Origin of the sequence: Falsigemmobacter faecalis (genome assembly GCF_003863335.1) — a bacterium.
Taxonomy (GTDB): domain Bacteria; phylum Pseudomonadota; class Alphaproteobacteria; order Rhodobacterales; family Rhodobacteraceae; genus Wagnerdoeblera; species Wagnerdoeblera faecalis.
Genome location: NZ_RRAZ01000014.1, coordinates 1 through 55216 on the forward strand (window position 1 = coordinate 1; position 55216 = coordinate 55216).

Consider the following 55216-nt stretch of genomic DNA (forward strand, 5'->3'; position numbering starts at 1 on the left):
GCCGATGGTGCCGATGTTGACGTGCGGTTTGTTCCGTTCAAACTTAGACTTAGCCATGGAGGCCTCTCCTTAATTCGGTGGCGGTGCGTGGGATCACGCCCTGCCCGGGGGGGGTAGGGGTGCGTGCCGAAGCACGCACCGCCCTTATGCGTATTTCTTCTGAATCTCTTGCGAGAGGTTCTCAGGCACAGCGTCGTAGTGGTCGAACTGCATCGAGAACACTGCACGACCCGAAGACATCGAGCGCAGGTTGTTGATGTAGCCGAACATGTTCGCCAGCGGGACCATAGCGTCGATGACGTTTGCGTTGCCGCGGCTGTCCTGACCCTGAACCATGCCCCGACGCGAGGTCAGGTCGCCGATGATGCCGCCGGTGTATTCTTCCGGGGTGACAACTTCGACTTTCATGATCGGCTCAAGCAGTTTCGCGCCTGCTTTACGCAGACCCTCACGCATTGCCGCACGCGACGCGATTTCGAAGGCCAGAACCGACGAGTCAACATCGTGGAAAGCACCGTCGATCAGAGCGACTTTGAAGTCGATAACCGGGAAGCCTGCCAGCGGGCCCGAGTCCATAACGGACTTGATGCCTTTTTCGACGCCGGGGATGTATTCCTTCGGAACCGTACCACCAACGACTTTCGACTCGAAGGAATAGCCTTCGCCCGGCTCGGTCGGGGTGATGACCAGCTTCACGCGTGCAAACTGGCCGGTACCACCGGTCTGTTTTTTATGCGTGTAGTCGATCTCAGCCGCGGTCGAGATGGTTTCGCGATAAGCCACCTGCGGAGCGCCGATGTTCGCCTCAACTTTGAACTCGCGACGCATACGGTCGACGAGGATGTCGAGGTGAAGCTCGCCCATGCCCTTCATGATGGTCTGACCGGACTCGAAGTTGGTCTCGACGCGGAAGGACGGGTCCTCAGCAGCCAGACGAGCGAGCGCGAGGCCCATCTTTTCCTGGTCAGCTTTGGTTTTCGGCTCAACAGCGATCTCGATCACCGGCTCCGGGAAGGTCATGGTTTCGAGAACCACAGGCTTCGCCGGATCGCAGAGGGTGTCACCGGTGGTGGTGTCTTTCAGACCCGCCAGCGCGATGATGTCGCCTGCGAAGGCTTCTTCGATCTCTTCACGGTTGATGGCATGCATCATCATCATACGACCAACGCGCTCTTTTTTGCCTTTGGTGGCATTGAGCAGCGTGTCGCCTTTCTTCAGCACGCCCGAGTAGATGCGCGTGAAGGTCAGCGAGCCCACGAAGGGGTCGTTCATGATTTTGAATGCCAGACCCGAGAAGGGCTGATCATCCGAAGCCGAACGCTCGATGTTACGGGTCTCGGTCTCATCGCCCGGTGCGAAGCCCATATAGGGTTTCACGTCGAGCGGCGACGGCAGGAAGTCAACAACGGCGTTGAGCAGAGCCTGCACGCCTTTGTTTTTGAACGCCGAACCACCAAGAACCGGCACGAATGCCATGGCGAGCGTACCCTTACGGATGAGCGCGCGGAGGGTATCCACGTCGGGCTCAGTACCTTCCAGGTAAGCTTCCATAGCCGCATCATCCTGCTCGACTGCGAGGTCGATCAGAGTGGCACGACGGGTTTCAGCCTCTTCTTTCAGCTCGTCACGGATCGGACGGTGTTCCCAGGATGCGCCGACGTCGTCGCCGATCCAGACCCACTCTTCCATGGTGACCAGGTCGACGATGCCTTCCAGCTTGTCCTCAGCACCGATCGGGAACGCAACGGGAGCCGGGGTGGCGCCGGTGCGGTCTTTGATCATGTCGAGGCATTTTTGGAAGTCTGCGCCGATCTTGTCCATCTTGTTGACGAACACGATGCGCGGAACGCCATAGCGGTCAGCCTGACGCCATACGGTCTCGGTCTGCGGTTCCACACCAGCGTTGCCGTCGAGCAGGCAGACAGCACCGTCGAGCACAGCCAGCGAACGCTCAACTTCAATGGTGAAGTCAACGTGGCCGGGGGTGTCGATGATGTTGAAGCGGTGCTTCGGCGAGGTCGGTGCGGCACCGTCGTAGGTTTTTTCCCAGAAGGTGGTGGTCGCAGCCGAGGTGATGGTGATCCCGCGTTCCTGCTCCTGCTCCATCCAGTCCATGGTCGAGGCGCCATCATGCGTCTCGCCCATTTTGTGGTTTTTGCCGGTGTAGAACAGGATGCGCTCAGTCGTCGTGGTTTTACCCGCGTCGATGTGCGCCATGATCCCGAAGTTGCGGTAAAGATTAAGCGGATAATCGCGTGCCATCCGACCCTCTTACCAGCGGTAGTGGCTGAACGCTTTGTTAGCGTCGGCCATCTTGTGGGTGTCTTCACGCTTCTTCACAGCGGTGCCGCGGTTGTTGACCGCGTCCGACAGTTCAGCAGCAAGACGCTCTTCCATGGTGTTCTCGTTACGCTTGCGCGCAGCGATGATCAGCCAGCGGATTGCCAGAGCTTCGCGACGGGTCGGACGAACTTCGACCGGAACCTGGTAGGTTGCACCACCAACGCGACGCGAGCGCACTTCAACAGAAGGCTTCACGTTGTCGAGTGCTTCGTGGAAGCATTCGATCGGAGCCCGCTTGAGGCGCTTCTCGACGCGGTCGAGAGCGTTGTAGACGATGGTTTCTGCGATCGACTTTTTGCCGTCGATCATCAGATTGTTCATGAATTTGGTCAGAACGGTATCGCCAAATTTGGCGTCCGGCAGGACCTGGCGCTTCTCAGCAGCGTGACGACGTGACATATCTCAGTTCCTCACTTCGGACGCTTCGCGCCGTATTTCGACCGGCGCTGACGACGATCTTTGACGCCCTGCGTGTCGAGCACGCCGCGCAGGATGTGGTAACGAACGCCCGGAAGGTCTTTTACCCGGCCGCCACGGATCAGAACCACGGAGTGTTCCTGAAGGTTGTGCTTTTCGCCGGGAATATAGCTGATGACCTCGAAGCCATTCGTCAGACGCACTTTGGCGACTTTACGCATAGCCGAGTTCGGCTTCTTCGGGGTGGTGGTGTAAACGCGGGTGCAAACGCCGCGCTTCTGCGGGCACTGCTGGAGGTGCTGCGACTTCGAGCGCGTCACCTTGGGCTGCCGCGGTTTGCGGATCAGCTGTTGGATCGTCGGCATAATATGCTCGCCTTCTCTTGCAACCCGTTCGGCCTCCACGCGTCCGCGAGGGTGTCCGGGGGCAGTCCGTAAACATGTGTCTTGCGCGTCCACAAAACACCAAAACCGCATGCGAATCCCCAAGAAGGATTCGACGCGGTGGAATCTCAGAGGATCGGAACCAGAAGTTCGGATCTTGACCACTTCGATTTCATATCCCCACCACAGGCCGATGGCTTCTGATGCAGATGGGCGTGATATACGGAGAGTCGCTGGCAATGTCAACAGCGGCACGGGCATTTCAGCCCTCTGAAATGAGGCTGAAATCGCTTATTTTTCCCAATATTTCCTGGGGTCGGCGGGAAGCCGCACTCCCCTGCAACTCTGGGTTCATCCCGGCCCTGAAACCGGCCGGACGGGCGCGAATCTCCGCCCCTGAGGCAGGGTCCGCAATCCAGCACAGCACTGACAGAGCGTCAAGAGAGGCCCCGGACCGATGGCCCCGCACGCCAGACCACCCGCCGCTGCTCAGGGCTTCGGGCCGCAGGGGGCTGCGGAAGGGCGCTGCCTGCAAAGGCAAGATCTATGGGTTATACCACCAAGCCCCCCAGGATATTGATTTCGCAGGCGCGCCTTACCACTCTGCCCCGCTCCGAACTGTCAGGGTCCCGGCAATTGACCGATGGGTTTCGTCATTTTGTCAGGCCGGCTCTGGCAGGGGGCAGCGGCAGGCGGCTGCCCTAAGATATTGAATCACTGTCCAATATTTACAGGGCTTTTGCCGAAGTCGCATCGCACCCTTCCCGCGCAGCGACGGGGCAGATCCCTGATTTGATCCCCATTTTATCCACATATCTATTCACAATATGGATTATTGCGGCGATTGCGGGGGTAGAATCTTATCACCACTCCGGCGTTTTGCGCCATATTCCTGCCATACTATAGCGCAAACCGGGCGTTTACCCCGCAGGCGGAGGCAGTTCCCGGGCGCGGGTCAGTCGCGTAGTCAGCACAAAAGGCGCCGCCGCAAGTAAAACGGCCAGGGCCGCCGCCGGACAGGCCGCCTCATAATCGCCGGTCAGGGCGTAAAGCTGGCCCGACCCCCAGGCGCCAAGCGCCGCGCCCAGCGACATCATCAGAAAGATCAGCCCATAGATTGAGCTCACCCGACCCCGCGCGAAGATCCGCGCATTGACGGCCGAGATGACCGGACCACGCGCGCCCTGACTGGCACCGAAGGTCAGCACAAAAACCCAGACCAGCGCCGGATGCTGCCACCGCGCGTAAAGCCAGAGCGCCAGGATCCCGCTCAGCGTGCCGAGAAATGACACCAGCGTCGCCGCTTTCACACCAAAGCGCTGGCTGCCCCAGCCCGATGCGATCACCCCGAGAATCGACAGCATTCCCGCCACGCCAAAGGCCAGCGCCGCCTCCATCGCGGGCATGCCGCGCGACAGCAGGAAGGCGATGATCTGCACGCTCATCAGATAGGCCGCAACGGCCGTGAAGAAGAACGCCTGGATCAGCAGCCAAAGCTCGGGCGTGCGCAGGGCGCTGCGCACCGTCCACTCCGGCCCCCGCAAAGCTGCCCTGCCTGCACTGCGCTGTGCGGCCTCGGCGCGGGGATTGCCCGCGGCCCCTCCGGCAATCTGCCTCCAGGGCAGCAGCGCCAGCACCGGCAAAAGCGCGAGGGCCGCCCAGAACATCACGCCGTAAGTCCCGCGCCAGCCAAGCGTGTCGACCCCCACCTGCGCCAGCGGCACCAGGGCCAGCATACCCGAGCCAAAGCCCGCATAGGCAATCGCCACCATCAGGCTCAGCTGCCGGTCAAACCACCGCCCCAGAAGCGCCGAGGCCGGCACCATCCCCATCAGCGAAGAGGCCATGCCACAAAGCACCCCCGGCCCCAGATAGAGCTGCCACAAAGCCTCTGTCCGCCCCGCCGTCAGCAGGGCCAGCGCCAGACAGCCTGCCCCGGCAAGATAGGAAATCCGCGGCCCCCAGCTGTCGAGGATCTGCCCGGTCAGCGGCGACATCAACCCCAGCGTGATCAGATAGGCCGAATAGACCCCGGTCAGCGCGGTATGATCCCAGTGAAACGCCGCCTCCAGCGGGGCCATGAAGACCATAAAGGTATCGACCACGCCCCGGACGATGAAATTGCACAGGAAGGCAATCACCACCACCAGAAGCGCGATCCCCCCCGGCCGCAGCATGGCTGAGGGGCGGGGGGCGGCGGTCATCAGATGCTCCGCCCTGCGGCGGCAAGGATCTTTTCCGCCGCGCGGGCGTGGGGCTTGTCGATCATCCTGCCCCCGATCTGCACCACGCCGGATTCCGGGTTCTCGGCAAAGTGGCGCAGCACCTCTTTCGCCCAGGAAACCTCGACCTCCGAAGGGGTGAAGGCCGCATTGACCGGATCGATATGGCTCGGGTGGATCACCATCTTCGCGCCGAAACCATCCCGGCGGGCGGCGCGCGCCTCATCGGCCACATAATCCAGATCACCGATCGCGGTGCAGACGGTATCAATCGCCGTCACCCCCGCCGCCGCCGCCGCCATCAGGCACATATTGCGCGCCAGCACGAAGGGACCGGAATACTCCGCCCCGTCCCGGTTCGACAGCGCCCCGAGCGAGGCCGCCAGATCCTCCGCCCCCCAGAGCATACCCCTGAGCCGCGGATGCGCGGGCGCATAGGTGGACAGCCCCTGCATGGCCTCGGCGGTCTCAGTGGCGACCACATAGATCTCTGTGCTGCCAGGGGTCAGCCCGAAAGCCGCCTCAAAGGCGGAAAGGTAATGCGCAAGCTCTGCCACATCCGCGCCGCCCCGGCATTTCGGCAGCAAAATGCCATCGGGGCGATGCGGCATCACGGCGGCCAGATCCGCCAGCGTGGTGCCGGTGTCAAAGGCATTGACCCGCACCATCAGATATTTTCCGCGCGGGCTTTGCTGCAAAAACCCCGCCGTCTCGTCGCGCGCGATGCGCTTATTGGCGAGAGACACCGAGTCTTCCAGATCCAGCACCAGCGCATCTGCGGCTGTGCCACAGGCCTTCTCAAACTTCCGCGCCGAGTCGCCCGGCACAAAGAGGATCGAACGCATCAGGCCAGATCCTTCTTCCGCATCAGCCCCATGCGCCGGCAGGAGGCCACAACCTCGCCCGTCTGGTTCAGACAGATATGCTCAAATTCAACAATCCCCGCATTGGGGCGCGAAGCGCTTTCGCGCTTGCCGATGATCGTGGTGCGCGCGCGCAGGGTGTCTCCGGCGAAGACGGGTTTCGGGAACTTCACCTCCGTCATGCCCAGATTGCCGATGGTGGTGCCCATCGTGGTATCGGCCACGGTCATGCCGATCATAATCGCCAGGGTATAAAGGCTGTTGAACAGCGGCTTGCCCCATTCGGTCCCGGCCGAGAAGTGATTGTCGATATGCAAAGGCTGCGGGTTCAGCGTCATCAGCGAGAATGAGATATTGTCATGCTCGGTGACCGTGCGGCTGAGCGGATGCTCAAAAACCCGGCCCACCTCAAATTCCTCGTAATAAAGTCCGGCCATCTCTCAACTCTCCTCAAAGCATGATCTGTCGGGCGCGCAGGGCGCGGATGCGGTCGGGGTCAATGCCCCAGGATCCCAGCGCCGCGGCCCCCGAGCCGCGCGGCGGCGGCGGCGCGGGGGCCGCGGCGGGGGTTTTGGAAAATCGCGGGGCGGGGGCGGGCTGCAAATGGCCCGCAACCTCCACCCAAAGGTCGCGCGCGCGGTTCGCCGGATGGCTTTGCGCCTCAGCAAGGCTCAGGACCGGGGTGGCGCAGGCGTCAGAGCCCTCAAAGACCCGCTCCCAATGCGCGCGGCTTTCGCTGGCGATGCGGCCCGCCAGCGCCGCCCGGGCCTGCGGCCAGCTCTCTTTGCGGCTGAGATCGGGAAAGCTTGCGGGATCAAAGCCAAGGCCTGCCAGAAGGTCCCGCCGAAAGCGGGCCTCCAGCGGCGCGATGGCGAGATAGCCGCCGCAGGCACAGATATAGCTGTCATAGTGCGGCGCACCGCTGTCGAGCAGATTGCCGCCCCGCGCCTGCGGATCATGCAGCCCGGCAGCGATCATACCGCAGAGCGGCACCATCATCAGGCTGACCCCGTCAAGCATGGCCGCATCCACCACCTGTCCCTCTCCGCCCGCACGGACCTGCAGCACCGATGCCAGCAGACCCGCCACCATCAGCATACCGCCGCCCGCGTAATCCCCAAGCAGATTAAGCGGTGCCAGCGGGGCCGCGCCGCTGCGTCCCAGCATCGAAAGCACCCCGCTCTGCGCCAGATAGGTCAGATCATGACCCGCCGTCTGCGCCAAAGGCCCCGCCTGCCCCCAGCCGGTCAGCCGCCCGTAACTCAGGCGCGGATTGCGGCTGAGGCAGGGTTCCGGCCCCAGGCCCAGCCGCTCCATGACGCCGGGGCGAAATCCTTCGATCAGCGCATCGGCCCCGGCGATCAGATCAAGGACCAGGGCCACCGCCTCGGGATCCTTCAGATCAAGCGCCACAGAGGCCCGCCCCCGCAAAGTGAAATCAAGGCCCTCAGGCCGCGCGATCCCGGCATCTCCCGGGGTCAGCCGGTCGATCCGGATCACATCGGCCCCCAGATCGGCCAGCATCATGGCGGCAAAGGGTCCCGGCCCGATCCCGGCCATCTCAATGGCCTTGAAGCCCTTCAGCGGACCCGCTGTCATGACCCCTATCCCCCCCGCGCGCTCAGTAAGATTTCGCCAGACCCAGCACGCGCTCTGCAATGAAAGAAAGAGCAAGCTGCGGGCTGACCGGGGCGATGCGCGGCACCATGACTTCGCGCAGATAACGCTCAACATGGTATTCTTTGGCATAGCCAAAGCCGCCATGGGTCATCACCGCCTGCTGGCAGGCGTTAAACCCGGCCTCTCCGGCCAGATATTTGGCGGCATTGGCCTCAGCGCCGCAGGGCCTGCCCTGGTCATAGGCCCAGGCGGCCTTCATCACCATCATCCAGGCGGCCTCCAGCTCACACCAGTTCTGCGCGAGCGGGTGCTGAATGCCCTGGTTCTGGCCAATGGGGCGGTTAAAGACCACGCGCTCTTTGGCGTATTGCGTGGCCTTGCGCAAAGCCGCCATGCCCAGACCCACGGCCTCGGCGGCGATCAGAATGCGCTCGGGGTTCATGCCCTGCAGGATATATTCAAAGCCGCGCCCCTCTTCGCCGATCAGATCTTCGGCCGGGATCTGCAGATCCTCAAAGAAAAGCTCGTTTGAATCCACGCATTTGCGGCCCATCTTCTCAATCTCACGCGCCTTGATGTGCGCGCGGTCAAAGCGGGTGTAGAACAGGCTCAGCCCATGGGTCGGCTTTTTCACCTGATCGAGCGGCGTGGTGCGGGCGAGCAGAAGAATGCGGTCCGCAACCTGAGCGGTCGAAATCCAGACCTTCTGCCCGGTGACGCGGTAGATATCCCCCTCGCGCTTTGCAAAAAGCTTCAGCTGCGTGGTGTTCAGCCCGGTGTTTGGCTCCGTCACCGCGAAACAGGCCTTCTCACGGCCTGCCGCCATGGGGCGGATCATGCGCTCTTTCTGCGCCTCGGTGCCGTAAACATCGACGGGTTTCAGCCCGAAGATATTGATATGCACGGCCGAGGCCCCCGACATCCCCGCACCGCTTTCCGCAATGGTGCGCATCATGATCGCGGCTTCGGTGATGCCCAGGCCCGCGCCGCCCTGCGCCTCTGAGGTGCAGATCCCAAGCCAGCCGTCCCTGGCCAGCGCGTCGTAGAAATCCTGCGGAAAGCCACCCTCGCGGTCGCGCTTCAGCCAATAGGCATCGTCAAAGCCCTCGCAGATCTTCGCGATGGCCTCGCGGATCGCTTCCTGCTCGCTGCTCAGCGCAAAATCCATCTCATCCTCCCCGGTCGCAGCCTAAAGCCCGCGCACCACCTGTTTTGCAAAAAGATCCTCGATCCGCGCCTCAGAGAGCCCCGCCTCGCGCAGCACCTCGCGGCTGTGCTCGCCCTGACGGGGCGCGGGGCGCGGCAGATCAGGGGGCGTGTCAGAGAGCGAGACCGGATTGCGCATCACCCGGATCACCCCCTCGGTCGGATGCTCAACCCGGGCGAAGAAATCCACCGCCGTCAGATGCGGGTCGCTGAGAATGCTTTCAAAATCATGCATCTGCATGACCGGCACATCGATCTTCTCAAAAAGCGCCTGCCAGTCGGCGGAACTGCGGGTCAAAAAGACCTCCATCATCCAGCCATAGACATGATCGATATTGACCGAGCGGCCCGCATAGCCCGCAAAGCGCGGGTCAGAAAGTTTCCCCTCCTCGCCGAGCGCGGTGAGAAAGCGCCGCCAGTGCTCATCGGTATAGACCAGCGCGCAGATATAGCCGTCGGCGGTCTTCAGCGGGCGGCGGTTTGCGGCAAGCTGGCGGGCATAGCCGCCACCATCGAGCGGCGGATCATAGGTCAAACCGCCCAGATGATCCGAGAGCACGAATTGCACCATGGTCTCAAACATCGGGATATCAACGCGCTGCCCACGCCCGGTGCGGCCCCGCGCGACCAGAGCCGCCAGGATCCCGGCCAGACCCGCCAGCCCCACCACCCGGTCGCCCACCGCAGAGGGGACATAGCGCGGCTCTCCCCCTCCGGAGAGGCGGAAGAGATGGGGGATCGTCGCCCCGCCCTGGATCAGATCATCATAGGCGGGCCGCGCGGCATAGGGGCCGCTCTGGCCATAGCCGTAAAGCCCGGCATAGATCAGCCGCGGGTTCACCCCGGCCAGCACCTCAAAGGAAAGCCCCAGCCGCGCCATGGCGGCAGGACGCACGTTATAGGCCAGAACATCGGCATCCCGACACAGATCAAGGATCAGCTCGCGCCCCTCAGGCGTCTTCAGATCCAGCGTGATCGAGCGTTTGCCGCGGTTTGAGTTCAGATACATCGGCCCCATGCCGGGATGACGGGCCGGGCCAATGGCGCGGACCAGATCGCCCGCAGGCGCTTCGACTTTGATGACATCAGCGCCGAATTCGGCCAGGAACTGCGTGGCATAGGGGCCCATGACCACCGATGTCAGGTCAATGACTTTGATCCCCTCAAGCGGACCCATGGCGGCTCCTTACACCATCTCGGTGACAGACCCGGCCTCAGGCCCGGCCATCAGGCGCAGGGGGGTATAGATCATCACCACCTCACCACGCTGATTAACAACGGAATTTTTCGTGCGAACGAGGCCGCGCCCCGCTTTGGAGGCGGGCCTGCATTCGGTGACCACCGCCTCAACATGGATGGTGTCGCCCTGCACCACAGGGGCTTTGACCTCCATCTCCATGCCAAGGAAGGCGAGACCCGTCCCCTGCCCCGTGGCATTGAGCACCAGCCCCTCAGAGAGCGCATAGACCAGCGCCGCAGGGGCCGGGCGGCCCTGAATGGCCGAATGCGCCGCGCGGTATTCCGCATCGAGAAACAGCGATTCCAGCATCCCCGCAACTGAGACGAAATTCACGATATCGGTCTCGGTGATCGTGCGCCCGAAGGTGCGAAAGGCAGTTCCGACGGGCAGTTCGGTCCAGAAGCGGCCCTGTCCCACAAGTTGCATGGCTCTCTCCGCAGGGTCGGGAAGACCGGCGACCGAAGCCGCCGGTCGGGCGTGTCACTCAATCGCGTCGCGGAAGGCCTGCAGGATGGCTTTGGCCGGACGACCACGGGTTTCCAGATCGCCCGCCCATTGATCGCCCACAGTGGCCATCAGATCGCCGATCTTTTTCGCATCGGCCTCGGGCAGCTCGACATATTGCACGCCCGCTGCGGCGATCTTTTCGCGGTCCGAGACATCCAGTTTGTCCGCCACTTCGCAGGCCGAGAAGGTGGTCTCTTCGCCGGTCTCAGCCAGCACCTTCTGCACCTCCGGCGAGAGGCTGTCCCACTTCTGCTGGCTGATCGTATAGGTCACCACAAAGGAGCCGAAGTTCAGCCCCGTGGTGGCATATTTCAGGAAGGGCTGCATCTCATAGGGCAGGATCGAGCCATTGGGGAACAAAAGCGCATCGAGCGTGCCACGCGACAGCGCCTCACGCGATTCCGGGGCCGGGATCTGCACCGGGATGGCTTCGAGAAGCTTGGTTGCGATCTCTTTGGCACCGCCGGTGGTGCGGACCTTCAGCCCCTTAAAGCTGTCTGCGCCGGTGATCTCGCGATCTTTGGTGAAGATCTGATAGGCCGGCAGCACCATAACCATCAGCACCCGCACGCCATTGGGCGCAAATTCCACCTGATCGAGCGCGCCGCCGGGCTGCGCGATCTTCCAGAAGGCTTTTGTGCCCTGGCAGGAGGTGGTGAAAGCCTCAGGCAGCTCGCCCACCGACGACAGCGGCAGTTTATCCGAGACATAAGAGGCCCCGACATAGCCCACATCCAGCGCCGAGCTTTGCGTCAGCGCCAGCAGATCCTTGGCCTTGCCCATCTGCTCGGCGGGGAAATATTCAAACTTCACCTCGCCGCCGGATTTCTCGGTCACCCGGTCCATCCAGACTTTGGCAAGGTTTTCAGCGATGTAATGCCCCACCGGGAAGCTGTCGCCCACGCGCAGCGTCTCGGCGGCACTGGCGGGTATGGCGGTGGCAAGCAAAGCGGCCATCAGGCCCGCAGTCGAGATCATGCGCATTCCGGTCTCCTCCCTGAAGACAGTGATTAATGGGCAGACATGGTCGAAGGCAGCCACAGCACCAGCTGCGGAAACAGGGTCATCAGCGCGATCACCACGAGATGCGCCCAGACATGCGGCAGCACGCCCCGGAACAGCTCTCCCATCGGTCGGCGGGTATAGCGGGCCACGACAAAGACATTCATGCCCAGAGGCGGCGTCACCATTCCCAGTTCCGCCGTGACCACCACGATCACCCCGAACCAGATCGGGTCATAGCCCAGCTGCATCACCACCGGCAGCGTGACCGGCACGGTCAGGATCAGGATGGCGATCTGATCCATGAAGAAGCCAAGGATGATATAGCCGATCAGGATCAGCGTCATGATCGCCAGCGGCGGATAGGGCAGCGCGCCGACCCAGGTGGCCAGATCATTGGTCACCCGCGTCAGGGTGAAGAAATAGCCAAAGATATGCGCACCAAGGATGATGAAAAGGATCATACAGGTGGTCTGAGCCGAGCTGCGCAGCGCATGCCAGAGGCTCGCCCAGGTGAGTTTACGCTCCCGGAGAGCCAGCAGCATGGCGACAAAGGCCGCCAGTCCTGCCGCTTCCGTGGGCGTGGCAATCCCGGAATAAATCGTCCCGGTGACCGCCAGAAACAGCACCATCATCGGCCAGATACGCTTCATCGAGCGCAGCTTTTCGCGCAGCGTATAGGCCTGGCCCAGCGGCGCGGAATGCGGCCAGAGCCAGACCAGAATGGCCACCGTCAGGATGATCGCAATGGTCACGATGATGCCCGGGATCACCCCGGCAATCATCAGCCGCGAGATCGAAACATCGGCCAGAATGCCGTAAAGGATCAGCGCCACAGAAGGCGGGATCAGCATGGCCAGCGTGCCGGAGATCGCCACCACACCGCCCGCAAGCTTGGGCTCATAGCCCTGGCGCATCATCTCGGGCAGTGAGGTTGAGGCCAGGGTGGCCGCCGAAGCCGTGCTTGAACCGCAGATCGCGCCAAACCCCGCCCCCGCCAGCGCCGTGGCCATAGCCACCCCGCCGCGCAGCCGCCCCACCCAGACCGTGGCCGAGCGGAAAAGATCGGTCGCAATGCCCGAGATGATGACGAATTCCGCCATCAGAATGAACATCGGAATGGTGATCAGCTCATAGGAATTGGCGCTGGAAAGCGAGGTGGTCGACAGGATGCCCATCAGCACCCCCATGCCACCGTAAAGATAAAGCCCGATCGCGCCCGAGACCGCCATGGCCAGCGCCACCGGCAGGCCCACAATCAGCAAAACGGCCAGCAGCCCGAGAACCAGTGAGACCAGCATCAGATGACATCCTCCTGCACAGAGCCGGTCACCGGCGGCGGCGGCAGATGCGCCAGATCCCGCCCGGTCACGAGAGAGGCCAGATGGCCGATGACCCGGACCACACAGCGCAGCACCAGCGCGGCCGTGCCGATCACCAGAAGCGCATAGGGAACCCAGGTTGAAATCGGAACAAGCGCCTGAATATGCTCATCATTGACCCAGGCTTTCACAAAGCGCGCCCAGCCGCCTTTGCAGATCAGCGCCACCACCCAGATCGAGGCGCCATAGCCCAGCGCCAGCCCCAGATGCATCACCGGCTTTGGCAGCATGTGCTGAAACACATCCACCGCGATATGGCCGTGGTGGTTCAGCGTATCGGGCAGCGCCAGAAAGAAGACCGCCGTCATCAGCCAGAGCCCGATGACATTATATGACCAGCTGAAGGGCGCATCAAAGAAGTAGCGCCCCGCCACATCGGCCACCACAATCAACATAATGGCGGCCAGCGCGGCGGCCGAAACGGCCACAAGCGCGGTTTCAAATCGCGTCATAAGGCGCAGCACCGGGCTGTTGTCCGGCGGTCGAACGTCATGCTGCATTCCATCCCCCTCCCCGGGGCGAACGGCACCTCCAACCCCGGAACCGGAGCCTCCCTGAAAGCACTTAGTTCAGATATGCGGACATTTTATTCCTGACAGTGAATAAATGGCAGCGGGACCTCTGCTGTCAATCCTTCAATTCAGCCTGGGATAAAAAAGCAGTTTCCGGCCTTTCAGGCCTCCACTCCCCGCAGGGCGCAGTGATTTATTCATATATATGGACAAATCATTCGCAAGCAGGCACAAGGGTCTGAGCGTTTCGCGGAGGGGCAGTTTATGGCGGTCAAACAAGTCCTCAACATGCTGGACCTGCTGGAATTCTTCGCCGAACGCGGCAAACCCGCCTCGCTGGCTGAGGTCAGTGCCGCTTTTGACTGGCCCCGGTCCTCTGCCTTTAATCTGCTGACCACCCTCAGTTCGCGCGGCTATCTTTATGAGCCGGAGGCGAAGGGCCGCTTCTATCCCACGCCGCGCTGGCTGACCATGGCCCAGGCCATCACCGCCGCCGAACCCCTGCCCGAGCAGCTTCTGCGCCTTGCCCGCGATCTGGCCTCGCGCACCGGAGAGACCATCTGCCTTGGCTCGGCCTCAGGGCAGAAAGTGGTGTTTCTGGAGGTGATCCCCTCCGCACAGCGGGTGCGCTATGCGGCAGAAGTGGGCCAGCGGGTGCCGCTTCATGCCACCGCCTCAGGTCATGCGATCCTGAGCCAGTGGAGCGCGAGCCAGCGGGATGCCTTTCTGCGCCGCGTCAGCTTTGAACGCTACGGCGCGGGCACCCCGATGAGCCTTGAGGCGGTGGAAAGTCAGATGAACGCGGGCCTGATGCGCGGCTGGTTTCGCAGCGCGTCAAACTACAGCGTCGATCTGGGCGGCGTGGCGCTTCCGGTGCTCATCGCGGGACGAATTTATTCCGTCACGGTCGCAGGCCCCCTGAACCGCATCACCGGAGAAATGAGCGCGATCGCCCGCGAGATGCACGACGCCGTGGCCCTGCATTTCGGCCGCGATTACCTGACCACCGAGATCCGGGGCCTGACAACACCCCCGCAGCGCAGCTGAGACCCCTGCCCGGAGACCCACCACAGATCGGCAGCATCGGCTGACAATTGTGCCCCTTGCTCTTCAGGCAGGCGATATCTTCCGCGCGTCAGGCGCAGCCCGATTGATTGCGCAATGACGTCATGCGTCAGACTTCGGCGCCGGCTTACAGCCTGACCCTCAATGCTGCAGCTCAGCACCCCAATAGAGGAAATCCATCCAGGTCTGGTGCAGCTCCCCCTTCGCCCGGGGCAGAGCCCGCGCGGCGGCATCGAGCTGAAAGACCGTTGGTTCAAAGGGCTGGCGCAGCAGCCGCATCCCCGCCTGCGAGAGCGTCCGCGCGCCTTTGCGAAGATTGTCCCGCCCGCAGCAGGCCACGATATTGGTCCAGCTGGTCTGCCCGCCCCGGCTGCGGGGGATCACGTGATCGAAGGTCAGATCTTTGGCAGCGAAAGGGTTGCCGCAGTACTGACAGGTAAATCCATCGCGCAAAAACAGATGATAGCGCGTGAAGGCCACATGACGCCGCCTGCGGTAGCTTTTGAGCGCCACCACGGCGGGAACCTCATACTCCCGGCTGGCCGAATGGATCCGCACGCCCTCATAGCTGCGGACCTGGATCACCCGCTCCTGATGGACCGCAACAAAGGCATCTTCCCAGGACCAGACCGACAGCGGCGCCCAGGACAGGGGCTGCATATCCATGTTCAGAACCAGTGTCCGAAGTCCGGAAAGCCCCTGCATCGCCTGTCACCTCTGCCCGAAGGGATGGTGACGGCAGACAACACCAAAGGCGCAGCCCGGCGGCCCTTTCCGGCCCGGTTGCGGGGAAGTGCTCAGCATGACCCGTGCCTCCTTCACCTCTGGCAGGGCAAATGCCCCTGCCGCCACTATATCTCGCGTTTGATTCGAAACAAGCCCGCACCTGTGGTGCGGGCCTGCTCTCGATGACAGATTTTCGTGACAGGCCCGTGACAGCCGGATCAGTCGAGACGGTCTTTCAAAAAGTTCAGCGCCACGCCCAGACCATCGGGCGCAATGCCGTGGCCGGTGCCTTTCATGACATGGCCATAGGTCTCAAACCCGGCCTCCATCAGCGCCTCGGCGGCTTTGCGCATATCGTCAAAGGGCACGACCTGATCGGCATCGCCATGCACCAGCAGCACCGGCGGACGGACCTGAGATTCCGCGCCCAGCTTTTCAGCGCGCAGCAAACGACCCGAGAAGGCCACCACGCCGGCCATTTCTTTTTCGCGGCGCGGCGCGACATGCAGGCTCATCATGCTGCCCTGCGAAAAGCCAAAGAGCGCCAGGCGGTCAATCCCGATCTCTTCGCGCGCCAGCACGATATCGATAAAGGCATTCAGATCGGCAACGGCCGCTTCCATCCCCTTAGCGGCCTCCTCTTCCGACGAGCCGTCAAGCCAGGGGATCGGGAACCACTGATAGCCAAAGGGCGCGCCCGGCACCCGCGTCGGCGCATCGGGCGAATAGAAGGCGGTATCCGGCAGATGCTGGGCCAGAGGCTCCGAAAGGCCGATCAGATCCGCGCCATCCGCGCCGTAGCCGTGCACGAAAATCACCACGGATTTCGTTTTGCCAGACTGCGCAGGCTTTGATTTAAAGTTCAGCGGACGCGTCATCGGATTCCTTCCCGTTTCTTCTCAACATGGTAATAGGCCCAGAGCAGCCGTGCCGCAACGGCGCGCCAGGGCGACCAGGCCTGCGCCATCACCCGCAGCGCCTTTTCCGTGGGACGCGCCTCAAGGCCGAACAAGAGCCGTGCAGCCTCCTGCAGCGCCAGATCGGCCGGGGCAAAAACATCGGCGCGGCCGAGCGAAAACATCGCGTAAATCTCCGCCGTCCAGCGCCCGATGCCGGGCACCGCGACCAGCTGCGCCACGATCTCTTCATCACTCAGATACGGCAGGGCGTCAAAATCGATGCCCGCCCCCGCGAGGGCGAGGGCATAGCGCGCCTTCTGCCGCGACAACCCCAGCGCGCGGAGATCCTCTTCAGCCATGGCTGCGACCGCTTCGGGTGAGATCATCCCCGCAGCCTCCAGCCGCCCCCAGATCGCCCGGGCCGAAGCCACGCTGACCTGCTGTGAGGTGATCGCGCCCAGCAGGGCCGCAAAGCCCCCTTCACGACGGCGCAGCGGCAAAGGACCCGTTAATTCAAGAGCATAGGCGAAACGCGGCTCCCGCGCGGCCAGCCAGGCAGCGCCTTCGGCCACACAGTCCGGCGTGTCAATGATGCGACCCGCGTTCATCTCAGGCCCGGATCACGGGATTTCAGAAGTGGCGCGGTCAGATCTGAGAGACGGTGCTTTTGCCGGCCTTCGTCGTCAAAGGTCTCCGGGCGGCACCAAAGCTCATAAGCTTCTTTCAGCGCAGGCCAATCCTCATCGGTGATCGCATACCAGACCGTGTCGCGGTTGCGGCCTTTCACCACCATATGGTGCCGAAAGATGCCCTCATAGCTGAAGCCCAGCCGTTCAGCGGCGCGGCGCGACGGCAGATTATCGCTGTGGCACTTCCACTCATAGCGCCGATATCCCAGCCGAAAGGCCTGCTCCATCATGGCAAACATCGCGCCGGTGGCCGCAGAAGTCCCCTGCAGCGCGGGCGAGAAGGTCAGTGATCCGACCTCGATCACGCCGTTCGCGACATCAATGCGCATAAAGCTGGCCAGCCCTGACCAGTCCCCCTCCGGGGCGCGGATCGCATAAAACAGCGGATCGGCCAGCCCGCAACGGCTTTCGGCCCAGGTCCTGAACGCCGCCTCGTCGGGAAACGGGCCGGTGAACATATAGTCCCAAAGTGCGTCATGGCCGCGAAAGGCCTGCCAGAGGGCAGGGAGATGCGCGCAGGTCAGCGGCTTTAGCACGCAAAGCGCGTTGCCCAAAGCGACCGGCGGCGGTGGCACCGCGCGGACAATGACTTCGGCGGATGACGGATCTTCGGACACGAGCACCTCCCCTGTTGCGGCGCAGGCTGCGGCAGATCAGCGGGCAGCGCAACCCCGCTCTCTCCCCCGCTCACATCCGCGCGAAGTCCCGGGCCGGGCACTTTCGCGCCCCATGCAGAGCGGCTAGTTTGCGCAGGCTTTGTTAACCTGCAGGTCCTGTCGTGCGTCGTCTCTCTCCGGCCCTGCTGGCCGCTTTTGTAATGCTTTCTGCCTGCGCCATGCCGATGCCTCCGACGGGAGGGGCTGGGGTGATGCAGCCCGATCCGCTGCTGGGCACCACCGCTGATCTGACTTCGCCGGCACAGAGCTTTGTCTATGTCCTGGCCACGGTCGAACCCGTGGCCGAGGCGACCTGCCGCGAGAAACGGCCCGATCTGAACTGCGATTTTCGCATTTTCGTCGATCCCGATCTCTCTAAACCACCCAATGCGTTCCACCGCCTTGACCCCGAAACCGGGCGTCCGGTGATTGGCTTTACCGCGGCGCTGATTGCAGAGGCGCGTTCGCCGGATGAACTGGCCTTTGTGCTTGGCCATGAGGCGGGCCACCACCTGGCAGGCCATATTCCGCGTCAGCAACGCTCAGCCGCAGCGGGGGCCATGCTGGCGGGCACGCTGGCTGTTATGAGCGGCGCCGGTGTCGGTGCACTTGAGCAGGCGGCGCAGCTTGGGGCGGCCGTCGGCGCGCGCAGCTATTCAAAAGACTTTGAGCTGGAAGCCGATGCCATCGGCACGCTGATTGCCTGGCGCGCGGGCTTTGACCCTGAGCGGGGAGCCGGGTTCTTCACCCGCCTGCCCGATCCTGGCAACCGCTTCCTCGGCTCCCACCCGCCCAATGCGGCACGGATGCAGACGGTGGCGGCCACCATGTCCGCGATCCGGCAGGGGCGCCTCAGATAGCACTGCGCAGAAAGGGCTGCGGCAGATCGGCGATCCGCTGGCTGATCAGCCGCGACAGATCGAAGGTCTGCCCCGGATCGCTGGCCACCAGCGCCCCTGCGGCTTCCGCGAGCACAGGATCTGCGGTGGCCCGGGCGAGACCTTCCAGAAAGCCCGAGAGATAGGTCCGGTCAGCCTGGCTCTGACTGGCTGAAAGCCGGCTGCGGGCAAAGATCAGATCTTCGCGCAAAGCCAGATCGTCCGCCGCGGGCAGACCCGGGACAGGCAGCGGATGACCGGCGGCGCGCGGCTGCGGCAGATGACTTCGGATCAGCGCAAAGAACTCGGCGCAGCCCGCGAGCGGCTTGGCAACAAAGCCCGCCGCACCAGCGGCCCGACAGGCAGGCTCCCGCTCGGGATCGCCGCTGATCGCCAGCACGACCGGAGGCCGCGGGGCAGAGGCCAGTTCGGAAATCAGCTCTTCCCCCGGGCCATCGGGCAGTCCGGGATCGACCAGAACCACATCCGGCAGATAAAGGCTCAGATGCCGCCGCGCCTGGGCAAGCGTCTCTGTCCGGCGCAGTCGCGCCCCGCCGCGCAGGGCCATCAGCCGCAGGCCATCCGCTGCAAAACGACTGTCTTCGACCAGCAGAATCGTTACCCCCCAGAGCGGTTGCCCCGCGGCAGGGCGCGGCAGCTGGTCGGGCTTTGTCAGAGAATCAGTGGCGGGCATTACCGGGGCTCCCTCTCCTGTGCCACTCTATCAGGCGACAAACAGGTTGCCGGAGGATTAACCCCGCAGCCGCCGCGATCGCTGCTTGCCAGGCCTGCCCCATCCCCCCATAAAGCCCCGGACTAGGCAGAACATAGCTATCGGAGGAGTTCCTATGATCGGTCGCCTGAACCACGTAGCCATTGCGGTGCCGGATCTTGAGGCTGCCTCGGCGCAGTATCGTGATACCCTGGGCGCGGTGGTCCGCCCCCCCCAGGATGAGCCGGACCATGGCGTTACGGTGGTCTTTATTGAACTGCCCAACACCAAGATTGAGCTGCTGTATCCGCTGGGTGAAAACTCCCCCATCGCGGGATTTCTTGAGAAAAACCCCGCCGGTGGCATCCATCACATCTGCTATGAAGTTGAAGATATTCTGGCAGCCCGCGACCGGCTGAAAGCCTCGGGCGCGCGGGTGCTGGGATCGGGGGAGCCGAAGATCGGCGCACATGGCAAGCCGGTGCTGTTCCTGCATCCGAAAGACTTTAACGGCTGCCTCGTGGAACTGGAGCAGATCTGATGTCGATTTCCGCCATCATCGTTGTCTTCGCCGTCTGCTGGTTTCTGGTCCTGCTGATCGTGCTGCCGCTGCGGCTGCAGACCCAGGCAGAGGCCGGATCGATCGTGCCGGGCACGCCTGCGGGCGCTCCGGCAGGGCCGGTCGGGCGTAAAAAGCTGATCGTGACGACGGTTGCGGCCACCATCGCCTGGGCGGCGATTTGCCTGACGGTTCTGTCAGGTGCGATCAGCATCCGGGATTTCGACGTCATGGGCCGCATGCCCCCGGTCAGCGCCGAGGATTAAAAAAGGGCCCCACAGGGGCCCCTTTTTCGCCTTAACGCTGCGGCCCGGTGTCCCTCACGCGGTGATAAAGATGCGTGAAGGTGGCCGCGCCCAGCACCGGAATGACCAGGCTGACAAAGGGCACCGAGAGCGGTATCGCCATCAGCACCCCGGCCGCAAAAATCTGCCCGCCGTGCTTTTTGCGCAAAGCCCGCGCGGCCGGCAGCCCGATGCGCCGCCCCGCAGCCATGGTGAAATATTCGCGCCCCAGCAGCCAGCCGTTCACGATCCAGAAAATGAACGGCAGCGAGGGCGGAAAGAACAGCCCGATGACCAGCGCCAGCCCGTTCACCACCATCAGAATGCAGAGAAAATTCACCGCATCTTTGATCGATTCGTAAAACCCAAGGCCCGGGGCCGGGGGCAGATGCGAATAATGTCTGGCCTCAACAGCACTGGCCACCTGTTCGAGGAAAAAGCCGGTAAAAACCGAGGCCACCGGCACCATCAGGAAGATGGAGAGGACAAACATCCCCCCCACCGCCCCCCAAGAGGCCAGCGCGGTGATCCCCTCCACCGTGCCGATCAGCGGCAGATCCAGCTCATCCGGCACCAGCACCTGCACCCCGGCCAGAAACAACACCGAAATCGCCGCCAGAAGCGCCAGAGTGAGCCCGATCCCCAAAAGCAGCACCCGGCGAAACCGCCGCTCGGGCAGTTGTGCAAGCGCGCGCAGGAAATCCGTAAAGATCATGCATGGATCCAGGTGGTAAGGCTGGCCACATCCGGGCGCGGACGGTCCGGAACCTGCCCCGCGTAGCTGCCGATATGGATGAGACCGGCGACAAACTCGCCCTCCGCCAGCCCGAAAGCCGAAGCGGCAAAACCCCGGTCCAGGGCCACCCATCCGGTCAGCCAGCCTGCGCCCCAGCCCGAAGCCAGAGCCGCATTCACCAGCGAAAGGCAAACGCCCCCGGCAGAGAGAACCTGTTCGATTTCCGGGATTTTGTCGTGGGAAACGGGACTTGCAACCACCGCCACACACAGCGGGCTGCGGGCAAACTGCCCGATCCCCTTCTCAGCTTTTTCCGCCGCCAGACCGGTTTTTTCCGCATAGGCCCCGGCCTCATCCGCCAGCCGTGCCAGCGCCGCCCGCTCCAGCACGATGAAGCGCCAGGGCGTCAGCTTGCCATGATCGGGCACCCGCGCCGCCGCCGTCAGCAGCACCTCCAGCGCGGCACGGTCCGGGACCGGCCCTGCAAGAAGCTTTGCCGGACGCGAGCGGCGGGTGAGCAGAAAATCAAGAACGGCGTTTGAGGTCATAATGGTCTCCTTCAGACCCGGATGTCGGGTCTGAAGGCGCTTTGGTCAAGGACAGCCTCAGGCCCCGGCAATCATTTCCGACTGACGCACGATGACTTCGGCCTGTTTGATCGAGGCAATATCCACCAGACGCCCCTTATAAACGGTCGCGCCCTGCCCCGCGGCCTTGGCGGCCTCCATGGCAGCCAGGATCTCACGGGCCTCGGCGACAGCCGCCTCGGAGGGGGTGAAAACCTCATTGGACAGTGCCACCTGTTTGGGGTGGATCGCCCATTTGCCCACCATCCCCAGCGTAGCCGAGCGGCGGGCCTGGGCGCGGAAGCCTTCATCATCGGAGAAATCGCCAAACGGCCCGTCGACCGGCAGCACACCATGGGTCCGGCAGGCCGCAACGATCGCCGCCTGGGCCCAGTGCCAGGGATCCGACCAATGCTTCGCCCCTTCGCGCAGCATGTAATAATTCTCCTGGGTGCCACCGATCCCCGTGGTCTGCATCCCCATCGAAGCCGCGAAATCCGCCGCCCCAAGGCTCATCGCCTCCAGCCGCGGCGAGGAGGCCGCGATCTCTTCCACATGGGCAATCCCGGCTGCCGATTCGATAATCACCTCAAAAGCAATGCGTTTTTTGCGCCCCTTCGCCGCCTCAATGGCCGTGACCAGAGCATCCACAGCATAGACATCCGCCGCGCAGCCCACCTTCGGGATCATGATCATATCCAGCCGGTCCGAGGCCTGTTCCAGCAGATCGACGACATCGCGATACCAGAAAGGCGTATCCAGCCCGTTAATCCGCACCGAAAGCGTTCTATTGCCCCAGTCGATCTCATGGGTCGCCCGGATGATATTGGCGCGCGCGGCATCTTTGTCAGAGGGCGCGACAGAGTCCTCCAGATCGAGATTGATCACATCCGCAGCCGAGGCTGCCATCTTCTCAAAAAGCGCCGGACGCGAGCCGGGGCCAAAAAGCTGGCAGCGGTTGGGACGGGCGACGGGGGCAGGCTGAAGACGGAATGACATGGGGCCTCGCAATGATATTCCGAAATTACTGCCAGAATGGTTAGTAAGTTGCGCAGGATCTGGCAAGGATGACTTTGCAGATGCAGCATCACCGCCCGCCCCTTCCGCCGGGTAACGCCACGTGACAGGATGCGGGCACTTTTCTCTGCCCCCGGAACCCCCGCTATGACCCTCACGCTTCACCAGGACAGCTTCCGACTGGCCCAGGCTTTTACGATCTCGCGCGGCTCGCGCACCCATGCCCATGTGCTGAGCGTCGAAATCAGCCGCGATGGTGCCACCGGATGGGGCGAATGCGTGCCCTACGCCCGCTACGGCGAAAGCCTCGCCTCGGTCGCCGACCAGATCCGCGCCCTGCCCGCAGAGATCACCCGCGAAGCGCTGCAGGATCTGCTGAAACCTGGTGCGGCCCGCAATGCCGTCGACTGCGCCCTTTGGGACTGGGAGGCCAAAAAGACCGGCATTCCGGCCTGGAAACTGGCCGGCGTCTCCGAGCCGCAGCCCACGGAAATCACCTATACCCTCTCGCTCGACACCCCTGAGCGCATGGAAGAAGAGGCCCGCAAACACGCCTGGCGGCCGCTTCTGAAGATCAAACTCGGCACCCCTGATGATATGCCCCGGCTTGAGGCCGTGCGCCGCGGCGCCCCCGCCACCCGCATCATCGTCGACGCCAATGAGGGCTGGACCGCCGAGGTCTATACCGATCTCGCCCCGCATCTGCTGCGCCTCGGTGTGGCCCTGGTCGAACAGCCGCTCCCGGCCTCGGAAGACGGCATGCTGGGTGAAATCGCCCGCCCGCTGCCGGTCTGCGCCGATGAATCCGTCCACGACCGCCACAGCCTTGCCCATCTGAAGGGCAAATATGACCTCGTGAACATCAAGCTCGATAAAACCGGCGGGCTGACCGAGGCCCTCGCGCTGCGCCGCGAAGCCGAAGCCGCAGGTTTCGGCATCATGGTCGGCTGCATGGTCGGCTCCTCGCTCGCCATGGCCCCCGCCATGCTGATCGCACAACACGCACCCTACGTTGATCTTGACGCGCCGCTTCTCTTGGCAGAAGACCGCGCTGCGCCCATGAAAACCGAAGGCGCGATCCTTTATCCTGCAGCCCCCGCGCTCTGGGGCTGAGACTTTGCCGGAGGAAATCCGAATGTCCCGTATCGTCTATGTCAACGGTGAATGGCTGCCGGAAGCGGAGGCGAAGGTTTCGGTCTTTGACCGCGGCTTTCTCATGGGTGACGCGGTCTATGAAGTGACCACGGTCATGCAGGGCAAGCTCATTGACTTTGAGGGCCACTGCCGCCGCCTCGCCCGCTCCACCGCCGAACTCGGCATGGCGAACCCGCACAGCGACGCGGAATGGCTGCAGCTGCACCGCGACATCGCCGCGAAAAACGACCTGACCGATGGCGGCATCTATCTGCAGGTCACCCGCGGCAACCCCGGCGATCGTGACTTCGCCTTCGCCCGCGAAGGCCTTGCCCCCACCGTGGTGATGTTCACCCAAAGCAAACCCGGCCAGGCCGAAAACCCGGCCGCCTGGGCGGGCTGGAAAGTCATCTCGGTCCCGGAAATGCGCTGGCACCGCCGCGACATCAAAACCGTGCAGCTCCTCTGGCCGTCGCTGTCGAAAATGGCCGCCAAAGACGCAGGCGTCGATGATGCCTGGTTCGTCGAGGACGGCTTTGTCACCGAGGGCACCTCGAACAACGTCTATATCGTCAAAAACGGTAAAATCATCACCCGCAACCTCAGCACCGATCTGCTGCACGGCATCACCCGCGCCTCGGTGCTGCGCCTGGCCGCCGATCTGCAGATGGACATCGAAGAGCGCCCCTTCACCATCGAAGAAGCCCAGGCCGCCGATGAGGCCTTCTCGACCTCCGCAGGCGCCTTCGTCACCCCGGTGATCGAAGTCGACGGCAAGCCGGTCGGCAGCGGCAAAGCCGGCCCGATCGCCACCCGCCTGCGCGAAGTCTATCTCGAAGAATCGCTCAAAGCCGGCGTCTGAGCCAATCCCCCCGCAGTCTTTGGCTTTTTCCAAATACTCTGCAGGGGGTCCGGGGGCCGCACAGGCCCCTGGCGCTCTCAACACAGGACCCGCCCCGCCATTCCGGCACGGGCGGGTCTTTTCATGTCGGCCTCAACCCTCAGGCCTTGCCGACATTCTGCGCAAAAGACACCTCAAAGGCCGCCTTCTGCTCTGCACTGGCCTCCGCCTGATGCTCTGCGCGCCAGTCCTCAAAGGGCATGCCATAGACGATCTCCCGTGCGCCGTCTTTGCTCAGCTCCAGCCCGCGCTCTGCGGCCTCTTCCTGATACCAGCGCGACAGACAGTTCCGGCAAAACCCCGCCAGATTCATCATATCGATGTTCTGCACATCCGGACGCGCTTCCATCAGATGATGCAGCAGACGGCGGAAGGTTGCGGCCTCCAGCTCGGTTTTCAGGCTCTCATGATCGGCCATCGGGCTCTCCTCTCACTCAGTCATCTCACACTGCGCCAGCGCCGCCTGCAGCAGGGGCGCCAGCCGCTGCCCCCAGGTCCGCTGCGCTGCCGCGTCAGCGATCAGATCATTGCGCAGCTCAATCAGCGTGTTGTGCCGCCCCTGGCGCAGGGCGTGCCGGTCGATGGCATCGCCGGGCAGATGACCATCATAGGGCTCATTATCCCCGGTCACCAGATCCGCCTCCCGGCGCAGCAGATCCAGCAGCGCCAGCGACAGACGGCTGTCGAGATGGCTGTGCAAAATCCCGATATGCCAGGGCCTTTTGGGCCGCCCGCGCAGCTGCGGCGTAAAGCTGTGGACCGCGCAGATCACCCGGTCGCGCCGCGCCGCCGCCAGCCGCGCATAAGCCGCGTGATAGGGCTGATAAAGCGCCGCCATCCGCCGCCCCACCTCGGCCGCATCGGCATGGCGGTTGGCGGGAATAATGGTGCCGTCATAAAACCGCATCACCAGGGTCGGATCATCCGCGCCCCGGTTCGGATCAATCACCAGCCGCGAGAAATTGCTTAAGATACAAGGGCTGTTCAGCGCCTCTGCCAGGGCCACCGAAACCCCCGCCGCGCCCGGATCCCAGGCGATATGGCGGCTCATATCCGCCGCCGCGATCCCCAGATCGCCGCCATTGATGAACTCCGGCACCCGGTTGGAGGCGTGATCACAGGTGATCAGCCAGCGTCCGGGCCGGTCTGCGCCAAGGATCTGAAACGGAATGTCGTCGCTCATGCCCTGAAACCCATTGGTAATCCCGATGATCTATAGCGAAAGATCAGCGCCCTGCCACTGTCATATCCCTGTTGCACAGCTGTCATAGTGAAAGGGCGCAGAGTTGTGAGCCTGCACAAAGCAGGGCATAACTGTTGCACAGGTACTGGCAAGGAAAGACCGATGAGACGGCACCGCAAAATCAAAATCGTCGCCACCCTGGGCCCGGCGTCCTCGGACAAAGAGACGATCCGCGCGCTGTGGGAGGCCGGGGCCGATGTCTTCCGCCTGAATATGAGCCATGGCACCCATGAGACAATCGCCGCACTCCACGGTCATATCCGCGATGTTGAGGCTGAAATCGGCCGCCCCATCGCGATCCTTGCGGATCTTCAGGGCCCGAAACTCCGGGTTGGCGTTTTCGCCAATACCGCCGTGGATCTCGAAGAGGGCCAGAGCTTCCGCCTCGATCTCTCGGCAGAGCCGGGCGACAACACCCGGGTGCAGCTGCCCCACCCCGAGATTTTCGCAGCCCTTGAGGCCGGGACCGCGCTTCTGGTCAACGACGGCAAGATCCGCCTGCGGGTGGAGGCCTGTGGCGCAGATTTCGCCGATTGCACGGTGACCGTGGGCGGCACCATTTCCAACCGCAAGGGCGTGAACGTCCCCGATGTGGTGCTGCCGCTGGCCGCTTTGTCGGAAAAAGACCGCCGCGATCTGGAGTTTGCCTGCCGGCTTGGCGTCGACTGGCTGGCACTCTCCTTCGTGCAGCGCCCCGAGGATGTCCTTGAAGCCCGCGAGCTGACCCAGGGCCGCGCGGCGATCCTGTCGAAGATCGAAAAGCCCGCAGCCGTCAAAGCCTATGACAGCATTCTGGCCGTCTCGGACGGGATCATGGTGGCACGCGGGGATCTCGGCGTCGAATGCCCGGTCCAGGCCGTGCCGCCGATCCAGAAGCGCCTGGTGCGCGGGGCCCGCGCGGCGGCAAAGCCGGTGATCGTGGCGACCCAGATGCTCGAATCGATGATCGAAAGCCCGATGCCGACCCGGGCCGAAGTCTCGGACGTGGCGACCGCGATCTATGAGGGCGCGGATGCGGTGATGCTCTCGGCGGAATCCGCCGCCGGGCAATATCCGGTCGAGGCGGTGCGCACGATGAACAATGTGGCGATTGAGGTAGAGGGCGACCCCACCTACCGCGAGATCATTGAAGCCAGCCGCAAGGTGCAGCGTCGCACCGTGGCCGATGGCATCGTCTCGGCAGCCCGTGAAATCGCAGAAACCACCGAGATCCGCGCGATCTGCTGCTTTACCCAAAGTGGTACCACCGCGGCCCTGGTGGCGCGCGAACGCCCGCGGGTGCCGATCCTGGCGCTGACGCCGCTCACGCGTACCGCACGCCAGCTTTGCCTGACCTGGGGCGCGCATTGCGTGATCGTCGATCCGCAGGAGCGCTTTAAAGGCGCGGTGCTGGCTGCCGCCAAAGCGGCGCGCGAAGACGGCTTTGCCGCCGTCTCCGATCAGATCGTCGTCACCGCAGGGGTGCCCTTCAACGTGCAGGGCACCACCAATATTCTGCGCGTGGCGCCCTGCGATGAGCGGCTGATCACCCGCTCGGAAGCCTGACCCGGGGCCCCGGGATTTGACCCTGGCGCGAAAAGCAGCGCCAGGGTGCTTATCTGCTTGTCAAAGATCAGGATCCGGTCTATCGGGTCCACTCTCGTTGCGCGGCCGGCCGGTGTGGCATGCCGAGTCGCGCGTTCACCACTCGAAAGAGGAGATGGAAATGCCCAAGATGAAAACGAAATCCGCAGCCAAAAAGCGGTTTACGTTCACCGCGACCGGCAAAGTCAAAGCAGGTCCGGCTGGCAAGCGCCACGGCATGATCAAACGCTCGACGAAGTTCATTCGCGATGTGACCGGGACCATGATCCTGTGCGCAGCGGACGAGAAAATCGTCAAGAAATACATGCCGTATAACCGCTAAGGAGAGCCAGAGATGACCCGCGTTAAATCCGGCAAGGTAACTCACGCCTCGCACAAAAAAGTGCTGAAGGCCGCGAAAGGCTACTACTCGGCCCGCTCGCGTAACTTCCGCACCGCGACCCAGGCTGTCGATAAAGCCAACCAATACGCAACCCGCGACCGCAAAGCACGTAAGCGCAGCTTCCGCGCTCTGTGGATCCAGCGTATCAACGCCGCTGTGCGTCTGGTTGATGCTGAACTGACGTATTCGAAATTCATCAACCTGCTGGCGAAAGCCGGTATCACGGTTGACCGTAAAGTTCTGGCTGACCTCGCAGTCGCAGAACCGGAAGCTTTCGCTGCCATCGTTGGCCAGGCAAAAGCTGCTGCCTGATTTCAGGTGAATTAAGATGAGAAGCGCCCGCAGAGCAATCTGCGGGCGTTTTCTTTTGGGATTTTGGGTGGTTGTGGGACCTGATGGCCCGGGCTCCGGAGAGGGGGGCAGGCCCCGGGGCGCTGCCCCGGACCCCGGAGTATTTTGAAAAAGCCAAAGCCCGGGGCCGCCTCTCAGGCGAGGGGGGCGGGGCAATCGCGGAAAGTAGCCGCGAGGATCGCGGTTAATTCGCGGACATCCTCATCGGTGAAGGCCGCTTCGGTATTGCTGTCGAGATCCAGAACGCCGAGAAGCGCGCCCGTGCCGTTCCGGACCGGCAGCACCAGCTCTGAGCGGGTGGAGGAGGCGCAGGCGATATGGCCCGGGAAGAGCTCCACATCCGGGACCAGCTGCACGTCCCCCGTGCGGGCGGCGGCGCCGCAGACACCGCGGGAAAACGGGATCACGAGGCAGCCATGACCGCCCTGATAGGGGCCGATCTTCAGCAGCTCTGGTGCGGTGACGCGGTAGAACCCCGTCCAGTCCGAGAGCTGATGGCTGTGGTGCAGCTCACAGGCCACCGTCGCCATGAGGGAGACCGTATCGGTTTCGCCATGGGTCAGGGCGGCGATGGCTTTGCTGAGTTCGGCGTAGTCGCAGGCAGGCTCACTCAGCGGCATTTTGCTTTGCTTCCAGCGCATCGAGGCGGGCTTTGAGCGCGATGTTTTCTTCGCGGGCTTTGGCGGCCATGGCGCGGACAGCGTCAAACTCCTCGCGGGTGACGAGGTCACGGTCGGCGAGCCAGCGGTCCATCAGGGATTTGACGGCGTTTTCCGCCTCGGTGCGCGCGCCATGAGCGACGCCCATGGCATTGGTGGCAAGCCGCGACAGGTCGTCGAAGAATTTATTCTGGGTCTGCATGGAAGCGCCTCCGTTGCGATCTTGTGAAGGATATGGCGCGGCAGGGGGCCGGGTGCAAGGTTGACAAGCCCGGAGGCTGACCCGACAACGCCTGTGACACAGCGAGGTGCCATGGATTACATCCCCTTTCCGCAGATTTCGCCCGAAATTTTTACACTGACGCTGGGCGGCTTCAGCTTTTCGCTGCGCTGGTATGCGCTGGCCTATATCGCCGGGCTGCTGATCGGATGGCGCATGATCATTGGCTTGATGAAGCGGCCCCCGCTTTGGGGTGGGGTGGCGCCGGCGGAGCCGGGGAAGATTGAGGATCTGCTCAGCTGGATCATCGTCGGGGTGATCCTTGGCGGGCGGCTGGGCTTTGTGCTGTTTTACCAGCCGGGGTATTATTTCGCGCACCCCGGTGAGATCCTGAAAATCTGGCAGGGCGGTATGTCCTTTCATGGTGGGTTCCTGGGCGTGGTGGTGGCGGCCTGGGCCTGGGCGGCGCGGCAGGGCGTGCGGCCTTTGCAGATCGCTGATGCGCTGGCTTTGGCCGCGCCGGTGGGGCTTTTCTTCGGGCGGATTGCCAATTTCATCAATGCCGAGCTTTGGGGGCGGCCGACGACCATGCCCTGGGGTGTGGCCTTTCCGGGGGCGGGTCAGGACTGCTTTGGGGTGAGCGGGATCTGTGCGCGCCATCCTTCGCAGCTTTATGAGGCGGCGCTTGAGGGGCTTTTGCTGGGAGCCGTGCTTTTGTGGGGGATTTACCGCCGCGGCTGGCTGCAGCATTCGGGGCGTGCGCTTGGGGTGTTTCTGGCCGGATATGGGGCGTCGCGCTTTTTTGTGGAGTTCTTCCGGGAGGCCGATGCGCAGTTCATCAGTGAAGAGAACCTGCGCGGTGCGGTTTTTGCGGGCATGTCCATGGGGCAGCTTTTGTCGCTGCCGATGATAGTCGCGGGGCTTTATTTCATCCTGAGCGCGCGGAAACGGGCGGCATGAGCACGCCGCTTGCTGCGCTGCTGAAGACCCGCATTGCGGCGGGCGGGCCGATGCGGCTGTCGGATTATATGGCCGAATGCCTGCTGCACCCCGGGCATGGCTATTACACCGGAGCCGAGCCTTTCGGGCGGGGGGGCGATTTCATTACCGCCCCTGAGATCAGTCAGATGTTTGGCGAGCTGCTGGGCCTTTGGCTGGCGCAGTGCTGGATGGACCAGGGTGCGCCGTCGCGGATCACTCTGGCAGAGGCGGGCCCCGGGCGCGGCACGCTGATGGCGGATATTCTGCGCGCCACCCGTGGGGTTCCGGGGTTTCATCAGGCGATCGCGGTGCATCTGATCGAGGCCTCTCCGCGGCTGCGACAGGTGCAAAGAGAAGCGCTTCGCGGCTGGGAGGTGACCTGGGCTGAAAGCCTGCAGGAGGTGCCGGAGGCGCCTTTATACTTTGTCGCCAATGAGTTCTTTGATGCTCTGCCGGTGCGGCAGTTCACCCGTGCAGCTGAGGGCTGGTCTGAGACCATGGTGCTGCTGCAGGATGGGGCGCTGGCGCCGGGGCGCGGGGCACCGCGCGGGGTTCCTGCGCTGGCCCATCGGCTGGCGGATACAAACCCCGGCGATGTGGTGGAGATCTGCCCGGCGGCCGCCCCTTTGACGGGGGAAATTGCGGGGCGCATCGCGCGTCACGGCGGCGCGGCGCTGATCATCGATTATGGCAACTGGCGCTCGCGCGGGGATACCGTTCAGGCGATGAAGGCCCATGGCTATGCCGGGCTTTTTGAGACGCCGGGTCAGGCGGATCTGACCGCCCATGTCGATTTTGAGCCCCTGGCCCTTGCCGCTCGTGACGCCGGGCTGCGCCCCTGGGGACCCCTGCCCCAGGGCGATCTGCTGCGCGCGCTTGGGATTGAGGCCCGCGCGGCGCGGCTGGCCCAGGCTCTCAGCGGGGAGAAGCTCGCAAGCCACCTGGCGGCCACGCGCCGCTTGACCGATGCGGCGGAAATGGGGACGCTCTTTCAGGCGCTCGCCCTTTTGCCGCAAACCGCTCCCTGCCCTGCCGGATTTATACCGTGACCCCTACAGCGACCCTCGAAATCCTGACCTCGCCCGACCTGCGCCCCGTGCAGCACGGCTTTTTCACCCGCAAAGGCGGCGCCTCTTCGGGGATCTTTGCCGGGCTGAACTGCGGCCCTGGCTCCAGCGATATGGCGGAGATGGTGGAGATCAACCGCGCCCGTGTCGCTGAGGCCATGGGGGTCGGCCCGGACCATCTGGTCACGCTGCATCAGGTGCATTCGCCCGATGTCGCCGTCATCACCGCGCCGCTGGCGGAAAAGCCCCGCGCCGATGCCATGGTCACCGCGACCCCTGGCCTGGCGCTTGGCATTCTGACGGCCGATTGCCAGCCGGTTCTCTTTGCCGATCGCAAAGCGGGGGTGATCGGGGCGGCCCATGCGGGCTGGAAGGGCGCGATTGACGGCGTGCTGGAGAACACGGTGACCGCCATGGAGGGCCTTGGCGCAAAGCGCGAAGAGATCACCGCGGTGATCGGCCCCTGCATCAGCCAGCGCGCCTATGAAGTGGGACCGGAGTTCTTCACCCGCTTTTATGACGAAAACCCCGCCTGGGCGCGGTTTTTCACCCAAGGCAATGGCGATCGCTATCTCTTTGATCTGCCGGGATTCGGGCTGATGAAGCTGCGCGAGGCGGGCGTCGGAGAGGCGCTCTGGGGCGGCTGGTGCACCTGGTCGGATGAGGAGCGTTTCTACTCTTACCGCCGCACCACACAGCGCAAAGAGGCGGATTACGGACGGCTGATCTCGGTCATCCGGCTTTGACATAAGAAAAGCCCAGGGGTGGGCACCCCCGGGCTTTTTCACATTTGCGTGCAGCCCCTCAGGCCTGACGCGCGATCCGCTCTTCCAGCACCTCAAAGGGCACGCCGGGCTCATCTTTCGAGCCACGGATAACCAGGCTCGTTTTGACATTGGCCACATTCGCCGCCTTCAGCAGCTCACCGGTCAGGAAGCTCTGGAAGGACGACAGATCCGGCGCCACGCATTTCAGGATGAAATCGATCTCGCCGTTAAGCATATGGCACTCACGTACCAGCGGCCACGAGCGGCAGCGCTCTTCAAAGGCCGTCAGATCGCTTTCCGCCTGGCTGTTGAGCCGCACCATAGCAAAGACCTGCACCTCGAAGCCCAGTTCACGGCTGTCAATCTCGGCGTGATAGCCGCGGATATAGCCCTGCTCTTCCAGTGTGCGCACACGCCGCAGGCAGGGCGGGGCCGAAATACCCACACGCTTTGCCAGCTCTACGTTCGTCATCCGCCCGTCCGCCTGCAGCTCGGCCAGAATATGCCGGTCAATCGGGTCGAGTTTCGCGCCTGCCATTCATCAGCCTCCTGGGAACTGGACGGGAACTTATTCATTCGCCCGGCTCCGCGCAATATTGTTTCGTAAAACCGCCCGGATTTGACACGGGCAACTCACAATGGGATCACCGCCCCCCCCTCTGGCGGCGAAGAAGCGACCCGCCTATATCAAAGCCAAAGCACAGTCAAAGAGGCACTCTGTCCATGAGCGAGACCCGGCATACCAAAGTTCTGATCATCGGCTCCGGCCCGGCAGGCTATACGGCTGCAGTCTATGCCAGCCGCGCCATGCTCTCGCCGATCCTGGTGCAGGGCATCCAGCCCGGCGGCCAGCTGACCATCACCACCGAAGTTGAGAACTGGCCGGGCGATAAAACCGTTCAGGGCCCGGATCTGATGGTCCGCATGGAAGAGCACGCCCAGGAAATGGGTGCCGAGATCCTCTTTGACACCATCACCGAACTGAAACTCGGCAGCCGTCCCTTTACCGCCCTGGGCGACAGCGGCACCACCTATACCGCCGATGCGGTGATCCTTGCGACCGGCGCTCAGGCGCGCTGGCTGGGCCTGCCCACGGAAGAGAAGTTCAAGGGCTTTGGCGTATCCGCCTGTGCCACCTGTGACGGTTTCTTCTATCGCGACAAGCCGGTGGCCGTGATCGGCGGCGGCAATACCGCCGTTGAAGAGGCGCTGTTCCTGACGAATTTCGCGTCCAAAGTGACGCTGATTCACCGCCGCGACAGCCTGCGGGCGGAAAAGATCCTCCAGGAGCGGCTTTTCAACCACCCCAAAGTCGAAGTGCTCTGGAACCATGAGGTGGATGAGGTTCTGGGCACCGAGGCGCCGCTGGGCGTCACCGGGCTGCGGGTGAAGCACGCACAGACCGGCGAGACCTCGGAGATTGCCTGCGACGGCTTCTTCGTGGCCATCGGTCACAGCCCGGCCTCTGAGCTGGTGAAGGACCAGCTGGAGCTGCACAACGGCGGCTATGTAAAGGTTGAGCCGGGCACCACCCGCACCTCGATCCCGGGCGTCTTTGCGGCGGGCGATCTGACCGATCACGTCTATCGTCAGGCGATCACTTCGGCGGGCATGGGCTGCATGGCCGCTCTTGATGCCGAGCGTTTCCTTGCCGGCCACTGAGCCCTTTATACCTTTCAGCGCGCGTCTGTGGCGCGCGCTGCCCAAAGGGGCTGATCCCCTCAGCCCCGCGCCTTCACCGGAGGGGCGGTTTCACCACTCCGGCCAGCAGGCGATCTATCTCTCACCCTCGCCTCAGGCCGCAGGGCGCGCGACGGCCCGCAAAGCGGGGGGCGCGGATCTGCATCTGCAAAGCTATCTCGTGCGTCTGCACCGCCTGGCCGATCTGCGCCATGCAGATGTCTGTCAGGCCCTGGGTCTCACCGGCAGTGAGGCCAGCCGCCCCTGGCGGAGTGAGCGCATCGCAGGTCGCCCGGCAAGCTCCTGGCGGGCCTCAGACGCGGCGCGCGCGGCGGGCTGTGACGGGCTGATCTGGACCGTGCGCAATGCGCCGCATCTCTGGCATCTGGTGGTTTTTACTTCAGAAGATGAGCGCCTTACGCTGATTTCAACTGAGCCGCCCTGACCTGCCCGCCCCCCAATAAAAAGGGGCGCGCCCCGTCAGGACACGCCCCCCGATGTCAGATCCGCCACGCTCAGGCGGCGTCGAGCAGGCCGACGATATCCATCATGATGCGGTTCAGCTCAAAATCCTTCGGCGTATAGACCCGGGCGACGCCCATGGCGCGCAGGGCCTCGGCGTCGTCTTCGGGGATGATCCCGCCGACCACCAGGGGCAGATCCAACAGACCCGCCGCCTTCATCCGCTCCATCACCTCCGCGATCAGCGGCAGATGGCTGCCCGAGAGGATCGACAGGCCCACGACATGCGCGCCCTCAGCCTCGGCGGCGGCCACGATCTCGGCGGGGGTCAGGCGGATCCCCTCATAGGTGATGTCCATGCCGCAGTCGCGGGCGCGGGCTGCGATCTGTTCCGCGCCGTTGGAATGGCCATCAAGGCCGGGCTTGCCGACCAGGAACTTCAGCCGCCGCCCCAGACGGGCAGAGACGGCATCCACCGCCTCGCGGATCGGCTCCAGCCCCTCGGTGCGGTTGGAGATCGCCTTGGAGACCCCGGTCGGGCCGCGATAAAGACCAAAGACGGCGCGGACGGCTTCACCCCATTCGCCGGTGGTCGCCCCGGCTTTGGCGGCGGCGATCGAGGCGGGCATGATATTGACGCCCGAAGCCGCATCGGCGCGCAGACGATCAAGCGCTGTGCGAACCGCCCCCTCATCGCGGGCCGCACGCCAGGATTTCAGGCGCGCAAGCTGATCGGCCTCTGCCTCAGGATCGGCCACCATGATGGCGCCTTCGCCGGTGGTCAGGGGCGAGGGCTCGGTGGTGGTGAAGCGGTTCACGCCCACCACCACGGTCTCACCCTGCTCAATCCGGGCGATGCGCTCGGCATTGGCCTCGACCAGGCGGCCCTTCATGTAAGGGATCGCCTCAATCGCGCCGCCCATGGCGTCGATCTGCGCCAGCTCTGCCCGCGCGCCCTCCATCAGAGCGGCGACCTTGCGCTCCACGGCGGGGTTGCCCTCAAAGAGGTCGTCATATTCCAGAAGATCGGTCTCATAGGCCAGGATCTGCTGCATCCGGAGCGACCATTGCTGGTCCCAGGGCCGCGGCAGGCCAAGCGCCTCATTCCAGGCCGGAAGCTGCACCGCGCGGGCGCGGGCGTCTTTCGACAGCGTAACGGCCAGCATTTCCAGCAGGATACGGTAGACGTTGTTTTCCGGCTGCGGCTCGGTCAGCCCCAGCGAGTTCACCTGCACGCCATAGCGGAAGCGGCGGAATTTCGGATCCGTCACGCCATAGCGCGTCTCGCAGATCTCATCCCACAGCGCCACAAAGGCGCGCATCTTGCACATCTCGGTCACAAAGCGGATGCCCGCGTTCACGAAGAAGGAGATCCGCCCCACCATCTCGGGGAAGTTCTCCGCCGGGACCTTGGCCTTCAGATCATCGAGCACCGCAATCGCGGTCGCCAGCGCGAAGGCCAGCTCCTGCTCGGGCGTCGCACCTGCTTCCTGCAGATGGTAGGAGCAGACGTTCATCGGGTTCCACTTCGGCAGATGCTCCCGCGTCCAGGCAGCGACATCGGTAATCATCCGAAGGCTGGGCTTGGGCGGGCAGATATAGGTGCCGCGCGACAGATATTCCTTCACCAGATCGTTCTGCACCGTGCCCTGCAGCCGCGAGACATCCGCCCCCTGCTCTTCCGCCACCGCCACATAAAGCGCCAGCAACCAGGGCGCGGTGGCATTGATGGTCATCGAGGTGTTCATCTGCTCCAGCGGGATCTGGTCAAACAGCATCCGCATGTCGCCAAGATGGCAAACCGGAACGCCCACTTTCCCGACTTCGCCGCGCGAGAGCACATGATCGCTGTCATAGCCCGTCTGCGTCGGCAGATCGAAAGCCACCGAAAGCCCCGTCTGCCCTTTGGACAGATTGGTGCGATACAGCGCATTTGAGGCCATGGCCGTGGAATGCCCGGCATAGGTGCGGAAAAGCCAGGGTTTCTCTGTCCGGGTCATCATCCCCTCCGAAATCCGACACGCAAGAATCTTTCGCATTGATTGCAGGTCAGGAAACATTCAGCAAGTGTGATTTTTCTGCGCTGCGGCAATTTCCCGTTACGTCACAAAACCCCGCCGGACCCGCCTTTGTCGCAGCAAAATAAGGGCCTTTGCCGTGGTCAAAGAAAGCGTTCACCCTTATCTGACAGCTTTTTACTGCGATGGCCTGAGCGGAGGCACCATGGGAACCGTTGAACTGCCGGTCTGGGCTCTGGTGCTGATCTTAGGCTTTGCCTCGGTCACCTTTGCCTCGCATTTCCTGTTTCCCTCGGTGCGCTGGTTCGTGCGCCGCCGCATGGAGCGGCTGGTCTCGCGGCTGAACCTGCGGCTCAAACGCCCGATTGAGCCCTTTAAGCTGCTGGAGCGGCACGATCTTATTCAGCAGCTGTCCTATGACCCCCAGGTTCTGAGCGCGGTTCTGCAGCACGCCCGCGACACCGGCCTGCCGCGCAACGTCGCCTTTGAACGCGCGCGCCGCTATGCCCGCGAAATCGTGCCCGCCTTTTCCGCGCGGACCTATTTCAACGTGGCGGGGCGGATCGCGAAATGGCTGTCGCTGCTGATGTACCGCGTCGATGTCTCCGCACGCGACGAATCGGCTTTGCAGCATATCCCGCAGGATTCGACGGTGATCTTCGTGATGAACCACCGCTCGAATATGGATTACGTGCTGCTGACCTGGGTCGCCTCCAGCCAGATGACGCTGTCTTATGCGGTGGGCGAATGGGCGCGGGTCTGGCCGCTGTCGGGGCTGATCCGGGCCATGGGGGCCTATTTCATCCGGCGCAAAAGCCTGAACCCGCTCTATCGCAAGGTGCTGGAGCGCTATGTCCAGACCGCCACCCAGGAGGGCGTGGCCCAGGCGATTTTCCCCGAAGGCCGCCTCAGCCTGGATGGGCGCACCGCCCCCGCAAGGCTGGGCCTTTTGAGCTATATCCTTGGCGCCGCCAAAGCGGGCGGGCGTCCGGTGGTCTTTGTGCCGGTGGGGCTGAATTACGACCGCGTGCTGGAAGACCGCCTGCTGGTGCGCGCGGGCGAGACCGGAGAGCGGCGCTTTCGGGCCGGTCTGGGCGGCATCATGATCTATGTCGCGCGGATGTTCTGGCGCAGGCTCTGGGGCAAATGGGACGGCTTTGGCCAGGCGGCGGTGCGCTATGGCGAGCCGCTGCCCCTTGAAGGCCTGCTGCGCGATGAGCCGGATCTGACGCCGGAAGACCTTGGCCGGGTGCTGATGGCGCGGGTCGGCGATGCCCTGCCCGTCACGCCGGTGCCGCTGGTTGCGGCGGCATTGACCGGGGGCGGGATGACCCGGGCGGCTCTTCCGGCGCGGATGGCCGAGTTGCGCGCGCGGCTTGAGGCGCGCGGCACCCGTCTGGTGCTGCCCGATGCCGCCCCTGAGGTCATCCTTGAGGAGGGCTTGACCCGTCTGCTGCAACGCAGAATTCTGGAAGAGCGGCCCGAAGGCTTTCTGGCAGTCAAAGCCGGTCTTCTGGACTATTACGCCGCTCCGGTTTGGCAGATCCTTGGGGAGCCCCGATAATCGCAGGCGATTATCGGGTAACAATATTTCGTTGCGTCACATTATTTCGTGAGCACTGCAAATCTTGTTGCTTTGTTGCGCGGCCATTTGTATCCAGTGAAGGCCCACCCGATTCTGCGGTGCGGCATCGCATTGCTGAACGGACCTGAGGAGAGCGCCGTGGCCCTGGATACGAATACCGCAATCGTCCCCTATGACGCCCCCGTCAAAGACCTCTATGAGGTCGGCGAGATGCCGCCTCTCGGTCATGTTCCGGCAAAGATGTATGCCTGGTCGATCCGCAAAGAGCGCCATGGCGAGCCCGAGACCGCCATGCAGGTCGAAGTGGTCGACACCTGGAAACTCGACAGCAATGAAGTGCTGGTCCTCGTGATGGCGGCGGGTGTGAACTACAACGGCGTCTGGGCCGCGCTTGGCGTGCCGGTCTCGCCCTTTGATGGTCACAAACAGCCCTTCCACGTGGCAGGCTCGGATGCGGCGGGCATCGTCTGGGCGGTCGGCGATAAGGTGAAGCGCTGGAAAGTCGGCGATGAAGTCGTGGTGCATTGCAACCAGGACGATGGCGACGACGAGGAATGCAACGGCGGCGACCCGATGTTCTCGGCCTCGCAGCGGATCTGGGGCTATGAGACGCCCGACGGCTCTTTTGCGCAGTTCACCCGCGTTCAGGCCCAGCAGCTGATGCCGCGCCCGAAGCATCTGAGCTGGGAGGAAGCGGCCTGCTATACGCTGACCCTGGCCACCGCTTACCGCATGCTTTTCGGCCATGAGCCCCATGATCTGAAGCCCGGTCAGAACGTTCTGGTCTGGGGGGCCTCGGGCGGCCTCGGCTCCTTTGCGATCCAGCTCATCAATACCGCCGGTGCCAATGCGATCGGCGTGATCTCAGATGAGAGCAAACGTGAGTTTGTCATGGGTCTGGGCGCCAAGGGCGTGATTAACCGCAATGAATTCAAATGCTGGGGGCAACTGCCCACGGTCAACAGCCCCGAATATAACGACTGGCTGAAAGAGGCCCGCAAGTTCGGCAAGGCGATCTGGGACATCACCGGCAAAGGCGTCAGCGTTGACATGGTCTTTGAGCATCCGGGCGAGGCGACCTTCCCGGTCTCATCGCTCGTGTGCAAAAAGGGCGGCATGGTGGTGATCTGCGCGGGCACCAGCGGTTTCAACTGCACCTTCGACGTGCGCTACATGTGGATGCATCAAAAGCGTCTGCAGGGCAGCCACTTCGCGCACCTGAAGCAGGCCGCCGCCGCCAATAAGCTGATGATTGAGCGCCGGATCGACCCCTGCATGTCAGAGGTCTTCCCCTGGGAGCAGATCCCCGAGGCGCATGCCCTGATGCGCGCCAATAAGCACAAGCCGGGCAATATGGCGGTGCTGGTCCAGGCCCCGCATACCGGTCTGCGCACCTTTGAGGATACGCTCGAAGCCAGCCGCGCGGCGCATCCCGGCAAATAAGTTCCTGCCTCCCCGGCAGTATGGGCGGTCTCCCCAGGGAGCCGCCCTTTTTCGTTGCAAGCCAGCAGCCTGCGGGGTTCACTGCTGGAAACTGAGGGGGGCAGCATGAAACCGGGACCACGCAATCTCATCACCGATGTGCCGGGGATAAAGGTCGGCAATGCCACCGACGCCCGGATCAAAACCGGCACCACGGTGTTGATCGGCGATCAGCCGATGACGGCCGCCGTGCATGTCATGGGCGGCGCCCCCGGCACGCGCGAGACTGAGCTTCTCGCCCCCGACAAACTGGTCCAGCAGGTCGAGGCGATCTGCCTCTCGGGCGGCTCGGCCTTTGGTCTGGATGCGGCGGGCGGCGTGATGGAGGCGCTGCGCGATCTGGGGCGCGGCTTTGAAGTGGCCGGGCTGCGGGTGCCGATCGTGCCGGGGGCGATCATCTTTGATCTGGCCAATGGCGGCGATAAGACCTGGATCACCTCGCCCTATTTCGCGCTTGGCAAAGCGGCGACCGGGGCGGCGGCTGAGGATTTTGCCATCGGCACCGCAGGCGCGGGCACCGGGGCTACGACGAAAAACTGGAAAGGCGGCCTGGGCTCGGCCTCGCTGGTATTGTCGAACGGGATCACGGTGGGCGCGCTGGTGGTGGTCAATCCGCTGGGCTCTGTCACGGTGGACGGCGGGCCGCATTTCTGGGCCGCCCCCTTTGAGCAGGCGGGCGAATTCGGCAGCAAAGGGGTGGCGCAGGCCTATGCCGCGGAAGAGCCCCGCCCCGGCAAGCAGCAGGGTGAGGCCACGACCATCGCCATTATCGCCACCGATGCTGCCCTCACCCAGGCGCAGTGCCAGCGCCTCGCCACCGCAGCGCATGACGGCATGGCCCGCGCCATTGTGCCGAGCCACACCCCCTTTGACGGCGATCTGGTCTTTGCCGTCTCCACCGGCGCAAAGCCCCTGCCCGATCCGATGGCCGATCCCTTCACCTTAGGCCATGCCGCAGCCACAGTCCTGGCCCGCGCCATCGCCCGCGCGGTCTATGAGGCGACCCCCGAACCGGGGGACCGCCAGCCCTGCTACCGCAGCCGCCACGGCTGAGGGGGGGTTACTCCCCCAGCACCAGCCTGGTCAGCGGATCCTCCGCCCTGGTCAGCCCGTCCAGCACATTGAAGTGATGCGTGGCGGGGACCAGGCTCCAGGGGCAGGCCCATTCCTCTGCGAGATGGCGGGCGTGGAAGATGAAGGCCGCCCGTTCATCGGCGCCAACGGTGACATGCAGGGCGATCCCGGCGCGGGGAAGATGCTGCGTCGGGCTTTCGCGGCGGGCCTCTTCGGTGTCGATCTGCAGCTTCTGGTTGGAGGCCAGCGGCATCAGCAGTTCCAGCTCCGCCAGCGGTGAGATCGGCACCACCCGGGTGATCCGCGCCGCGACCCCGGCGGTCAGGGGAACATCGGCGCAGGCCATCCGCGCACTCAGATGACCGCCCGCGGAATGCCCGGTGACCATGATCGGCCCCGCCACCTCGGCGGCGGCAGCGACCACGGCGGCGGCAATCTCGCGGGTGATCGCGCTGATCCGTGCCTCCGGGGCCAGAGTGTAGGAGGGCATCGCCACCGCCCAGCCCCGCGCCACCGCCCCCGCCGCCAGATGCGACCAGGTGCTTTTGTCAAAGGCCAGCCACCAGCCGCCATGCACAAAGACCATCAGCCCCTTCGGCGTGCCCTCAGGCAAAAAGAGGTCAAAGCGCTGCCGCGCCCCCTCTCCATAGGGCAGATCGAGCCGCGCCCGGGGGCCCATGGCCGCGCGAAAGGCCCCGGCCTCTGCCGCCCAGCGGGCCGGATAATCCGCACCGCCCGGAATGACGTCTCCGTTGGCGTAAATTCGATCGAGGTCCATTTCCCATTCCTTTAGCTGGACGGCGCAAGGCGGCCATGCTTGCATGCCGCCCAAAGAATTGGGAGGCCTGCCATGCGCGATACTGCAACTGATCTGAAGTCCCTGCTGAAGGACCCCACCCTGCTGGAAACCCGCGCCTATCTGGGCGGAAAATGGGTATCTGCAGCGGATGGAAAGACCTTTGCGGTCCTGAACCCGGCCCGCGGCGATGTCATCTGTGAGGTCGCCGACCTGAGCCGCGAGGAGGTCCGCGCCGCCATCACCGCCGCCGAGGCCGCACAAAAAGGCTGGCAGAAGCGCACCGCCAAAGAGCGCGCGCAGATTTTGCGCCGTTGGTATGAACTGATGATGGAGAACCAGGACGATCTGGGGGCCATTCTGACCGCCGAAATGGGCAAGCCCCTGGCCGAGGCCAAGGGCGAGATCGCTTATGGCGCCAGCTTCATCGAATGGTTCGCCGAAGAGGGCAAACGCATCTACGGCGAGACCATCCCCGGCCATCAGCCCGACAAGCGCATCACCGTTCTGAAGCAGCCCATCGGCGTGGTGGCAGCCATCACACCCTGGAACTTCCCCAATGCGATGATCACCCGCAAATGCGGCCCCGCCCTGGCCGCCGGCTGCGGTTTTGTCGGCCGCCCGGCCGCCGAGACGCCGCTCTCAGCCCTCGCCATCGCGGTTCTGGCCGAGCGCGCAGGGATCCCGGGCGGGCTGTTCAACATCGTCACCTCCAAACGCTCCAGCGAGATCGGCAAAGAGTTCTGCGAGAACCCCTCGGTGCGCAAACTGACCTTCACCGGATCGACGGAAGTCGGGCGCATCCTGCTGCGCCAGGCGGCGGATCAGGTGCTGAAATGCTCGATGGAGCTGGGCGGCAATGCGCCCTTCATCGTCTTTGACGACGCCGATCTTGATGCCGCCGTTCAGGGCGCGCTGATGTCGAAATACCGCAACAACGGCCAGACCTGCGTCTGCGCCAACCGGATCTATGTCCAGGCCGGGGTCTATGACGCCTTCGCCGAAAAGCTGAAAACTGCGGTGGCAAAGATGCGCATCGGCGACGGGCTGAGCGAGACGGTCGACTTCGGCCCCCTCATCAATGCCGATGCCGTGAGCAAGGTCGAAGAGCATATCGCCGATGCCGTCTCCAGGGGCGGCAAAGTGATCCTTGGCGGCCAGCGCCACGCCAGGGGCGGCAGTTTCTTTGAGCCGACCATCGTGACCGGCGTCACCCAGGAGATGGCTGTCGCCACGGAAGAGACCTTTGGCCCCCTCGCGCCGCTCTTTAAGTTTGAAACCGAGGAGCAGGCGATCACTTACGCCAATGCCACGATCTATGGCCTGGCTTCCTACTTCTATGCCCGCGATATCGGCCGGATCACCCGGGTCCAGGAGGCGCTGGAATATGGCATTATCGGCGTGAATACCGGGATCATCTCTACGGAAGTGGCGCCTTTCGGCGGGGTGAAGCAATCGGGGCTGGGCCGCGAAGGCTCTCACCACGGGATCGAGGATTTCCTGGAGATGAAATACATCTGCCTTTCGGTCTGAACGGCAGGATTTTGCCTGAAAACATCGTGAACCGGCATCTCTTTGCCGGTCCGCACTCCGCCGCTTTGCGGATTTCTGCGCGGCATCCGGGCCCGGGTCAGGAACACCGACGGAAGCTGCGGGTTAAACCGTTGCATCTCTGTGTCCCCACTTCGGGGACAGGCAACGGAGGGATTTCGATGTCCGTCACGCTATTCAACAAGACCTGCGCTGTGCTGCTGGCCGCCGCACTGTCGCTGGGCACGCTGGCACCCATGGCCGAAGCCGGCCCCCGCGATGAGCGCCGCTGGGAGCAGCGCCACCATGGCCCGCCCGGCCATGCCAAACGCCACCACACCGGCAAGGGCAAAGCTCATGCCCGCCATGACCACAGGCCCCGCCACGTTCAGCGCGACCGGGGCCGTCCGGAAGTGCGCTATGTGCCCGTCCCGGTGCCGGCCCCGAACCACGGCTGGCAGCAGCGTCACCCGCGCGATGCCTTCTACCGGATGAGCCGCGAGGACCGTTACCGCGTTCAGCGCCAGCTGGCACAGCAGGGCTATTACCGCGGCCCGATTGACGGGGCCTGGGGTCCGGGCACCTGGAACGGCATGAACGCCTGGAACAACAACAACGGCGGCATGGGCATGGGCAGCATGGAAGCGACGCTCATGCTGCTGCAGGCGCTGCTGCGCTGATGCCTGCGGCGCGCGTCAGGTAATGTCGCGCGCCTGCAACTGCCCCTGAGGACCCGGGCGCACCTCAAAACGCGGCAGCCCGCGCATCAGATCCGAGAGTTTGGCCGAGCCATAGGTGCGGGTGTCGAAATCCGGATTCGCCTGGGTGATGAACTGTCCGATCTGACCCAGCGAATACCACTCACCCTCGGGATCGATTGCCCACATGGCAGCGGTAATCAGCGGCACGGCCTGGGCGGGCGGCAGCTTGCCCTGGGCGCTGCGCGGCTCTTCTTCCGTTTTCACGGCAGCCGAGGCCCTGCGCGGCGGCAGGTCAGGCTTGTCGTCAGGGGTCAGGTTTTCCAGATAGATGAAGCGCTTACAGGCCATGCGGAAGGCCTCGGGCGTTTTCTTTTCGCCGATGCCATAGACATCAAGGCCCTGCTCGCGGATCCGTGCGGCAAGCCGGGTGAAATCGCTGTCCGAGGAGACCAGCACAAAGCCGTCAAAAAGCCCGGAGTGCAGGAAGTCCATCGCCGCAATCACCAGACCGATATCCGAGGCGTTCTTGCCCTTGGTATTGGAGAACTGCTGATCGGCCACCAGGCCCAGGGTATTCACCCGCTCGGCCCAGCGGTTCAGGCGCTGCGCCGACCAGTCGCCATAGATGCGCCGCACCGAGGCTTCGCCCAGCGAGGCGATTTCTTCAAAAAGAACATCGGCATAATGGGCGGGGACGTTGTCTGCGTCGATCAGCACGCAAAGGCGCGGAGCGCGGGTATCTGGCATTTGTTCTTTCCTTCTCTCGGGGGCCTTGGCGCCATTGTGCCCGAAATCACGCGAGGACAGAAGCCGCCTTAGCACCCAGCACCCGAAGCGCCTCCTGTGGCGCAATTCCCAGCAACAACCCGCGCGCGCCCGCGTTGATCCAGACCTTCGGGGCCGCAAGCGGGCTTTCCTCCATCACGGTGGCGACCTGCTTTTTCTGCCCGAAAGGCGAGATCCCCCCCACCCGGTAGCCGGTCAGCTTTTCAGCCTTCGCAGGCAGCATCATGGCCGCCGATTTGCCGCCAAAGGCCGCCGCCACCTTCTTCATCGACAACTGCCGGTCTGAGGGCAGCACGACACAGGCGGGCCTGCCATCCACCTCCACCATCAGCGTCTTCAGCGTCAGGCCAGGGTCGGTCCCAAGCGCTTCTGCCGCCTGCAGGCCCACGGCATCGGCCGACGGATCATAGTCATAGGGATGAAGCGTCACCGCAACGCCCTGTTTTTCCAGAAATTTCAGACCGGGGGTCGAGGTCATTGGACACCTTCGCAACGAAAAAGGGCCGGCGTTGCCGCCGGCCCTTTGAAATCTGTCAGGCTTCAGACGCCGACGCCAGCCTTGAAGGCCGAGCGGTAGAGCTTCGAGAGATCCGCGACCGAAGCGGACGAGCCACCCAGCGTCACAGCCTCACCGCCAAAGCGGCCAGCGCGGGTCAGGCTGACACCCGCAGCTTTCGCCGCCAGCTCAAGCTCTGCAATCGCGGCTGCATCCACGGCCACCAGATAGCGCGCCTGATCTTCGCCAAAGAGGGTGGCGAGATCGCCGGCCTCAAGGGTCAGACCGAGGCCCGCGCCTTCGGCCATCTCAAAACCGGCCAGCGCCAGACCACCGTCCGAGAGATCCGAAGCGCAGCGCACCAGCGCGCGGTTTGCGCGCAGGAACTCGCCGTTTTTCTTCTCGGCGGCCAGATCAACCGCCGGGGCATCGCCCTCTTCGCGGTTGAACATCTCTGCCAGCAGGGCCGATTGACCCAGATGGCCTTTGGTCTCACCGATGACCACGGCCAGATCGCCAGCTTCCGCGCGGCCTGCAATCAGCTCATCAAGCGATTTCAGGATGCCCACGGCACCAATGGTCGGGGTCGGCAGGATCGGCTGGCCGTCGGTCTCATTGTAAAGCGAGACGTTGCCCGAGACGATCGGCATATCAAGAGCGATACAGGCTTCGCCGATCCCCTTAATCGCGCCGACGAACTGGCCCATGATTTCCGGCTTCTCGGGGTTGCCGAAGTTCATGTTGTCGGTGGTCGCCAGCGGCAGCGCGCCCATGGCGGTCAGGTTGCGGTAGGCTTCGGCCACGGCCTGTTTGCCACCCTCAACCGGGTTCGCTTTGACATAGCGCGGGGTCACATCCGAGGTGAAGGCCAGCGCCTTTTCGGTGCCATGCACACGCACCACACCGGCCGGAAGGCCGGGGGTCACGAGGGTATCTGCACCCACCTGGCTGTCATATTGCTCCCAGACCCAGGCTTTATGCGCATAGGACGGCGAGCCGATCAGCGCTTTCAGCGCATCGATCGGATCGGCAGCCGGGATCTCACCCACCGGAGCGGCCTTCGGGGTTTCCACCCAGGGACGGTCGTATTCCGGTGCCGAGGAGGACAGCTTCGACAGCGGCAGATCGGCTTTCACCTCATCGCCGTGCAGGATCAGGAAGCGGTCTTCCGGGATGGTCTCACCGACGATGGCGAAATCGAGATCCCATTTCACGAAGATCGCGCGGGCCTCATCTTCCATCTCGGGCTTGAGAACCATGAGCATGCGCTCCTGGCTTTCCGAGAGCATCATCTCGTAAGCGGTCATATTGCGCTCACGCTGCGGCACATGGTTAAGCTGCAGTTTGATGCCCAGACCGCCCTTATCGCCCATCTCCACGGCCGAGCAGGTCAGACCCGCCGCACCCATGTCCTGGATCGAGATCACCGCGCCCGAGGCCATCAGCTCAAGGCAGGCTTCCAGCAGGCGCTTTTCGGTGAAGGGGTCGCCAACCTGAACGGTGGGGCGCTTCTCTTCGATGGTGTCATCGAATTCCGCCGAAGCCATGGTCGCACCGCCCACGCCGTCACGGCCGGTCTTGGCGCCAAGGTAAACCACCGGCATGCCCACGCCCGAAGCGGCGGAGTAGAAGATGCTGTCGGTCTCAGCCAGACCCGCCGCGAAAGCATTCACAAGGCAGTTGCCGTTGTAGCTTTTGTGGAAGCGCACTTCACCGCCCACAGTCGGGACACCAAAGGCGTTGCCATAAGCGCCGACGCCTTCCACCACACCCTGCACGAGTTGCGCGGTTTTGTGGTGCGAAGGCTCACCAAACGACAGCGCGTTCATCGCTGCGATCGGGCGCGCGCCCATGGTGAAGACATCGCGCAGAATGCCGCCCACGCCGGTCGCCGCACCCTGATGGGGCTCGATGTAGGAGGGGTGGTTGTGGCTTTCCATCTTGAAGATAACGGCCTGACCATCGCCGATATCGACCACACCGGCGTTCTCGCCGGGGCCGCAGATGACCTGCGGGCCGGTGGTCGGCAGGGTGCGCAGCCATTTCTTCGACGACTTATAAGAGCAGTGCTCGTTCCACATCGCCGAGAAGATCCCCAGCTCCGTGAAAGTGGGTTCACGGCCGATGATTTCCAGGATGCGCTGATACTCCTCCGGCTTGAGGCCGTGCGAGGCGATGAGGTCAGGCGTGATCTGCGGATCGGTCATGGCGGCCCCCAAAGGAATTTGCCGCGCTTTTAGGCCGCGCGTGTCGCGAAGGAAAGCCCCGAACAGGGGATCATTCGTAATTCGGCTTTCGGCGCAACAGCCATTGTCCCGCATGGCCTGCAGCCTGCAACTGCCAGTCGCTTTCTGCCAAGAATTCCCCAGACCGCGCGCACGACCCCGTGAGGACGCTGGTCGGACAAAGGTGACCCGTCATCGCCAGGGATCGCACCGCCGGGCCGTCTTATGCCATCCGGCGCGCGCAGCTCATCCCGGCCTGCCTGCAGGATAAAGAGAGCCTGAAGCGCAGAGTGCAGGGCCATTTCCGAGCCGCCACTTACGGCGGCATCCCGCCCCTCGCCTGCGCAATTTTACGGCAGGGGCCGGTCAGGCCAAAAAAAAGGCCGAGCATAAGCTCGGCCGAAGTCCAACAGGGAGGTAAGAGAGATACAAAAGCATCATCTCTTGGGCAGGATTTATGCCCGGACCCCGTGGCATTCAAGCCCCGGGGGTGACTTCGATTGGCAAAGCAGATATGCACCTGGCGCATATCTCGCAGTCAGTCACGGCTGATGCGACGGTGCTCCTGGATTTCTTCGGTGATAAAGTCGCGGAACGCGGCCACACGCCGCGAGTGACGAAGCTCTTCCGGATAGGCCAGAAAGACCGGAACTTCGTCGGATTCCACCCCCGGCAAAACCCGCTCCAGCGTGCCAAAATCGGCGTTGAGATATTCCGGCAGCACGCCGATCCCCAGATGATTCTGCACGCCCTGCAACACACCGAAGTAGTTATTCACCTTCAGGGTTGAGCGCGGCTCAAAGACCAGCATGTCGCGCGCCAGCCGCGCACCTGCTGCCACCTGGGGCGCACCGTCCTGCTGACAGATCAGGCGGTGATTGCGCAGATCTTCGGGCTTTTGCGGCACGCCATATTCGGCCAGATATTCCTTCGTCGCGAACAGCATGATGCGGATGTTCATCAGGCGGCGGCGGATCAGATCGGCCTGGCTGGGCTCTTTCATGCGGATGGCGACATCGGCCTCCCGCATCGGCAGATCGAGCACGCGCTCTTCGAGCAGCAGATCGATGCGGACATCGGGGTATTTGCGATAGAGCGAAGACAGACGCGGCGCGAGCCACATGGTGCCAAAGCCCATGGTCGTCGTCACCCGCAGCTCGCCGAAAACCTCATCTTCGCTGTCGCGAATGCGGGCCGAGGCCGTCTCCAGCCGCTTCACCATCGAGGAGGTCGCCTCAAACAGAAGCTCCCCCTGTTCGGTCAGGATCAATCCGCGCGCGTGGCGGTGAAACAGCGTCGTCGCGAGAGCTTCCTCAAGCGCACGGATCTGACGGCTGACGGCCGATTGCGACAGATGCAGCGTATCCCCGGCGTGGGTCAGGCTTCCGGCATCGGCAACCGCGTGGAAGATCCGTAACTTATCCCAATCCATGGTGTGGGGCTGCCCTGTCATAACTATTTCTTGATCGGCCTCAGATAGGCAGCATCACGAGGGTTTGCAAATGAATCAACTGAAATTCCTCTTTGTAGGTCAGGATAATTGACCTACGCTCTCTCCACTGCACGCGATCTGGGGAGGAGACCTATGAGCCAGCAGGATGTTTCGCTGAAGGATCGTTTCGATCTCAGCAAGTCCACCGTATTATTGAACGGAACCCAGGCGCTTGTGCGACTGATGCTCATGCAAAAGGCCCGCGATGAAGCGGCGGGCCTGAAGACCGCCGGCTATTGCACCGGCTATCGCGGCTCACCTTTGGGCGCGGTGGATCAGCAGATGACGCGGGCCGAAAAGATCCTCGCGCCGCGCGATATCAAATTCCAGCCCGGCACCAACGAAGATCTGGCCGCCACCGCGATCTGGGGCAGCCAGCAGGCTGAACTGCGCGGCGAGGGGCGTTACGACGGCGTCTTTGCGCTTTGGTATGGCAAGGGGCCGGGCGTTGACCGCTCGGGCGATGTCATGCGCCACGCCAATATGGCGGGCACCTCGCCCAATGGCGGCGTGCTGATGGCCATGGGGGATGATCACACCGGCGAAAGCTCAACGGTGCTGCATCAGTCCGACTGGGCGCTGGTCGATGCCTATATGCCGATCGTCAGCCCCGCGGGTGTCCAGGAGATCCTCGACTACGGGCTTTACGGCTGGGCGCTCAGCCGCTTTGCCGGGGTCTGGGTCGGGCTGAAGACCATGAAAGACACCATTGAGGCGACGGCCGTCGTCGATGGCCGCGCGGATCGGATGCAGATCGTCACCCCTGAGGTGCCGCTGCCCGAGGGCGGGCTGAGCATCCGCCTGCAGGACACCCCGGTGGCTCAGGAAGCCCGGATGATCCGCTACAAGCGTCACGCGGCCGAGGCTTTTGCGCGCGCAAACCGCATTGATAAGCGGGTCTTTGGCCAAACCGGCGCGAAGATCGGCTTTGTCGCGGCGGGCAAGAACTGGCTCGACCTCAGCCATGCCCTGTCGCTGCTGGGGATTGATGAGCAGGAGGCCGGACGGCTGGGGATCACCACCTATAAAGTGGGCCAGGTCTGGCCGCTGGATATGGTGAGCTTTCGCGAATGGGCCGCGGGTCTCGATCTGATCGTGGTGGTGGAAGAAAAGCGCAAGCTGCTGGAAGTGCAGATCAAAGAAGCGCTTTTCGATGAGGAAAACCACTGCCGCATCTATGGCGGCACCCGTGCGGATTTCGCCCGTGACGGCGCGCGGCGTGAGCTCTTTACCGCCGCTTTCGCGCTTGATCCCATCCTGATCGCCGAGGCGCTTGGCGAGATCCTCGAGGAAGAGGGCTGCGGCACCGATCAGATCCTTGCCGCGCGCAAACGCCTGGGCGAGACGCGCCGCGCCGATAATGCCATTGATATCGCGGCGCGCACGCCCTGGTTCTGCTCGGGCTGTCCGCATAACTCCTCGACCAAAGTGCCCGAAGGCTCGCGCGCCTATGCCGGGATCGGCTGCCATTACATGTCACAATGGATGGACCGCGAGACCTTAGGCTTTACCCAGATGGGCGGTGAGGGCGCGAACTGGATGGGGGAATCGCTCTTCTCCACCCGGGAGCATGTGTTCCAGAACCTCGGCGATGGCACCTTTAACCATTCGGGCGTGCTGGCCATCCGGGCAGCGGTCGCGGCCCGCACGCGGATGACCTATAAAATCCTCTTCAATGACGCGGTCGCCATGACCGGCGGTCAGCCGAATGAGGGCGATCTCACGGCGCAGCAGATCGCGCGGGAAATCCAGGCCATCGGCGTCAGCCCCATTGTGGTGGTTTATGATCCGAAAGAAGCAGTGGATCTGACGACCTTTCCGCCGGGTCTGGAATTTGCGACCCGCGATAAGCTGATGGATGTGCAGCGCCGCATGGCGCAGGAGCCTGGCACTTCCGCCATTCTCTATGTCCAGACCTGCGCCGCCGAGAAACGCCGCCGCCGCAAACGCGGCGAGTTTCCGGACCCCGATAAGCGCGTTTTCATCAATACCGATGTCTGCGAGGGCTGTGGCGACTGCGGTGTGCAGTCCAACTGCGTCTCGCTGGTGCCGGTTGAGACGGAACTCGGGCGCAAGCGGGCGGTGGATCAATCCTCCTGCAACAAAGACTTCAGCTGCGTGAACGGCTTTTGCCCCTCCTTCGTGACGCTTCAGGGCGCGAAGGTGAAAAAGACCGCCGCGCGCAGCTTTGAGCTTCCCCCCCTGCCCGAGCCGCAGCTGCCTGCCATCAAGGGCACCTGGAATATCGTGATCACCGGGGTTGGTGGCACCGGCGTGGTGACCATCGGGGCGGTGCTTTCAATGGCGGCGCATATCGATGGCCGGGGCACGGGCATGATGGAAATGGCGGGCCTGGCACAGAAAGGCGGCGCGGTTCACATCCATTGCCGCATCGCCAACCGCGCCGAAGACATCACCGCCGTGCGCGTTGCAACCGGAGAGGCCGATGCCGTGATCGGCGGCGACCTGGTGGTGACGGCCGGGGCGAAAACCCTTGGGTTGATGACCACAGGGCGTTCCGGCGCGGTGGTGAACAGCCATGAGATCGTGACCGGCGACTTCACCCGCCTGCCCGATTTCCGACTGCCCGCCGATCAGCTGCGCATCGCCCTGGAGGCACGTCTGGGCGCAAGGCTGGCCTTCTTTGATGCCTCTGAGATTGCGCGGGTGATCTTAGGCGATTCGATTTACTCAAACATGATGATGTTCGGCGCCGCCTGGCAGCAGGGGCTTGTTCCGGTCTCTCTCGCCGCGATCCGCCGCGCTATTGAGCTGAACGGCGCAGGGGTTGAAGCCAACCTCAAAGCCTTTGATCTGGGCCGCTGGGCCATCGCCTTCCCGCAGGACGCAAGGGCCGCCCTTGCCCCCGCAGCGCCGGCCACCCCGACGCAAAGCGATCCGATTGAGTTTCGGGCCGCGCATCTGACGGCCTATCAGGACGAGGGTCTTGCGCAGAAATACCGCGCCCTCCTGGCCCGTACAGACGATCCGGATCTGCGCCTCTCCATCGCGAAGGGCTATCATAAACTCCTGGCCTATAAGGATGAATATGAGGTGGCGCGCCTCCATCTTGCCACCATGGCAAAGGTGCGCGAGGGGTTTGACGGTGACCTGAGACCCTCGTTCCATCTGGCTCCTCCGATCCTGATGGGTGGCAAAGACAGCCTGGGGCGGCCAAAGAAGCGCGCGTTCGGCCCCTGGATTCTGCCGGTCTTCCGGCTGCTTGCCGGGCTGAGAGGCCTGCGCGGCGGGGCCTTTGATCTCTTTGGCTACACCGCCGAGCGGCGGATGGAGCGAAATCTGATCACCCAATATGAGCGCGATATGACGGAGGTGCTGCAGGGCCTGACCCCCGATCGCCTGGCGCTGGCGCGCGAGCTGGCTGAACTTCCGCTCAGCATCCGCGGGTTTGGTCCGGTCAAGGAAGCCGCTGCCCACCGGGCCGCTGTGCGGCGCGAGCAGTTGCTGGCGCAGCTTCGCAAAGGCGATACACCACAGCCGCGGACCCGGATAGCAATGGCCGCCCGCTGATTCGCCAAAGAGGAAGATCGGGAATCCCGGTCTTCAGGCCCTATACGAAAGCATATCTTGCCCCTCCAATCGGAATAGATTGGAGGGGTAACTATTACATAAATTCCACAAGTTCTGGTTAATTCGGAAATAAAGCTGCCGAATATGTTATAAATTCAAAAATTTTCCTATAGGTAGGGAACTGTTTCCGAACTATACAATTTTCAATTCCTGGCGTTTTTGCTGGTAGCGTGATGATCAAAGGTACAATGAATTTACGCCCGTCAGCCCCCGGCGAAACCGCGCGACAAGCGAGGGGGGGAAGACAGTCTGTCTATGCCCGCTTCTTCAAGCGGCCTCTTGATATTCTTATGGTGGTGACCGCTCTGCCGGTCATTGCCCCGGCGATTTTTGGCATTTCGGTCTGCATTCTTGCGGCCGGAAATGGCCCGGTCTTGCTGCGCGTCAGCCGTAAAGGCCGTGACGGTGCCATTTTCCGGCAGCTGCGCTTTCGCTGTGTCGATATGCGTGCGCTGGAGATGCCTCCGGTGCAGGGCTCTGCTGCGCTGGATGCTCAGGGGCGCGATCCGCGCCTGACCGTGGTGGGTGAATTCCTGATCCGCACCCGGCTGAATGCCCTGCCGCAGGTCTGGAACGTGCTGATGGGCGAGATGTCCCTGATCGGCCCGCTGCCGGAGCCGGTCCGCGTTGACCGTCAGATCGAGCGCAATGCCACGCTGCGCCGTGTGGCCCCTGGGATTTTCTGCCCCTCGGAACTGCCGGCCTATGCCCATCTTTCGGGCAAGGATCGCAAAGCGGTCGCCATTGCCTATGCGACGCGGGTGACCTTTGCGATGGATGTGAAAGTGGCTCTGAATGCCGTCACCTCAGCGCTGCGCTCTCAGCCGCCGCAGCCGCCTGCGCCCCCGGCCACCTGAAAATCTGCAGACCATTGTAATGAAAAACGCCGCCCCGTCAGGAGCGGCGTTTTTCTTAATCCTCCGTGGTCGCTGTCAGGCGCCGCGGTTGTCGTAGCGGTTGTTCAGTTGTTCCTGCAGGCGCAGAGCGCGGAACAGGATCGGCGAGCGTTCTGCGGTGCTGCCACCGGAGGCCTCTGCCGCGCGCAACTCACTCAGAGCTTCCATTTCAGCGTCAATCTCGCGGCGCATATATGCCCGGTCGCGCTCACTGTCGCGGTGGAACCGCATCAGCAGCCATCCGGCAATCGCATTTCCGGCAGCCGCATAGATGACCAGCGACCACAGCAGGCTCACGCCCGAGAAATAGCTGACGGCAGCAATGAAGAAACCGACCACTCCGCCAATGACAATAATCAGGGCTCCCATGACAGTCCTCCTTTATCTCTCACACACCCCTGGGGCCGAGGCGGCGCTTACTCCATCAATCTTTAGTCGATTGGAGTGTATAAATGTGGTTAAAATCAGGCAAATTCCGCAATCCGTTGAGAGCTTGTTAACATTTCAACTGGCCCCTGCAACAGCAGAAACGGCCCAGCGGCGTGTTGGCCATCTGCGGACAGGCTGACAAAGCTCTTATTTTATTGAGTTTTAAACCTATGGTTTAAAATCATGATTTCAGAATCCTGCTGCCATCCGCCCGGTAAATCCGCCTTACTCACGCGCCAGAGCAACCACCGGATCCAGCCGCGAGGCTGAGCGCGCGGGCAGATAGCCAAAGGTGATTCCCACAACCGTCGACGACAAAAACGCAAAGAAGATGGTCACCGGCGAGAAGGTCAGCCGGATCTGGTCCTGAAACTGATCCATCGCCAGCCCCCCGGCCAGCGCCAGCGAAACACCAATCGCGCCGCCCAGAAGACAGACCACGACCGCCTCGGTCAGGAATTGCGCAATAATATCAGAGCGCCGTGCCCCCACCGCCATGCGCACCCCGATCTCGCGGGTTCGCTCGGTCACCGAGGCCAGCATGATATTCATCACCCCGATGCCCCCCACCACCAGCGAGATCAGCGCAATCGACGAAATCAGCAGCGTCATCGTGCGGGTGGTGGCATCGATGCTTTCCCGTATCGCCACCGAATTGGTCATGAAAAAATCTTTCCGGCCATGACGCCGGATCAAAAGCTCGTCGATTTTCGCCTCAGCTTCGGTGACGGTCATGTCATCGCGAAAGCGCACCAGGATCTCCTGCAGGTGCTTCTGGCCGTTAATCCGTTTGGTCACAGCCGTATAGGGCACGTAGAACCGTGTCCCCGAGGGCCCGCGCGCGCTTGAGGAATCGATGACGCCGATCACCACAGCGGGCATCCGGTCCAGCATCACCGTCTCACCCAGCACGCGGCCGCCGTCGGGGAAAAAGGTATTCACCGCGTCATCATTCAGCAGGACCACCTGGGCCGCCGTTCGGACATCCGTGGCGTTCAAAGGCCGCCCCTGACGCAGCTTCAGGCCCTCGGCGTCGAAATAATCCACCCCGACGCCCGAAATCGACGCCGTGGTCGAATGACTGCCCCGGCGCAGCAGCCCGCTCGAACTCAGCGTCGGCGAGACCGAAACGGTGAAATCCTCCAGCGCCAGCGCATCCGCATCACCCGCAACAAGTGTACGCACGGCAGAAGAGCGGCGATCTCCGAACCCCGTCCCGGGCCGCACCGTGATGGTGTTCGTGCCCAGCGAGGCGATGTTTTCCAACACTTTTTCACGGCTGCCCGTGCCAAGCGCCACCACCGAGACCACCGAGGCAATCCCGATGATGATCCCCAGCATGGTCAGAAAACTGCGCAGACGATGGGCATTCAGCGCCCGCAGCGCCATGACAAAAGCCTCACGAAACCGGCCAAGACTGACGGCAGGGCCGGTTTTCTCCGGCGGCGTGACCTCGGGTGCAGAGGGCGGCGGCAGGGGACGGTTGCGGCGATCGCCGATGATACGCCCGTCGCGCACCTCAATCACCCGCCCGGCCCGTGCCGCCACATCGGGGTCATGGGTCACGAGAATGATCGTATGGCCCTGCGCGTTCAACTCATCGAGAAGCGTCAGAAGCTCCCGCCCGGAGCGACTGTCGAGCGCGCCCGTCGGCTCATCCGCCAGAATTACCTCACCGCCGTTGATCAGCGCCCGCGCCACGGAGACCCGCTGCTGCTGACCGCCGGAAAGCGCATTGGGGCGGTGATCCATCCGGTCACTCAGACCGAGGCGATCCAGCAAAGCCCTGGCGCGACTGCGGCGCTCAGCCGCCGGATGTCCGGCGTAGACGGCCGGTATTTCAACATTTCCAAGCGCATCCAGATCCGGAAGCAATTGATACCGCTGAAAAATAAATCCGAAATGCGCCCTGCGAAGGCGTGCGCGATCCTCAATATCCATCTGACCGACATCACGCCCATCATAAAGATACTGCCCCTCGCTCGGTCGGTCGAGACAGCCGATGATATTCATCAGCGTCGATTTACCAGAGCCTGAGGTGCCGATAATGGCCACCATATCGCCCCGCTCAATGCTCAGATTGACGTCATGCAGAACGGTGATGTCTTCATCGCCCGCAGGAAAGCGGCGGGAGAGGCTGCGCAGTTCGATCAGGGGTTTGGACATCGCGGGCCTCAGAACATGCTGATCGGGCCGCGCG

Annotated in this window: 56 protein-coding genes (1 of these 56 cut by a window edge); 21 read left to right on the top strand and 35 right to left on the bottom strand. The window is 63.3% G+C overall.

Going from position 1 to position 55216, the window contains the following annotated elements:
- Window positions 1-144: 144 nt before the first annotated feature.
- The 13 genes from fusA to EG244_RS10780 all read right to left on the bottom strand — a co-directional run bounded on the left by fusA (window position 145) and on the right by EG244_RS10780 (window position 13685).
- Window positions 145-2262 (bottom strand): elongation factor G, encoded by a 2118-nt coding sequence (gene fusA, locus EG244_RS10720; protein WP_124964991.1) that lies wholly within the window; start codon window positions 2260-2262, stop codon window positions 145-147.
- Between the two features lie 9 nt (window positions 2263-2271).
- Complete coding sequence (gene rpsG, locus EG244_RS10725; protein WP_124964992.1) at window positions 2272-2742, bottom strand: 30S ribosomal protein S7; 471 nt, start codon at window positions 2740-2742, stop codon at window positions 2272-2274.
- 11 nt (window positions 2743-2753) lie between these two features.
- Window positions 2754-3125: a 30S ribosomal protein S12 gene (gene rpsL / locus EG244_RS10730; protein ID WP_028030315.1), complete on the bottom strand. Its 372-nt coding sequence runs from the start codon at window positions 3123-3125 to the stop codon at window positions 2754-2756.
- Window positions 3126-4063: 938 nt separating this feature from the next.
- Complete coding sequence (locus tag EG244_RS10735) at window positions 4064-5347, bottom strand: MFS transporter (RefSeq protein ID WP_124964993.1); 1284 nt, start codon at window positions 5345-5347, stop codon at window positions 4064-4066.
- Complete coding sequence (locus EG244_RS10740; RefSeq protein ID WP_124964994.1) at window positions 5347-6210, bottom strand: HpcH/HpaI aldolase/citrate lyase family protein; 864 nt, start codon at window positions 6208-6210, stop codon at window positions 5347-5349. Before EG244_RS10740 ends, EG244_RS10735 begins: the two co-directional genes overlap by 1 nt.
- Window positions 6210-6665: a MaoC family dehydratase gene (locus EG244_RS10745; RefSeq protein WP_124964995.1), complete on the bottom strand. Its 456-nt coding sequence runs from the start codon at window positions 6663-6665 to the stop codon at window positions 6210-6212. Before EG244_RS10745 ends, EG244_RS10740 begins: the two co-directional genes overlap by 1 nt.
- Window positions 6666-6678: 13 nt before the next feature.
- Complete coding sequence (locus EG244_RS10750; RefSeq protein WP_124964996.1) at window positions 6679-7827, bottom strand: CaiB/BaiF CoA transferase family protein; 1149 nt, start codon at window positions 7825-7827, stop codon at window positions 6679-6681.
- A gap of 22 nt (window positions 7828-7849) precedes the next feature.
- Window positions 7850-9016, bottom strand: coding sequence for an acyl-CoA dehydrogenase family protein (locus EG244_RS10755; RefSeq protein WP_124964997.1), 1167 nt, complete (start codon window positions 9014-9016; stop codon window positions 7850-7852).
- 21 nt (window positions 9017-9037) lie between these two features.
- Window positions 9038-10231 (bottom strand): CaiB/BaiF CoA transferase family protein, encoded by a 1194-nt coding sequence (locus EG244_RS10760; protein ID WP_124964998.1) that lies wholly within the window; start codon window positions 10229-10231, stop codon window positions 9038-9040.
- Between the two features lie 9 nt (window positions 10232-10240).
- Window positions 10241-10720 (bottom strand): MaoC family dehydratase, encoded by a 480-nt coding sequence (locus tag EG244_RS10765; RefSeq protein WP_124964999.1) that lies wholly within the window; start codon window positions 10718-10720, stop codon window positions 10241-10243.
- Between the two features lie 54 nt (window positions 10721-10774).
- Window positions 10775-11785, bottom strand: coding sequence for a TRAP transporter substrate-binding protein (locus tag EG244_RS10770; protein WP_124965000.1), 1011 nt, complete (start codon window positions 11783-11785; stop codon window positions 10775-10777).
- A gap of 26 nt (window positions 11786-11811) precedes the next feature.
- Window positions 11812-13104 (bottom strand): TRAP transporter large permease, encoded by a 1293-nt coding sequence (locus EG244_RS10775; protein ID WP_124965001.1) that lies wholly within the window; start codon window positions 13102-13104, stop codon window positions 11812-11814.
- Window positions 13104-13685, bottom strand: coding sequence for a TRAP transporter small permease (locus tag EG244_RS10780; RefSeq protein ID WP_124965002.1), 582 nt, complete (start codon window positions 13683-13685; stop codon window positions 13104-13106). The genes EG244_RS10775 and EG244_RS10780 overlap by 1 nt, the downstream gene beginning before the upstream one ends.
- Window positions 13686-13961: 276 nt before the next feature.
- Here EG244_RS10780 and EG244_RS10785 point away from each other — a divergent pair, with 276 nt between their 5' ends.
- Window positions 13962-14744, top strand: coding sequence for an IclR family transcriptional regulator (locus tag EG244_RS10785; protein ID WP_124965003.1), 783 nt, complete (start codon window positions 13962-13964; stop codon window positions 14742-14744).
- Between the two features lie 159 nt (window positions 14745-14903).
- On the opposite strand, the gene EG244_RS10790 is transcribed toward EG244_RS10785, so the two are convergent.
- The 4 genes from EG244_RS10790 to EG244_RS10805 form a co-directional block, all read right to left on the bottom strand.
- Complete coding sequence (locus tag EG244_RS10790) at window positions 14904-15467, bottom strand: HNH endonuclease (protein WP_124965004.1); 564 nt, start codon at window positions 15465-15467, stop codon at window positions 14904-14906.
- A gap of 239 nt (window positions 15468-15706) precedes the next feature.
- Complete coding sequence (locus EG244_RS10795) at window positions 15707-16366, bottom strand: alpha/beta hydrolase (protein WP_124965005.1); 660 nt, start codon at window positions 16364-16366, stop codon at window positions 15707-15709.
- Window positions 16363-16995 (bottom strand): DNA-3-methyladenine glycosylase family protein, encoded by a 633-nt coding sequence (locus tag EG244_RS10800; RefSeq protein WP_124965006.1) that lies wholly within the window; start codon window positions 16993-16995, stop codon window positions 16363-16365. The genes EG244_RS10795 and EG244_RS10800 overlap by 4 nt, the downstream gene beginning before the upstream one ends.
- Window positions 16992-17693: a GNAT family N-acetyltransferase gene (locus tag EG244_RS10805; protein WP_233588983.1), complete on the bottom strand. Its 702-nt coding sequence runs from the start codon at window positions 17691-17693 to the stop codon at window positions 16992-16994. The genes EG244_RS10800 and EG244_RS10805 overlap by 4 nt, the downstream gene beginning before the upstream one ends.
- 251 nt (window positions 17694-17944) lie before the next feature.
- Between EG244_RS10805 and EG244_RS10810 the strand changes: the two genes are divergently transcribed.
- Window positions 17945-18592: a M48 family metallopeptidase gene (locus EG244_RS10810; protein WP_233588984.1), complete on the top strand. Its 648-nt coding sequence runs from the start codon at window positions 17945-17947 to the stop codon at window positions 18590-18592.
- Here EG244_RS10810 and EG244_RS10815 read toward each other — a convergent pair.
- Window positions 18585-19304, bottom strand: a complete 720-nt coding sequence (locus EG244_RS10815) for a response regulator (RefSeq protein WP_124965007.1) — start codon at window positions 19302-19304, stop codon at window positions 18585-18587. The two genes, EG244_RS10810 and EG244_RS10815, sit on opposite strands and share 8 nt — an antisense overlap.
- A gap of 154 nt (window positions 19305-19458) precedes the next feature.
- On the opposite strand from EG244_RS10815, the gene mce reads away from it, so the two are divergent.
- Together mce and EG244_RS10825 are read left to right on the top strand one after the other, a co-directional pair.
- Window positions 19459-19863 carry a methylmalonyl-CoA epimerase gene (mce, locus tag EG244_RS10820; protein ID WP_124965008.1) on the top strand — a complete coding sequence of 135 codons (405 nt, stop codon included), beginning with the start codon at window positions 19459-19461 and terminating at the stop codon, window positions 19861-19863.
- Window positions 19863-20147, top strand: coding sequence for a DUF1467 family protein (locus EG244_RS10825; RefSeq protein ID WP_124965009.1), 285 nt, complete (start codon window positions 19863-19865; stop codon window positions 20145-20147). The genes mce and EG244_RS10825 overlap by 1 nt, the downstream gene beginning before the upstream one ends.
- 31 nt (window positions 20148-20178) lie before the next feature.
- Here EG244_RS10825 and EG244_RS10830 read toward each other — a convergent pair whose 3' ends face one another.
- From EG244_RS10830 to EG244_RS10840, 3 genes are read right to left on the bottom strand one after another with little or no spacing between them, the layout of a single operon-like run.
- A complete protein-coding gene (locus EG244_RS10830) occupies window positions 20179-20880 on the bottom strand; it encodes an EI24 domain-containing protein (protein ID WP_124965010.1) in 702 nt (233 codons plus the stop codon).
- Window positions 20877-21449, bottom strand: a complete 573-nt coding sequence (locus EG244_RS10835; RefSeq protein ID WP_124965011.1) for a nitroreductase family protein — start codon at window positions 21447-21449, stop codon at window positions 20877-20879. The genes EG244_RS10830 and EG244_RS10835 overlap by 4 nt, the downstream gene beginning before the upstream one ends.
- 57 nt (window positions 21450-21506) lie before the next feature.
- Window positions 21507-22466 carry an L-malyl-CoA/beta-methylmalyl-CoA lyase gene (locus EG244_RS10840; RefSeq protein ID WP_124965012.1) on the bottom strand — a complete coding sequence of 320 codons (960 nt, stop codon included), beginning with the start codon at window positions 22464-22466 and terminating at the stop codon, window positions 21507-21509.
- 165 nt (window positions 22467-22631) lie between these two features.
- Between EG244_RS10840 and dgcA the strand changes: the two genes are divergently transcribed.
- A complete protein-coding gene (dgcA, locus tag EG244_RS10845) occupies window positions 22632-23597 on the top strand; it encodes an N-acetyl-D-Glu racemase DgcA (RefSeq protein WP_124965013.1) in 966 nt (321 codons plus the stop codon).
- Window positions 23598-23619: 22 nt separating this feature from the next.
- Window positions 23620-24480, top strand: a complete 861-nt coding sequence (locus EG244_RS10850; protein ID WP_124965014.1) for a D-amino-acid transaminase — start codon at window positions 23620-23622, stop codon at window positions 24478-24480.
- A 139-nt stretch (window positions 24481-24619) separates the two neighbouring features.
- Here the strand turns inward: EG244_RS10850 and EG244_RS10855 are convergent, their stop codons facing one another.
- Together EG244_RS10855 and EG244_RS10860 are read right to left on the bottom strand one after the other, a co-directional pair.
- Window positions 24620-24937, bottom strand: a complete 318-nt coding sequence (locus EG244_RS10855) for a DUF1244 domain-containing protein (RefSeq protein ID WP_124965015.1) — start codon at window positions 24935-24937, stop codon at window positions 24620-24622.
- A 12-nt stretch (window positions 24938-24949) separates the two neighbouring features.
- Window positions 24950-25702: an N-formylglutamate amidohydrolase gene (locus tag EG244_RS10860; RefSeq protein ID WP_124965016.1), complete on the bottom strand. Its 753-nt coding sequence runs from the start codon at window positions 25700-25702 to the stop codon at window positions 24950-24952.
- A gap of 162 nt (window positions 25703-25864) precedes the next feature.
- Here EG244_RS10860 and pyk point away from each other — a divergent pair, with 162 nt between their 5' ends.
- The 3 genes from pyk (at window position 25865) to rplT (ending at window position 28040) form a co-directional block, all read left to right on the top strand.
- On the top strand, window positions 25865-27307 hold the full coding sequence (pyk, locus tag EG244_RS10865; RefSeq protein WP_124965017.1) for a pyruvate kinase: 1443 nt from the start codon (window positions 25865-25867) through the stop codon (window positions 27305-27307).
- A gap of 160 nt (window positions 27308-27467) precedes the next feature.
- Window positions 27468-27668: a 50S ribosomal protein L35 gene (rpmI, locus tag EG244_RS10870; RefSeq protein WP_124965018.1), complete on the top strand. Its 201-nt coding sequence runs from the start codon at window positions 27468-27470 to the stop codon at window positions 27666-27668.
- Between the two features lie 12 nt (window positions 27669-27680).
- Window positions 27681-28040, top strand: coding sequence for a 50S ribosomal protein L20 (gene rplT / locus EG244_RS10875; protein ID WP_124965019.1), 360 nt, complete (start codon window positions 27681-27683; stop codon window positions 28038-28040).
- A gap of 173 nt (window positions 28041-28213) precedes the next feature.
- Here rplT and EG244_RS10880 read toward each other — a convergent pair whose 3' ends face one another.
- Together EG244_RS10880 and EG244_RS10885 are read right to left on the bottom strand one after the other, a co-directional pair.
- Entirely contained in the window at window positions 28214-28699 is a 486-nt protein-coding gene (locus EG244_RS10880; protein WP_124965020.1) for a GAF domain-containing protein, read from the bottom strand.
- A complete protein-coding gene (locus tag EG244_RS10885) occupies window positions 28686-28940 on the bottom strand; it encodes an accessory factor UbiK family protein (RefSeq protein WP_124965021.1) in 255 nt (84 codons plus the stop codon). The genes EG244_RS10880 and EG244_RS10885 overlap by 14 nt, the downstream gene beginning before the upstream one ends.
- Before the next feature lie 111 nt (window positions 28941-29051).
- On the opposite strand from EG244_RS10885, the gene lgt reads away from it, so the two are divergent.
- The 3 genes from lgt to pgeF are packed head-to-tail and all read left to right on the top strand — an operon-like array spanning window position 29052 to window position 31752.
- Complete coding sequence (lgt, locus tag EG244_RS10890) at window positions 29052-29918, top strand: prolipoprotein diacylglyceryl transferase (protein ID WP_124965022.1); 867 nt, start codon at window positions 29052-29054, stop codon at window positions 29916-29918.
- Window positions 29915-30988: a class I SAM-dependent methyltransferase gene (locus EG244_RS10895; protein ID WP_124965023.1), complete on the top strand. Its 1074-nt coding sequence runs from the start codon at window positions 29915-29917 to the stop codon at window positions 30986-30988. Before lgt ends, EG244_RS10895 begins: the two co-directional genes overlap by 4 nt.
- Window positions 30985-31752: a peptidoglycan editing factor PgeF gene (pgeF, locus tag EG244_RS10900; protein ID WP_124965024.1), complete on the top strand. Its 768-nt coding sequence runs from the start codon at window positions 30985-30987 to the stop codon at window positions 31750-31752. Before EG244_RS10895 ends, pgeF begins: the two co-directional genes overlap by 4 nt.
- A gap of 58 nt (window positions 31753-31810) precedes the next feature.
- On the opposite strand, the gene EG244_RS10905 is transcribed toward pgeF, so the two are convergent.
- Entirely contained in the window at window positions 31811-32311 is a 501-nt protein-coding gene (locus tag EG244_RS10905) for an Lrp/AsnC family transcriptional regulator (RefSeq protein WP_124965025.1), read from the bottom strand.
- A gap of 185 nt (window positions 32312-32496) precedes the next feature.
- On the opposite strand from EG244_RS10905, the gene trxB reads away from it, so the two are divergent.
- The gene (gene trxB, locus EG244_RS10910; protein WP_124965026.1) at window positions 32497-33435 is read left to right on the top strand and encodes a thioredoxin-disulfide reductase; all 939 of its coding nucleotides are present in this window, start codon (window positions 32497-32499) and stop codon (window positions 33433-33435) included.
- Window positions 33422-33898, top strand: coding sequence for an RES family NAD+ phosphorylase (locus EG244_RS10915; protein WP_158617291.1), 477 nt, complete (start codon window positions 33422-33424; stop codon window positions 33896-33898). Before trxB ends, EG244_RS10915 begins: the two co-directional genes overlap by 14 nt.
- Window positions 33899-33968: 70 nt before the next feature.
- Here EG244_RS10915 and EG244_RS10920 read toward each other — a convergent pair whose 3' ends face one another.
- Entirely contained in the window at window positions 33969-35915 is a 1947-nt protein-coding gene (locus tag EG244_RS10920) for a methylmalonyl-CoA mutase family protein (RefSeq protein WP_124965028.1), read from the bottom strand.
- 223 nt (window positions 35916-36138) lie between these two features.
- Between EG244_RS10920 and EG244_RS10925 the strand changes: the two genes are divergently transcribed.
- The 3 genes from EG244_RS10925 (at window position 36139) to EG244_RS10935 (ending at window position 40053) form a co-directional block, all read left to right on the top strand.
- Window positions 36139-37497: a 1-acyl-sn-glycerol-3-phosphate acyltransferase gene (locus EG244_RS10925; RefSeq protein WP_124965029.1), complete on the top strand. Its 1359-nt coding sequence runs from the start codon at window positions 36139-36141 to the stop codon at window positions 37495-37497.
- Between the two features lie 159 nt (window positions 37498-37656).
- Window positions 37657-38961, top strand: coding sequence for a crotonyl-CoA carboxylase/reductase (ccrA, locus tag EG244_RS10930; RefSeq protein ID WP_124965030.1), 1305 nt, complete (start codon window positions 37657-37659; stop codon window positions 38959-38961).
- Between the two features lie 105 nt (window positions 38962-39066).
- Window positions 39067-40053: a P1 family peptidase gene (locus EG244_RS10935; RefSeq protein WP_124965031.1), complete on the top strand. Its 987-nt coding sequence runs from the start codon at window positions 39067-39069 to the stop codon at window positions 40051-40053.
- Between the two features lie 7 nt (window positions 40054-40060).
- On the opposite strand, the gene EG244_RS10940 is transcribed toward EG244_RS10935, so the two are convergent.
- A complete protein-coding gene (locus EG244_RS10940; RefSeq protein WP_124965032.1) occupies window positions 40061-40852 on the bottom strand; it encodes an alpha/beta hydrolase in 792 nt (263 codons plus the stop codon).
- 72 nt (window positions 40853-40924) lie between these two features.
- On the opposite strand from EG244_RS10940, the gene EG244_RS10945 reads away from it, so the two are divergent.
- Both EG244_RS10945 and EG244_RS10950 read left to right on the top strand, forming a co-directional pair.
- On the top strand, window positions 40925-42403 hold the full coding sequence (locus tag EG244_RS10945; protein WP_124965033.1) for an NAD-dependent succinate-semialdehyde dehydrogenase: 1479 nt from the start codon (window positions 40925-40927) through the stop codon (window positions 42401-42403).
- Between the two features lie 179 nt (window positions 42404-42582).
- Window positions 42583-43080, top strand: a complete 498-nt coding sequence (locus EG244_RS10950) for a peptidoglycan-binding domain-containing protein (RefSeq protein WP_124965034.1) — start codon at window positions 42583-42585, stop codon at window positions 43078-43080.
- Window positions 43081-43095: 15 nt separating this feature from the next.
- Here the strand turns inward: EG244_RS10950 and EG244_RS10955 are convergent, their stop codons facing one another.
- From EG244_RS10955 to EG244_RS10970, 4 genes are all read right to left on the bottom strand, one after another.
- On the bottom strand, window positions 43096-43848 hold the full coding sequence (locus EG244_RS10955) for an NYN domain-containing protein (RefSeq protein ID WP_124965035.1): 753 nt from the start codon (window positions 43846-43848) through the stop codon (window positions 43096-43098).
- A gap of 46 nt (window positions 43849-43894) precedes the next feature.
- On the bottom strand, window positions 43895-44365 hold the full coding sequence (locus EG244_RS10960) for an aminoacyl-tRNA deacylase (protein WP_124965036.1): 471 nt from the start codon (window positions 44363-44365) through the stop codon (window positions 43895-43897).
- Between the two features lie 62 nt (window positions 44366-44427).
- On the bottom strand, window positions 44428-46590 hold the full coding sequence (gene purL, locus EG244_RS10965; protein ID WP_124965037.1) for a phosphoribosylformylglycinamidine synthase subunit PurL: 2163 nt from the start codon (window positions 46588-46590) through the stop codon (window positions 44428-44430).
- Window positions 46591-47146: 556 nt separating this feature from the next.
- On the bottom strand, window positions 47147-48040 hold the full coding sequence (locus EG244_RS10970) for a LysR family transcriptional regulator (protein ID WP_124965100.1): 894 nt from the start codon (window positions 48038-48040) through the stop codon (window positions 47147-47149).
- Between the two features lie 153 nt (window positions 48041-48193).
- Here EG244_RS10970 and EG244_RS10975 point away from each other — a divergent pair, with 153 nt between their 5' ends.
- On the top strand, window positions 48194-51631 hold the full coding sequence (locus tag EG244_RS10975) for an indolepyruvate ferredoxin oxidoreductase family protein (RefSeq protein ID WP_124965038.1): 3438 nt from the start codon (window positions 48194-48196) through the stop codon (window positions 51629-51631).
- A gap of 248 nt (window positions 51632-51879) precedes the next feature.
- Window positions 51880-52548, top strand: coding sequence for a sugar transferase (locus tag EG244_RS10980; RefSeq protein ID WP_267900271.1), 669 nt, complete (start codon window positions 51880-51882; stop codon window positions 52546-52548).
- Between the two features lie 75 nt (window positions 52549-52623).
- Here the strand turns inward: EG244_RS10980 and EG244_RS10985 are convergent, their stop codons facing one another.
- From EG244_RS10985 to EG244_RS10995, 3 genes are all read right to left on the bottom strand, one after another.
- Window positions 52624-52956, bottom strand: a complete 333-nt coding sequence (locus EG244_RS10985) for a hypothetical protein (RefSeq protein ID WP_124965040.1) — start codon at window positions 52954-52956, stop codon at window positions 52624-52626.
- Window positions 52957-53241: 285 nt separating this feature from the next.
- Window positions 53242-55182, bottom strand: coding sequence for a MacB family efflux pump subunit (locus EG244_RS10990; RefSeq protein WP_124965041.1), 1941 nt, complete (start codon window positions 55180-55182; stop codon window positions 53242-53244).
- An 8-nt stretch (window positions 55183-55190) separates the two neighbouring features.
- Window positions 55191-55216, bottom strand: the final stretch of a protein-coding gene (locus EG244_RS10995) for an efflux RND transporter periplasmic adaptor subunit (protein ID WP_124965042.1). Its footprint extends 1159 nt past the window's final position; the window shows 26 of its 1185 coding nt (coding positions 1160-1185); its start codon lies off the right edge, out of view; its stop codon occupies window positions 55191-55193.

Excerpts from the sequence above, each read along its gene's own strand:
- fusA (WP_124964991.1), bottom strand. The coding sequence starts at position 2,262 with ATGGCACGCGATTATCCGCTTAATCTTTACCGCAACTTCGGGATCATG.
- rpsG (WP_124964992.1), bottom strand. The coding sequence starts at position 2,742 with ATGTCACGTCGTCACGCTGCTGAGAAGCGCCAGGTCCTGCCGGACGCC.
- rpsL (WP_028030315.1), bottom strand. The coding sequence starts at position 3,125 with ATGCCGACGATCCAACAGCTGATCCGCAAACCGCGGCAGCCCAAGGTG.
- EG244_RS10735 (WP_124964993.1), bottom strand. The coding sequence starts at position 5,347 with ATGACCGCCGCCCCCCGCCCCTCAGCCATGCTGCGGCCGGGGGGGATC.
- EG244_RS10740 (WP_124964994.1), bottom strand. The coding sequence starts at position 6,210 with ATGCGTTCGATCCTCTTTGTGCCGGGCGACTCGGCGCGGAAGTTTGAG.
- EG244_RS10745 (WP_124964995.1), bottom strand. The coding sequence starts at position 6,665 with ATGGCCGGACTTTATTACGAGGAATTTGAGGTGGGCCGGGTTTTTGAG.
- EG244_RS10750 (WP_124964996.1), bottom strand. The coding sequence starts at position 7,827 with ATGACAGCGGGTCCGCTGAAGGGCTTCAAGGCCATTGAGATGGCCGGG.
- EG244_RS10755 (WP_124964997.1), bottom strand. The coding sequence starts at position 9,016 with ATGGATTTTGCGCTGAGCAGCGAGCAGGAAGCGATCCGCGAGGCCATC.
- EG244_RS10760 (WP_124964998.1), bottom strand. The coding sequence starts at position 10,231 with ATGGGTCCGCTTGAGGGGATCAAAGTCATTGACCTGACATCGGTGGTC.
- EG244_RS10765 (WP_124964999.1), bottom strand. The coding sequence starts at position 10,720 with ATGCAACTTGTGGGACAGGGCCGCTTCTGGACCGAACTGCCCGTCGGA.
- EG244_RS10770 (WP_124965000.1), bottom strand. The coding sequence starts at position 11,785 with ATGCGCATGATCTCGACTGCGGGCCTGATGGCCGCTTTGCTTGCCACC.
- EG244_RS10775 (WP_124965001.1), bottom strand. The coding sequence starts at position 13,104 with ATGCTGGTCTCACTGGTTCTCGGGCTGCTGGCCGTTTTGCTGATTGTG.
- EG244_RS10780 (WP_124965002.1), bottom strand. The coding sequence starts at position 13,685 with ATGCAGCATGACGTTCGACCGCCGGACAACAGCCCGGTGCTGCGCCTT.
- EG244_RS10785 (WP_124965003.1), top strand. The coding sequence starts at position 13,962 with ATGGCGGTCAAACAAGTCCTCAACATGCTGGACCTGCTGGAATTCTTC.
- EG244_RS10790 (WP_124965004.1), bottom strand. The coding sequence starts at position 15,467 with ATGCAGGGGCTTTCCGGACTTCGGACACTGGTTCTGAACATGGATATG.
- EG244_RS10795 (WP_124965005.1), bottom strand. The coding sequence starts at position 16,366 with ATGACGCGTCCGCTGAACTTTAAATCAAAGCCTGCGCAGTCTGGCAAA.
- EG244_RS10800 (WP_124965006.1), bottom strand. The coding sequence starts at position 16,995 with ATGAACGCGGGTCGCATCATTGACACGCCGGACTGTGTGGCCGAAGGC.
- EG244_RS10810 (WP_233588984.1), top strand. The coding sequence starts at position 17,945 with ATGCAGCCCGATCCGCTGCTGGGCACCACCGCTGATCTGACTTCGCCG.
- EG244_RS10815 (WP_124965007.1), bottom strand. The coding sequence starts at position 19,304 with ATGCCCGCCACTGATTCTCTGACAAAGCCCGACCAGCTGCCGCGCCCT.
- mce (WP_124965008.1), top strand. The coding sequence starts at position 19,459 with ATGATCGGTCGCCTGAACCACGTAGCCATTGCGGTGCCGGATCTTGAG.
- EG244_RS10825 (WP_124965009.1), top strand. The coding sequence starts at position 19,863 with ATGTCGATTTCCGCCATCATCGTTGTCTTCGCCGTCTGCTGGTTTCTG.
- EG244_RS10830 (WP_124965010.1), bottom strand. The coding sequence starts at position 20,880 with ATGATCTTTACGGATTTCCTGCGCGCGCTTGCACAACTGCCCGAGCGG.
- EG244_RS10835 (WP_124965011.1), bottom strand. The coding sequence starts at position 21,449 with ATGACCTCAAACGCCGTTCTTGATTTTCTGCTCACCCGCCGCTCGCGT.
- EG244_RS10840 (WP_124965012.1), bottom strand. The coding sequence starts at position 22,466 with ATGTCATTCCGTCTTCAGCCTGCCCCCGTCGCCCGTCCCAACCGCTGC.
- dgcA (WP_124965013.1), top strand. The coding sequence starts at position 22,632 with ATGACCCTCACGCTTCACCAGGACAGCTTCCGACTGGCCCAGGCTTTT.
- EG244_RS10850 (WP_124965014.1), top strand. The coding sequence starts at position 23,620 with ATGTCCCGTATCGTCTATGTCAACGGTGAATGGCTGCCGGAAGCGGAG.
- EG244_RS10855 (WP_124965015.1), bottom strand. The coding sequence starts at position 24,937 with ATGGCCGATCATGAGAGCCTGAAAACCGAGCTGGAGGCCGCAACCTTC.
- EG244_RS10860 (WP_124965016.1), bottom strand. The coding sequence starts at position 25,702 with ATGAGCGACGACATTCCGTTTCAGATCCTTGGCGCAGACCGGCCCGGA.
- pyk (WP_124965017.1), top strand. The coding sequence starts at position 25,865 with ATGAGACGGCACCGCAAAATCAAAATCGTCGCCACCCTGGGCCCGGCG.
- rpmI (WP_124965018.1), top strand. The coding sequence starts at position 27,468 with ATGCCCAAGATGAAAACGAAATCCGCAGCCAAAAAGCGGTTTACGTTC.
- rplT (WP_124965019.1), top strand. The coding sequence starts at position 27,681 with ATGACCCGCGTTAAATCCGGCAAGGTAACTCACGCCTCGCACAAAAAA.
- EG244_RS10880 (WP_124965020.1), bottom strand. The coding sequence starts at position 28,699 with ATGCCGCTGAGTGAGCCTGCCTGCGACTACGCCGAACTCAGCAAAGCC.
- EG244_RS10885 (WP_124965021.1), bottom strand. The coding sequence starts at position 28,940 with ATGCAGACCCAGAATAAATTCTTCGACGACCTGTCGCGGCTTGCCACC.
- lgt (WP_124965022.1), top strand. The coding sequence starts at position 29,052 with ATGGATTACATCCCCTTTCCGCAGATTTCGCCCGAAATTTTTACACTG.
- EG244_RS10895 (WP_124965023.1), top strand. The coding sequence starts at position 29,915 with ATGAGCACGCCGCTTGCTGCGCTGCTGAAGACCCGCATTGCGGCGGGC.
- EG244_RS10905 (WP_124965025.1), bottom strand. The coding sequence starts at position 32,311 with ATGGCAGGCGCGAAACTCGACCCGATTGACCGGCATATTCTGGCCGAG.
- trxB (WP_124965026.1), top strand. The coding sequence starts at position 32,497 with ATGAGCGAGACCCGGCATACCAAAGTTCTGATCATCGGCTCCGGCCCG.
- EG244_RS10920 (WP_124965028.1), bottom strand. The coding sequence starts at position 35,915 with ATGACCCGGACAGAGAAACCCTGGCTTTTCCGCACCTATGCCGGGCAT.
- EG244_RS10925 (WP_124965029.1), top strand. The coding sequence starts at position 36,139 with ATGGGAACCGTTGAACTGCCGGTCTGGGCTCTGGTGCTGATCTTAGGC.
- EG244_RS10935 (WP_124965031.1), top strand. The coding sequence starts at position 39,067 with ATGAAACCGGGACCACGCAATCTCATCACCGATGTGCCGGGGATAAAG.
- EG244_RS10940 (WP_124965032.1), bottom strand. The coding sequence starts at position 40,852 with ATGGACCTCGATCGAATTTACGCCAACGGAGACGTCATTCCGGGCGGT.
- EG244_RS10945 (WP_124965033.1), top strand. The coding sequence starts at position 40,925 with ATGCGCGATACTGCAACTGATCTGAAGTCCCTGCTGAAGGACCCCACC.
- EG244_RS10950 (WP_124965034.1), top strand. The coding sequence starts at position 42,583 with ATGTCCGTCACGCTATTCAACAAGACCTGCGCTGTGCTGCTGGCCGCC.
- EG244_RS10955 (WP_124965035.1), bottom strand. The coding sequence starts at position 43,848 with ATGCCAGATACCCGCGCTCCGCGCCTTTGCGTGCTGATCGACGCAGAC.
- EG244_RS10960 (WP_124965036.1), bottom strand. The coding sequence starts at position 44,365 with ATGACCTCGACCCCCGGTCTGAAATTTCTGGAAAAACAGGGCGTTGCG.
- purL (WP_124965037.1), bottom strand. The coding sequence starts at position 46,590 with ATGACCGATCCGCAGATCACGCCTGACCTCATCGCCTCGCACGGCCTC.
- EG244_RS10970 (WP_124965100.1), bottom strand. The coding sequence starts at position 48,040 with ATGGATTGGGATAAGTTACGGATCTTCCACGCGGTTGCCGATGCCGGA.
- EG244_RS10975 (WP_124965038.1), top strand. The coding sequence starts at position 48,194 with ATGAGCCAGCAGGATGTTTCGCTGAAGGATCGTTTCGATCTCAGCAAG.
- EG244_RS10980 (WP_267900271.1), top strand. The coding sequence starts at position 51,880 with ATGAATTTACGCCCGTCAGCCCCCGGCGAAACCGCGCGACAAGCGAGG.
- EG244_RS10985 (WP_124965040.1), bottom strand. The coding sequence starts at position 52,956 with ATGGGAGCCCTGATTATTGTCATTGGCGGAGTGGTCGGTTTCTTCATT.
- EG244_RS10990 (WP_124965041.1), bottom strand. The coding sequence starts at position 55,182 with ATGTCCAAACCCCTGATCGAACTGCGCAGCCTCTCCCGCCGCTTTCCT.